A 55,640-nucleotide genomic window follows, 5' to 3' on the forward strand; every position below is an offset into this window, starting at 1 on the left:
CCCTGATCGATCCAGCGCACGACATAGCCGAGAATGCCCTGGCAGTTGTTGTCGATCTCCTGCTTGACGTCGTCCGGCGCCCAGTTCGACTGCGACACCGGAATCGTCAGGACGTCCGACAGCTTCGCCTTCGCCCGGCTCTTCAGTTCCTTCTGCCGTGCGCCGACATCGACCTGATGATAGTGCAGCGCGTGCAGCGTCGCGGCCGTGGGCGAGGGCACCCAGGCGGTGGATGCGCCGGCCTGCGGGTGCGCGATCTTCTGCGTCAGCATGTCGGCCATTTTGTCGGGGGCTGCCCACATGCCCTTGCCGACCTGGGCGTGACCCGGCAGGCCGTTGGCCAGACCGATGTCCACGTTCCAGTCCTCGTAGGCCTTGATCCAGGGCTGCGCCTTCATGTCGTTCTTGCGGATCATCGGACCCGCTTCCATCGACGTATGGATTTCGTCGCCGGTGCGATCCAGGAATCCCGTGTTGATAAAGCAGATCCGCTGCGCGGCATTCTGGATGCAGGCCTGGAGGTTCACCGTGGTGCGGCGTTCCTCATCCATGATGCCGACCTTCATGGTGTTGGCTGCCATCGACAGCATCTTCTCGACGCGGCCGAACAGGTCGACCGTGAGCGCGACCTCATCCGGGCCATGCATCTTCGGCTTGACGATGTAGACCGAGCCGGCGCGGCTGTTCTTGACCTTGGTCTTGCCCTTCAGGTCGTGAAGCGCAAGCAGACCGGTCACGGCGGCATCGAGGATGCCTTCCGGAATTTCCTCACCCGAGCTGTCGAGCACCGCGTCGGTGTACATGTGGTGGCCGACGTTGCGGATCAGCATCATGCTGCGGCCGTGCAGGGTCACCTTGCCCTTCTCGTCGGCTGCGGTGTAGGTGCGGTCGGCATTGAGCGCGCGGGTCAGCGTCTTGCCGCCCTTCTCGAAGTCCGCCGACAGCGTGCCGTTCATCAGGCCGAGCACGTTGCGATAGACCAGAACCTTGTCGTCGGCATCGACGGCGGCGACCGAGTCTTCCATATCGAGAATGGTCGAGACCGCGGATTCCAGGATCATGTCGGCGACGCCGGCCGGATCGTCCTTGCCGATGGTGTTGTTGCGGTTGATCTGCACGTCGATGTGCATGCCGTTGTTGATCAGCAGGATCGACGTCGGAGAGGCGGCATCGCCCTGATAGCCCACGAGCTGGGCCTTGTTCTTGAGCGCGGTGGCATTGCCGCTCTTGAGCTTGGCGGCAAGCTGGCCGTGTTCGATGTGATAGGCGGTGACGTCGCTGTGGTTGCCGGTTGCGAGCGGCACGGCCTGATCCAGAAACGCCTTGGCCTTGGCGATGACCTTGTCGCCGCGCGCCTTGTTGTAACCCTTGCCGCCCTCTGACGGGTCGTGCGGGATGGCGTCGGTGCCGTAGAGCGCGTCATACAGGCTGCCCCAGCGCGCGTTCGCAGCGTTCAGGGAATAACGGGCATTGGTCAGCGGCACGACGAGCTGCGGTCCGAACATGCTGGCGAGTTCTTCATCGACATTCGCGGTCTGAACGTCCTTCGCCGCCGGCTCCGGCAGGAGGTAGCCGATCTCTTTCAGGAAGGCGGTGTAGGCGTCCATGTTGAACGCCTTGCCCTTGTTGGCCTTGTGCCAGTCGTCGATCTTGGCCTGCAGCGCGTCGCGGGTTTTGAGCAGGTCGCGCGTCCGCGGGGCGAGATCCTTGACGATTCCCGCGAGGCCCGCCCAAAAGGCGTCGGGCGCAATGCCGGTGCCGGCGGTCGCTTCCTTGGCAATAAAGTCGAACAGAACAGGAGCGATCTTCAAACCGCTGGCGTCGATGCGTTTCATGATAAATCTCACGGAAAACGGCGAAAAACGACGCCGTCTCAGGGCTTCAGGATGAATGGTGATTGCCGCTGGAAAGCGGCGTGGCGGGGAGGTTTTAACGCCAAAAACGGGCAAAAGAGAAGACCCTTCCCGGTCCGAAAGGCGTATGCCACGACCCCCGCCGGTATCGGGCGGGGCACAAGTTTCGCAGAGCAAAAGCGGCCGGTGGGGACCGCCGGGACCCTGCTCAGATATTGGCGGCGAGATCGTCGAGATCGCCGAAAAGCACGCCCGTATTCGCCAGCAATCGCTCGATCTCGTCGGCGCCCTCAGTGACTGAACGTGTCGAGGTGTCGATGGTCAGTTCGGCGTTGGCCGGCGGCTGATAGTCGTTGGCGATGCCGGTGAAGCTCGGCAGATTTCCCGCGCGCGCCTTGGCGTAGTGGCCTTTAGGATCGCGGCTTTCGCAAATCTCGGCCGGGGTTGCCACATAGACTTCGCGGAACAGATCGTCGGCGATGCGCCGTGCCTGTGCGCGGTCGTCGCTGGAGGGCGAGACCGCTGCGACGATGGCGATATGGCCGTTGCGCGCGAGATGCGTTGCCATCTCGGCGAGGCGGCGGATGTTCTCGGCGCGATCCTTCGGCGAGAATCCGAGATCGCCGTTGAGTCCTGCGCGCAAGGTGTCGCCGTCAAGCAGCAGCGGAGAGCCGCCGTGGCTGAACAGCTTGCGTTCGAGTGCGCGCGCCAGCGTTGACTTGCCCGAGCCGGGCAAGCCGGTCAGCCAGACCACCGCGCCGCCGTGGCCGTAACGCGCCGAGCGCTCTTCCGGGCGCAGCGCGGATTCGACCGGCACGATGTCGATGGGAATGGCGCGCTGTCCGGAATCGACGCTCAGCACGAGACCGCCGCCGGCGATGCGGCCGTTGATCTCGATCACGAGACGTCCGGTGCGCGGATTGTCCGTGTACGGATCGACAGCAACCGGCTTTGCCAGCGAAATATCGATCTCGCCGACATGGTTGCGCCCGATGGAGGACGTTTCGACGCTCGCGAGTTCGCCGGGATCGACCGCCTTGTCGATGGCGACGATCGTGGCGCGGGTTTCCATGGTGCCGAGCCGCACCAGAACCGATGCGCCGGGCTTTAAGGGGGCGTCGTGCAGCCAGAAGATGCGGGCGCGCAGGCGGCGGGTGTCGCGCGGCGCAGCCTTGACGTGGGCGATCACGTCGCCGCGTTCCAGAAACAGTTCACGATCGAGCGTGATGCCGACCGAACGGCCGGCACCTTGCCGCGTGGTCGCCGGTGTCTGCGGCCAGCTTTCAACGGACTTGACCTTGGCGACCTTGCCGGTGGGCATGATGACGATTTCGTCGCCGGTGCCGATGTGACCGGATTCGACGCGGCCTGCGACGATGCGGCGGTCGTCGAACTTGTAGATTGCCTGCACCGGCAGTCGTAATGCCAGCTCATCCAGCGCGCGCGCCGGGGTCAGTCCGTCGATGGCCTCGACCACGGTCGGGCCGCTATACCAGTTGATGTTGGCGGTGCGCTCCGTGACACCGTCGCCGTCGCGTGCGGAAATCGGCACGATGGCGGTGGGCGTAACGCCGAGGCCGATCAGATGCGCCGAAATCTCGTCGCTGATCTCCTTGAAACGCGCGGCGCTGTAATCGACGCGGTCCATCTTGTTGACCACAACGGCGACCTGTTTGACGCCCAGCAGATGTAGCAGATAGCCGTGGCGGCGGGTCTGGTCGCGCACGCCTTCCAGCGCATCGATGATGAGGATTGCGCCGTCAGCCTGCGATGCGCCGGTGATCATGTTGCGCAGGAATTCCGCATGGCCGGGCGCGTCGATCAGAACGACGTCGCGCGAGGGCGTGCGGAAGCGGATCTGCGTGGTGTCGATGGTGATGCCCTGGTCGCGTTCGGTCTGCAGTGCGTCCAAAAGAAACGACCATTCGAACGGCATGCCGCGCCGCGCGCTGACGGCCTGCAGCATCTCCAGCTTGCCGTCCGGGAGACTGCCGGTTTCATGCAGCAGGCGGCCGACCAGCGTGGATTTGCCGTGATCGACATGGCCGACGATGACGATACGGACCTGCGGGCGCGCGGTTACGCCGTTGGGTATCGTGGCGAGGGAAGCCGTTGGCACGATTTTGGAGACTGCGATGTTCATCGGGGCGCTCATCCAACGTCAGAGGTAACCGGCGACACGAAGCCGCTCGAAGGCATCTTCGGTTTCGTGGTCGAGTGCGCGACCGGCGCGCTCCGGCACTTTCGTGCCCTTCAACTCGGTCAGGATTTCATCGATATTCGAGGCGTTCGATACGACAGGATTGGTAATGTCCTGATCGCCCAGCGAGCGGTAGCGCTTTCCGTTGTTCGACAGGTAGAGCGGGATGATCGGAATATTCTCGCGCTGGGTGTAGGCCCAGATGTCTTCTTCGGTCCAATGCAGGATCGGATGGATGCGCAGATGCGCGCCCTGCGGCGGCGACGCATTGAAGTGATCCCAGAATTCCGGCGGCTGATCGCGGACATCCCAGCCGCCTTCAAGCCCGCGCGGCGAGAACACGCGCTCTTTCGCGCGGGTGGCCTCCTCGTCGCGGCGGATGCCGGCGATCAATCCGTCGAAGCCGTACTTGGCGAGTGCGAGCTTCAGGCCTTCCGTCTTGCGCGCGGCCGAGCGTGCGGCGGGCGGCAGCGTCGGATCGATTTCCTCGATCGGCGGGCAGAAATCGACTTTCAGATCGAGACCCCACTCCTTCGCGTACTGATCGCGGAAGGCGTACATCTCGGGGAATTTCTTTTGTGTGTCGACGTGCAGCGCGGGGAACGGCACCTTGCCGAAGAAAGCCTTGCGCGCCAGCCAGATCATCACGTTGGAATCTTTGCCGAGTGACCAGAGCAGCGCGAGCTTTTTCAGCCGGGCGAAGGCCTCGCGGAAAATATAGATGCTCTGCGCTTCGAGCTCGTCGAGATGATCCATCGAGGGCACGGACGATATCAACGGTGCGGCAGGCTGGGATGCCTGAGAATTCACCAATGAACTCGCCAAAGGATTTGCCAGAGAATTTGCCATGGGAATTACTCCGTCCCGGGCTGCGCCCGCAGGCTTTTGCTTGCGACAGATGCAGCGGCACTCAGACGGGGCTTTCGGCCATCCGGATGGGTCACGAGAAGAAGCATCTCTTTTGCGCTGCGTTTGTGGTACCAAATTCCAATTTTGCATCGCAGCGTAGAAGAAATAATTTTCTCTTTATGCCGCTTGCAAGATACATAAATAGAAAATAATTTCAGTCAACCCTGTAAATGGGGAAGCGGAGTTTCGCATGCGGTTCCTGCCGGTATTCCTTGATCTGCAAGCTGGACCAGTCGTTCTGGTCGGCGAGGGCGAGCTTGCGCAGGCCAAACTGCGCCTGCTGCTGGCGGCGGATGCGCGCGTGCGATGGTTCTCAACCGACGGACATCATGATCTTTCGCGGATCGATGCGGCACTGGCCGCGCGCGTCGAACGCGCTGATGGCGATCCGCTCACCGCCGATCTTTCCAACGTTATTGCCATTCTTTGCGCGGGCGCCGGTGAGACCGGCCACGCAGTGGCGGCGCGTGCGCGTTCGCTCGGCATTCCCGTCAATGTGATGGACGAGGTCGCGCATTCGACTTTCATCTTCCCGGCCATCGTCGATCGCGGCGATGTGGTCGTGGCGGTCGGCACCGGCGGTGCTTCACCTGTGGTTGCGCGCCGTGTGCGCGAACGGATCGAAACGCTGCTGCCGGCGCGCATCGGCGATCTCGCATCGTTCGCCGGGCGCTGGCGCGACGCCATCAAGGCGAAGCTTCCCGAAGTGGCGATGCGCCGGCTGTTCTGGGAGCGCGTCATCGACGGCCCGATCGGCGCGGACGTCCTCGCCGGGCGCGTTGACGACGCCGAGCGCAAGCTGAAATCGATTCACGACCCGGTGGCTTTCGCGGCGAGCGGTGGGGACGGCATCGTTACACTGGTCGGCGCAGGGCCGGGCGATCCGGATCTGCTCACCGTGAAGGCGCTTCGCGCGCTGCAGGACGCTGACGTGGTTTTCTACGACGATCTGGTATCGCCTGAAATTCTCGACCGTGCGCGCCGGGACGCAGCGCGGGTGCCGGTCGGCCGCCGTGTCGGCAAGCCCGGTATCGGCCAGGACAAGATTCATCGCCTTCTGATCGAGGCCGCGCAGTCCGGCAAGCGCGCGGTGCGGCTCAAGGGCGGCGATCCCTTCATCTTCGGGCGCGGCGGCGAGGAAATCGCCGCACTTCGCGCGGCGGGTGTCGCCTATGCAGTGATCCCCGGCATCACCGCTGGCCTTGGCGCTGCCGCAGAATCCGAAGTGCCGCTGACCTATCGGCAGGAGGCGCTGCGCATCACATTCCTCACCGCGCACAAGGCGGAAGATGCCGGCAATGTCGACTGGTCCGCGCTGACCGATACGAAAATGACCGTCGTGGTCTACATGGGCATGACGGCGGCGCCGACCATTCGTGAAGGCCTCCTCAAAGCGGGACGATCGCCCGACACGCCGGTCGGCGTGTTCGCGCGGGCGACGCGGCCGGATTCCAAGGCCGTGGTTGGCCAACTCCGCGACCTGCCATTACTCGCCGATCAGGTGAAGACCGGTCCCGCGATCCTGATCATTGGCGACGTCGTTTCCCGTTCCGCCCCATGGCGGAATGGAAATCTCCAAGCAACCCCCGATGACCTCATCTCTGACCTATTGATGGCTGCCGAATGACCTCACCCCTGCAACAGAAAATCAAGATCACCGGTCCCTCCATTGTCACGGCCAACCGCACCGGCGACGGCGCGGTGATTTACCGGACGCCCGCGCACCGATGGTCGGACAGATTGTCCGACGCCGCCATCGTGCGGACCGCAGACGATGCGCGCGCGCTGCTCGCGGAGTCGGTCGCTGATGATATCGGCGCGGTAGGCGCCTACATCGCGCCGGTGGAGATCGGTGAGGATGGCATCCGGCCCGGTAACCTGCGCGAGAAAATCCGCCAGCAGGGCGTCACCATCGATCTTCTCGTCTCGGCCTGAGCCGCGACACCTTAAGGCAATTGTTATGTACGCTTACGACGAACTCGACCGGACCATCGTCAACGAACGTGTTTCGGAGTTTCGCGATCAGGTCGCGCGCCGGTTGTCCGGCGAACTGACCGAGGACGAATTCAAGTCACTGCGGCTGATGAACGGCGTCTATCTGCAACTGCATGCCTACATGCTGCGGATCGCGATCCCCTACGGCACGCTGTCGTCGAAGCAGCTGCGGGCGCTGGCGCATGTCGCGCGCAAGTATGACCGCGGTTACGGCCATTTCACCACCCGGCAGAACATCCAGTACAACTGGATCAAGCTGGCCGAATTGCCCGATGCGCTGGCTGATCTCGCCAAGGTCGGCATTCACGGCATGCAGACCTCAGGCAATTGCATCCGCAACGTCACTTCCGATCAGTGGGCCGGTGTCGCGCCGGGTGAAGTCGAGGACCCGCGCATCTGGGCGGAAATTCTGCGCCAGTATTCGACGCTGCATCCGGAATTCTCGTTCCTGCCGCGCAAGTTCAAGTTCGCGATCACCGCGTCCGATCACGACCGCGCGGCCATCAAGGTTCATGACATCGGCCTGCGCATTCACCGGAACGCGGCGGGCGAGAGCGGCTTCGAGGTTCTGGTCGGCGGCGGTCTTGGCCGCACCCCGTTCATCGCCAAGACCATCAACGAATTCGTCAGTCACCGCGACATCCTGAGCTATGTCGAAGCAATTCTGCGCGTCTACAACCAGTACGGCCGCCGCGACAATATCTACAAGGCGCGCATCAAGATCCTGGTGCACGAGCTTGGCATCGAGAAATTCAAGCAGGAGGTCGAGGAGGAGTGGGTGCAGATGCGCGACGGCGCGCTGGCGCTCGACGCCGCCGAGGTTGAAGACATCCGCTCGCGCTTCTTCTATCCGAAGTACGAAAAGCTTGCTGACACGCCGGATGAGCTGAAGAAGGCGCTGCAGAATCCGAATTTCGAGGCCTGGTACAAGAACTCCGTCGCCGCGCATAAAGCGCCGGGCTACGGCATCGTGACGCTGTCGCTCAAGCCGGTCGGCGGGCCTCCAGGTGACGCCACCGCCGAGCAGATGGACGAGATTGCCGATCTGGCCGAGAAATATTCGTTCGGCGAAATCCGCGTCGGCCACGAACAGAATCTGGCGCTGCCGCATGTCGCCAGGCGCGATCTGCCTGCGCTGTGGCGCGCGCTCGACAAAATCGGCGTCGCGACCCCGAACGTGAATCTCGTCACCGACATTATTGCCTGCCCCGGCCTCGATTATTGCTCGCTGGCCAATGCCCGTTCGATCCCGATCGCGCAGGAAATCACCCGCCGGTTCGCCAATCCGGACACCGCGAACCTGATCGGTCGGCTGCACATCAATATCTCCGGCTGCATCAATGCCTGCGGCCATCACCACGTCGGCCACGTCGGCATTCTCGGCGTCGAGAAGAACGGCGAGGAATTTTACCAGATCACCATCGGCGGCCGCGCCGACGAGAACGCCGTTCTCGGTCATCTCGTCGGGCCTGCGGTGCCGTTCGATCAGGTGGCCGATGTGATCGAGGATATCGTCGAGGCCTATCTGGCGCTGCGCCAGCGCCCCGATGAACTGTTCGTCGATGCGGTGAAGCGTCTCGGCGTCGAGCCTTTCAAGGAGCGGGTCTATGCCACTCGTTAAGGGCAACACCGTCGTCGCCGACGACTACGTGCATCTGGCCGACGATGCGGAGCTTCCCGCTGACGGCGCAGTGCTGGTTTCGGCCGTGCGGTTTCTCGCCGATCCCGAGGCTGCGCTGTCGCGCAAGGACAAAACCGGCGTGATCTGGCCGAACAATCGCGATGTCGACGATCTGCTGCCGCATCTCGACCGACTGGCGGCGGTGGCGCTGGTGTTTCCGGTGTTCCGGGATGGTCGTGCCTACACCCAAGCGCGCCTGCTGCGCGAGCGCTTCAAGTTTCGCGGCGAATTGCGCGCCACCGGTCAGGTGCTGCGCGACCAGTTCGTGTTCATGTTGCGCGCCGGGTTCGATGCTTTCGAAGTGAAGAAGCAGAGCGACGCCGAGGCCTTCGTCAGCGTCGCGAAGCGTTATTCGGTTTTTTATCAGCCGACCGGCGACGGCCGCATCACCGCGTTTCACCGCCGGCTGATGCATCTGCCGGAAGGAGTGCGTTCATGACCACCGCTGCACCCTCATTCCTGTCGCAGACTCCCGCGAGTCCATCATCATCGCTGATCGTTGCGGAAGCTGCCGAGCTTGACCGCGCGCTTGCCAAGGCATCGCCGGGGGAAATCATCGCGGCTGCCGTGCGGCAAGTCGGTCGTGACAGGTTGGCTGTCGTGTCATCGTTCGGCACGGAATCCGCGGCGCTCCTGAAGATTGCAGCCGATGTCGATCCGGCGATTCCGGTGGTGTTTCTCGATACCGGCTGGCTGTTCGAGGAAACGCTGGCCTATCGCGATACGCTGACCAAGCTTCTCGGATTGACCGATGTGCGCACGATTCATCCGCTGAGCGATACGCTGGCGCGCGAGGACAAGGATCGAGATCTGTGGTTTTCGAATCCGGATCAGTGCTGCTTCATCCGCAAGGTGGAACCGCTGGCGCGCGCGCTGTCATCGTTCGACGGCTGGATCAACGGCCGCAAGCGGTTTCAGGGCGGCGACCGCGCCGCAATTCCCGTCGTCGAAGCTGACGGTGCGCGGCTGAAATTCAATCCGCTCGCCAATGTGTTGCAGGACGAATTGAAAGCGCTGTATGCGGCGATGGATCTTCCGCCGCATCCATTGGTCGCATCCGGGTTCAGCTCGATCGGGTGTATGCCTTGCACCAGCCGCACGCTCCCCGGCGAGGATCCGCGCGCGGGCCGTTGGCGCGACAGAGGCAAGACGGAGTGCGGTATTCACGTCACCAAAACCTCTTAAAATTTTGCCTTCTTGAAAATCGCGATTTCTTGGAACGTTTGTCCAGCAAGCTTGCTAAGAATGAAATCCGGTTTCGTTGACATAACCACGCGATTTCCAGAGTTTCACGCCTTCCCTGATGGCGATGATGCCGTCAGTTCGAATGGAGCTTGAAATGGTTCGCCCCAATCCTGTTATCGCCCGTCTCCTGGTGGCTGGAAGTTTGATCTGGGCTGGTTCTGCGCTTGCCGCGGATGTATCGCTGCTGAACGTGTCGTACGATCCGACGCGCGAGCTGTACTCCGATTTCAACAAGGCGTTCTCCGCCGCGTACCAGAAGGACACCGGCAAGAGCATCGAGATCAAGCAGTCGCATGGCGGATCGGGTTCGCAGGCGCGCTCGGTGATCGATGGTTTGAAGGCCGACGTGGTGACGCTGGCGCTCGCCTATGACATCGACGCCATCGCGGGCAAGAACCTGATCGCGAAAGACTGGCAGACAAAGCTGCCGCAGAATTCGTCGCCCTATACCTCGACCATCGTGTTCCTCGTGCGCAAGGGCAACCCCAAGGGCATCAAGGACTGGGACGATCTGGTGAAGAGCGGTGTGCAGGTTATCACGCCAAACCCCAAGACGTCGGGCGGCGCGCGCTGGAATTATCTCGCGGCGTGGGGCTACGGCCTCAAGAAGTTCGGCTCGCAGGACAAGGCCAAGGCATTCGTCGGCGACATTTTCAAGAACGTGCCGGTGCTGGACACGGGCGCGCGCGGCTCGACCGTGACATTCGTCGAGCGCGGTGTCGGTGACGTGCTGCTGGCGTGGGAGAACGAAGCCTTCCTTGCAGTGAAGGAATTCGGCAAGGACAAGTTCGAGATCGTGGCGCCACCGCTGTCGATCCTGGCCGAGCCGCCGATTGCGCTGGTGGATACGGTGGCCGACAGGAAAGGCACCCGTGCCGCGGCTGAAGCTTACCTGAAATACTGGTACACCAAGGAAGGCCAGGAAATCGCGGCGCGGAATTTCTACCGCCCCCGCGATGCCGCGGTCGGCGAGAAGTATGCAGACTCCTTTGCAAAGGTTAACCTTTTCACCATCGACGACGTGTTCGGCGGCTGGACCAAGGCGCAAAAGGAACACTTCGGTGAAGGCGGCGTTTTCGATCAGATCTACAAGAACTGAGGATCGAAGTTGTAGGTTAGGGCGCTCTCTGCCGTCATGCCCGGGCTTGTCCCGGGCATCCACGTCTTGGACGAAGAGGAAGACGTGGATGGCCGGAATAAATCCGGCCATGACGAACGAGGGTACAGGTTTTGGAGTTGGGGGGCATCGTGAGCGGAGGAACGGGACGACGACGGGCATTGCCGGGCTTTGGCCTCACCATGGGGCTGACGCTGACATGGCTGTCGATTATCGTTCTCATTCCGCTCGCGGGCCTTTTCCTCAAAACCTCTGAACTCAGCCTCGTCCAGTTCTGGGACATCCTCACCGCGCGCCGCACGCTTAACGCGCTGAGGATTTCGTTTGGCCTCGCGTTCCTGGCCGCGCTCGTCAATCTCGTGATGGGCATGATCATCGTCTGGGTGCTGGTGCGCTACCGGTTTCCCGGCCGACGCATCTTCGACGCCATCGTCGATATTCCCTTCGCGCTGCCGACTGCCGTGGCCGGTGTCGCGCTGACTGCGCTGTTCGCGCAAAAGGGCTGGCTCGGCGCGCCGCTGGCTGAGATGGGCATTAAAGTTGCTTTCACGCCGATCGGCATTTTCGTGGCGATGATCTTCATCGGGTTTCCGTTCGTGGTGCGCACGGTGCAGCCGGTGCTGATCGATCTGGAAATCGAGGTCGAGGAGGCGGCGGCAAGCCTCGGCGCGTCGCGCTGGGACATCATCCGGCGCGTGATCCTGCCGAGCCTGACGCCCGCGATCCTGACCGGCTTTGCGCTGGCGTTCGCCCGTGCTGTCGGTGAATACGGTTCGGTGATCTTCATCGCCGGCAATCTGCCGAACGTGTCGGAAATCGCGCCGCTTTTGATCGTGATCCGGCTGTCGGAATTCCGTTATGCGGATGCGACGGCGATTGCCGTGATCATGCTGATCGTCTCGTTCCTCATCATTTTCACCATCAATCGCATTCAACGCTGGGCGCAGACGCGCGGCGTTTCGGTTGCGGTCTAGGCGGCAACGATCATGGTGATCAACAGACCCGCAACGCCGTCGGCGCACGAGATTCGCACCGAACCATTTCTGGTGCGATGGACCCTGATCACTATCGCAATCACGTTCCTGACCATCTTTGTGGTGCTGCCGCTGGTCGTGGTGTTCACCGAGGCGTTCTCGAAGGGCATCGGCGCCTACCTTGCCGCACTGTCGGATCCGGAAGCGCTCTCCGCGATCCGGCTGACGCTGACCGTCGCCGCGATATCGGTGGGACTCAATCTGGTCTTCGGGGTGATCGCCGCGTGGGCCATCGCGAAGTTCGAATTTCGCGGCAAGGTGTTCCTGATCACGCTGATCGATTTGCCGTTCTCGGTCAGTCCGGTGATCTCCGGTCTGGTGTTCGTGCTGCTGTTCGGCGCCCAGGGCTATTTCGGTGCCTGGCTGATGGAGCACAACGTGCAGATCCTGTTCGCGGTGCCTGGCATCGCGCTGGCGACCACCTTCGTGACGTTCCCGTTCGTGGCGCGCGAGCTGATCCCGCTGATGCAGGAGCAGGGCACCCAGGAAGAAGAGGCGGCGATCTCGCTCGGCGCGTCCGGGCTGCGCACCTTCCTGCGCGTGACCATCCCCAATATCAAATGGGGCATCCTGTACGGCGTGCTGCTGTGCAACGCCCGCGCCATGGGCGAATTCGGCGCGGTTTCCGTGGTCTCCGGCCATATCCGCGGCGAAACCAACACCATGCCGCTGCTCGTCGAAATCCTGTACAATGAGTACCAGTTTGTGGCTTCGTTCGCGATCGCGTCGTTGCTCGCATTCCTGGCGCTCGTCACGCTGATCGTGAAAACGGTCCTCGAAAGCCATCTCGAAGAAGGACAGACCGCAAGTGACGATTGAAGTCCGCAATATCGTGAAAAAGTTCGGCACCTTTGCCGCGCTCGACAATGTCGATCTCAAGGTCGCCACCGGCGAGCTGGTGGCGCTGCTCGGGCCGTCAGGATCGGGCAAGACCTCGCTGCTGCGCATCATCGCCGGCCTCGACTGGCCCGATGAAGGCTCGGTGATTTTCGACGGCGAGGATGCGCTGTCGCGCGGCGCGGGCGAGCGTCACGTCGGCTTCGTGTTCCAGCACTACGCGCTGTTCCGCCACATGAGTGTGTTCGAGAACGTCGCCTTCGGGCTGCGGGTACAGCCGCGCGCCGTCCGCAAGGACGAGGTGCATATCCGGAAGCGGGTGAAGGAACTGCTCGATCTGGTGCAACTCGACTGGCTGGCGGATCGCTATCCGAGCCAGTTGTCCGGCGGCCAGCGCCAGCGCATCGCACTCGCCCGTGCGCTCGCCATCGAACCGCGCATCCTGCTGCTCGACGAGCCGTTCGGCGCGCTCGACGCCAAGGTGCGCAAGGAATTGCGCCGCTGGCTGCGCCAGCTTCACGACGAGATTCATGTCACCTCGATTTTCGTGACCCACGATCAGGAAGAAGCGCTGGAAGTCGCCAACCGCGTGGTGGTGATGGACAAGGGCAGGATCGAGCAGATCGGTACGCCGGGTGATGTGTACGACAATCCGGCGACGGCGTTCGTTCACGGCTTTATCGGCGAATCCATCGTGCTGCCGGTGCAGGTGTCGGACGGCAAGGTCCGGCTTGGCGACAAGGTGCTGAACCTTGAGCCGCGCGATGCGGCGTCCGGCCCATCGAACCTGTTTATTCGCCGTCATGACGTTTCGATCGTGCCGAACGGCAGCGGCATCTTCGAGGGTGACGTCAAGCATGTGCGTGCGTTCGGGCCGACCCAGCGCGCCGATGTGGTGCTGCACAACGGCGCCAACGAAACCCTGATCGAGATCGATGCACCGCGCGACCGCGATCTCAAGCCCGGCGACGTGGTCAGCCTGCAGCCCCGGCGCTACCGGCTGTTTCCGGCGGCTTCCTGACGCGACGACCTCTACTTGATTGTCATCACCGGGCTTGTCCCGGTGATCTCGATCAGCGAGGCATGTGGTTCCCCTCCCAATTAGCCGCGCGTTCACCTTTCAGCCACTGTTGGTGTGCAACAAACGCCGACCGACGGTTGGGGAATCACATGATACGTGCGGCGGGGGCCATTCTGGCGCTGGCGATTTTGAGCGGCTGTGGGACGGGCGGCGACACGTCCACCGAGCAGCCGGCATTCTATCTCAGCATGGCCAGTGCCGGTGCGAAGCTCGATCCCAACGTCGCGGCCTCGATGATCTCCGGCTACCGGCAGAACAACGGCCTTGGCGCGGTTCAGGTCGATCCGCTGCTGATGAAGGCGGCCGAGACCCAGTCGCAGGCGATGGGCGCCCGCAACAAGCTCGACCACAATGTCGCCGGGACCCTCGACAAGCGCATCAAGGCCTCGGGTTTCGACGCCACCAAGGCGGTCGAAAACGTGTCGGCGGGCTATCACACCCTGGCCGAAGCCTTCTCCGGCTGGCGGGATTCGCCGCCCCATAAGGCCAATATGCTGACCAGCGGTGTCACAAAAATGGGCATCGCGGCGACCTATGTTCCGAACACCAAATACAAGGTGTTCTGGACGCTGATCCTTGCGGCGCCGGATTCCAGATAAATCTTCTGTGACGTTCCCCTAGTGGTCCGATTCCAACATTCGCATCCCGTTTCAGCAGGCGTTTCTGCGAATGTTGGAATCAAAGGACCACTAGCAAATACAAGTTTCTAGTGGAGTTTTGGATTTGACATTCGCGTTGCGAACTCGCGGCTGGTGACGTGCGAATGTCAAATCCACTCCACTAGATGATTTTGGCCAATTGACGCGGCTGCGAACAGAGGCCACCGTACTGCAGCATTGGTTCCCCAATGCTGTTCAGTGATGGCTCATGGATCAACGTTCCCCCGATAAACCCGCTGCCACGATCCCCGCGCAGGCCCAGCGTGTGCTGGTGCTGCAAGGCGGCGGCGCGCTCGGCTCCTATCAGGCCGGGGCCTATCAGGCGCTTTGCCATCACGATTTCGAACCTGAATGGATCGCTGGCATTTCAATCGGCGCGATCAACGCCGCGATCATCGCCGGTAATCCTCGGGAGAAGCGCGTCGGCAAGCTCAAGGAATTCTGGGAAATGGTGTCGTCGGCCTCGCCGCGGCCATGGAGCCCGTTCGTGCAAGGCGATCATGCACGCTCGGTTTTCAACGAGACCAGCGCTGCGCTGATCGCGACCTTCGGCGTTCCCGGTTTCTTCACACCCCGCGTTCCGCCCGCGCTGCTGTGGCCTCCGGGCAGTCCGCAATCGCAGAGCTACTACGATACCACGCCGCTGCGCGCGACGCTGGAGCGGTTGGTCGACTTCGATCTTATCAACGAGGCAAAGATCCGCCTGAGCGTCGGTGCCGTCAGCGTCACCAGCGGCAATTTCAGATATTTCGACAATGTCGCGTTCAGGAAGATGGGCAAGAAGATTGGGCCGGAGCACATCATGGCCTCCGGTGCATTGCCGCCTGGCTTTCCGTCCATCGAGATCGAGGGCGAGCATTATTGGGACGGCGGCGTCGCGTCCAACACGCCGCTGGACTATGTGCTGGATGCCGAGACGGCCCGCGATCTGCTGATCTTTCAGGTTGATCTGTTCAGCGCGCGCGGCCCGCTGCCGCAGACTTTGGCCGAGGCGGCCGAGCGCGAGAAAGACATCCGCTACTCCAGCCGCACCCGCATGAACACCGACAAGGCGAAGAAGGTTCACGACGCCAAGAAGGCGGTGCGCGAACTGATCGCCAAGCTGCCGGAGAGTTTCAAGGACGATCCGCTGGTCGCCACGCTCAACGAAGCCGCGAAGGAAAACACCGTCACGGTGGTTCATCTGATCTACCGCAGCAAGACCCACGAAGCCTCGTCGAAGGATTACGATTTCTCCCGGCTCGGAATGGTCGAGCACTGGGCTGCGGGCGAGCGCGATGTGTACACCTCGATGACTCATCGGGAATGGCTGAACCGGCCGCAATCCGGCGAGTCCATGGCGACCTACGATCTTTGCGACAATGAGTTGCTGACTATCAAGCGGTAAACAGGAGCGAATAAATATGGGTACTCTTTCCGGCAAGACGGCGGTGGTCACGGGCTCGACGAGCGGCATTGGTCTCGCCTATGCGCGAGCCTTCGCAGGCGCAGGCGCCGATGTCGTGCTCAACGGCTTCGGCACGCCGGCCGACATTGAGAAGGAGCGCGCGGCCATCGAGAAGGATTTTGGCGTCAAGGCGGTGCATTCGCCCGCCGATATGACCAAGCCCGCTGAAATCGCAGAAATGATCGCGCTCGGCGAGAAGACTTTCGGTTCGGTGGACGTTCTTGTGAACAACGCAGGCGTGCAGTTCGTTTCGCCGATCGAGGACTTTCCCATTGAGAAGTGGGACATGATCATCGCGATCAATCTGTCCTCGGCATTCCACGCCATTCGCGCCGCGGTGCCCGGCATGAAAAAGCGCGGCTGGGGCCGCATCATCAACACGGCGTCGGCGCATTCACTGGTCGCGTCGCCTTTCAAGTCGGCTTACGTGTCCGCCAAGCACGGCATCGCGGGCCTGACCAAGACGGTGGCACTTGAACTGGCAACCCACAAGATCACGGTGAACTGTATCTCGCCGGGTTATGTCTGGACGCCGCTGGTGGAAAAGCAGATTCCCGACACCATGAAAGCGCGTGGATTGACCAAGGAGCAGGTCATCAACGATGTCCTACTGCAGGCGCAGCCGACCAAGGAGTTCGTCACGTCCGAACAGGTCGCGGCCTTCGCGCTGTTTCTGTGCGGCGACGATGCGGCGCAGATCACCGGCGCGAACCTGTCGATCGATGGCGGCTGGACCGCGGCGTAGAATTTTCGTCATTGCGAGCGAAGCGAAGCAATCCAGAAGCAACAAGCTGGATTGCTTCGTCGCTACGCTCCTCGCAATGACGAGATGGGGGGTTAAGCTTTGCGCTTCCCGAACGCCAGCACGTGAAAGCCGAGACGCTTTCGGGTGATCCAGAACAGCAGGATCGTTTCGAACACCAGCGCGATTGAGGTTGCGGCGGCGGCGCCGTAGCCGCCGAACTTCGGCACCAGCAGCACGCACAGCACGAGATTGACCAGGAACGCCAGCGCATAAGCCAGCGCGCACATGTTCTGGTGACCCAGCATGTTGAGCAGCCGTTCCACCGGGCCGATGGCGGAGCGCACGATCAGGCCGATTGCCGCGACGAACATGATGCCGTAGCCTGCGGTGAACTGCGGGCCGAACAGCCACAGCAGCGGCTTGCCCAGCGCCAGCAGCACCGCGGTCGCCGCGACCGACGGCCAGAACGTCCACTTGATTGCGTGGGCGATGTAGGCCGAGAGGCGTTCCTTGTCGCCGGAGGCGTGATACTCGCTGAAACGATGCGCGGTGGTCGCCGACATCGCGTAGTGAATGAAAGACACCAGCGCCAGTGTCTTGACCACGGCGAAGTAGACGCCGACCTCTTCGGAAGAACGGAACTGCTGCAGCACCAGCACGTCGGTGTAGGACAGCAGCAGGTAGAAGCCTTCGACCATCATGATCGGCAGCGACACCTTCAACCAGTTCCGGAAATCGTAGGTCTTTGGACCCGGATCGACGCTCGCGTTGAGGCGGCGGTTGAGAACGATCAACTGGCCGAGCATCGCGATCCAGACCGCGGCGGCGCTGGCGATCATCGCAGCGGTTGCGCCGAGGTTCATGCCGAGCACGACGGCGCCAGCGGTGAATCCGATGATCAGTGACTGCCGCACGATGAATTGCGGCATCAGGCCGAGGCGCATCCAGTCATGGGAGCGCGCGAGGCCGTCCTGTGTGTTCGCGACCACGAAGGCGGGCAGGGTGAGGCAGCCGATATAAAGCGGGATCACCGTGTTCGCGTCGATCCACGGCGACAGGATTTTCACCAGTCCCGCGAGCAGCAGTGCGATCGTGGTCGACGCCGCCAGCGTGATCCAGCGGCTGCCTGAGAGAAAGCCGCGCAGCAATGAGAGCTCTCCGCTGGCGCGGTATTCGGGAATGATCTTCTGCGCGGACACGGCGATGCCGAAGTCGAGCACGCTGCCGAGCAACAGCACCCAGGTCCAGACATAGACGTAGACGCCGTAGTCCGAGCCGCCCATCCATCGCGCCAGCAGCACCTGCGAGAAATAGGCGAGGCCTGCGCTCAGCACGCGAATGAGGAAGACGGTGCCGGCGAGCCGCTTGGTCAGCGAGGCTTCACTGGTGCCGGTGAGCACGCCGCGCAGCCGCGCGACCAGACCCGCGGGCTTCGCTCCAGATGCGCTCTCAGCTTCCACCACCGCCACGGCACTCGATTCCTTTCCGCCATGTGGCGGCAGGATGCGCCTTAGCAAGGATTCGTTAAGATTTGGTTGGGTGTGACCTCGCCCCCCCTGCGGGAAGAGGTCGGATCACGCAGTAGCATTTCGAATGTGCAATTTATCTAGGAGTCGTCCCGGCGCAGGCCGGGACCCATAACCATCGACGTTAGAAATTGAGGCGAATAAGGGTGCGGCAGCGATCATCAACAATTTGCCGTTCAGGGAGTATGGGTCCCGGCCTTCGCCGGGACGACGTCAGAGGGTGACGCGACGGCTACCCCGCAAATCCGCCCTCCTCGAGAAACGCAGCTTCTTCCGGCGTCGTCGCGCGGCCGAGCACGGCATTGCGATGAGGAAAGCGGCCGAACTTGCGGATGATATCGGTGTGCAGCACCGCCCACTTCAGGCTGTCCGCGCCGAGCGGCGTGAACAGCGCGATGCTCCGCTCCTGATCCGCCATGTCCTCGGAATGCTCAAACGGCAGATACATGAAGGCACGCAACACTTGCTCGGTTCGCAGGTCGCGACCTTCCGCGATGGCCCGCGTAGCCACCGCACGGGCGAGTGCGTCGGTCGAGAAGGCGCGCGCATCGTTGCGGAACATGTTGCGAGGAAACTGGTCGAGCACGATCAGCAGCGCCAGCGCGCCGTCGTCGGTGTCCTGCCACGCGCTCAGCTTGCCGTCGCGTGCGGCTTCCCACACCGCCATGAAACGGTCGCGCAGTTCCTGATCGAACGCGTCGTCCTTGGTGTACCAGCGCTCGTATCCGGCGTCGCGCCAGAAGGAGAGAATGTCGCCGGGAGAGGGCAGCCATTGAATCGTCATGCGTAGACGCTTCTCCCGTAGAACGCTCCCGCAGAAAATCCAGACAACATTCCTGCGATGGAAAAAAGTTGCTGTGTGATCTGGTCATATTGACGGGGCAAAAGTCCCAGCTCAACCCATGCATACATGACAAATCCACCTCCGATCAATCCGACTATCGGCATGACCAGCAGTGTTAGTATGGGGCGACCCTTTAACAAAAGATAAGTCAGAGGCAGGACCACAAACGTCAAGGGCGCAGCTAGCACCGCGGCTGCGACTAGCGATGCTAAATAGATCGGGAAAACGATTATCGCTAGTAACGAGAATGGCGCAGTAGCAATCAATACAATGGCCGTACCAATGAAGGCCGCGATCAGCGTTGCGATGATGCTGATTGTCAGTATTCTTGGCAGTTCGAAAAGGTCCGGTCTTTGCAAGTTGACCTCGGGAGGCACTTTCACCGGATCGATTTATGATGCGGCCTCTCCCGCAAATGCGGGGAGAGGCCGGGAAGCGGCGTATAGCGTATAACCAGTCAGCTCAGCTCGCCGCAGCAGCGGCTTTCGGCTTCTCGTCGCGCAGTTCGCGGCGCAGGATCTTGCCGACGTTGGTCTTCGGCAATTCGGTCCGGAACTCGACGTGCTTCGGCACCTTGTAGCCGGTGAGTTCGGTGGCTGCGAACTTGATCACGTCCTGCGCGGTGAGGTTCGGATCCTTCTTCACCACGAAGGCCTTCACGGCTTCGGTCGATTTCGCATCGGGAACGCCGATCACCGCACATTCGAGCACGCCCGGATGGCTTGCAATCACTTCCTCGACTTCGTTCGGATAGACGTTGAAGCCGGAAACCAGGATCATGTCCTTCTTGCGGTCCACGATCTTGGTGTAGCCGTCGGGCGACATGATGCCGATGTCGCCGGTGCGGAAGAAGCCGTCGGCGGTCATCACCTTCGCGGTTTCTTCCGGACGGTTCCAGTAGCCCGCCATCACCTGCGGACCCTTGGCGCAGATTTCGCCGGGCTCGCCGAGTGGCACTTCGTTGCCGTCGTCGTCGCGGATCGAGATATAGGTCGACGGCACCGGAATGCCGATCGAGCCGGAGAACTTGTCGGTGTCCGCGGGATTACACGTGAGCGTCGGCGAGGTTTCCGAGAGCCCGTAGCCTTCCGACAGCGCCACGCCCGTCACCTGCGTCCACTTGTCGGCCACCGGCTTCTGCACGGCCATGCCGCCGCCGAAGCAGCTCTTGAGCTTGGAGAAGTCGAGCTTGTCGAAGCCCGGCGTGTTGAGCAGGCCGTTGTAAAGCGTGTTCACCGCCGGGAAGCTGTTGACCTGATACTTCGCCAGCTCCTTGACGAAGCCCGCCATGTCGCGCGGGTTCGGGATCAGGAGGTTGACGCCGCCGGCGCGCACCGCGAGCAGGAAGCACGCTGTCAGCGCGAAGATATGATAGAGCGGCAGCGCGCAGACGATAAAGATCTGGTCGACATGCGGCGGCTTCTTCAATGCGGGCTGCAGCCACGCATCGTTCTGCAGCACGTTGGCGAGAATGTTGCGATGGAGCAGCGTTGCACCCTTCGACACGCCGGTGGTGCCGCCGGTGTACTGCAGGAACGCGACATCGTCTCCGGTCAGCTTCGGCTTGTTCAGCTTCAGCTTGCGTCCGGCCGCCAGCGCATCGTTGAACGGCACGGCGTTCGGGATCGAATACGCCGGCACCATCTTCTTGACCTTACGCACGACGAAATTGACGATCACGCCCTTGAAGCCGAGCAGATCGCCCATCGTGCCCATGATGACGTGCTTGACGTTGGTCTTGGCGATGACCTTCTCCAGCGTGCTGGCGAAGTTCTCCAGAATGATGATGGCCTCTGCGCCGGAATCCTTGAGCTGATGCTCAAGCTCGCGCGGGGTGTAGAGCGGATTAACGTTCACCACCGTGTAGCCGGCGCGCAGGATCGCGCTTGAGGCGACCGGGTTCTGCAGCACGTTCGGCATCATGATGGCGACGCGCGCTCCCTTCTGCAGACCCTTGCTTTGCAGGTAGGCGCCCACCGCCGCCGACATTTCGTCGAGCTCACGATAGGTGATCGACTTGTCCATGCAGATGAAGGACTTGCGGTCGGCGAATTTCTTGAAGCTCTCTTCGAGCAGTTCCACCAGCGACGGGTATTGATTGACGTCGATGTCGGCAGGCACGCCGGCCGGATATTGCTTGAGCCAGATACGTTCCATGGTTATTCCCCTCGCTGGTTTCCTGACGGCCCCCGTCTTGTGGCGGGGTGCACGGGCTATGTTCTCAAGTATTGAAGTAAGTATTGAGCAAAGCGGGAGGCCATAGCAAGCCTGTGCGTGGTAACGACGCACTTTAGAGGCGTTGTACGCAGGCCTGCGGCCGCTCACGCATGCGGATTTCGCAAGGCACAATCACAGCCCGGTGAATTAGCCGCGGGGGGCGGCGTCAGGCTTCTGCTGGGCGGCGGGCTTGGCCGCTGGTTTGGCGGCTGGAGCGGCAGCGGGTTTGACTGCGGAGCTGGCCGCGGCCGGAGGCTTTGCGGCGGCAGCAGGCTTGGCAGCGGGAGGCTTGTCGCCAGCAGGCTTGGCGGCCGCTGGTTTCGCCGCCGCGGGCTTGGCGGCGGCATCCGGCTTTTTGTCGGTTTTCGGCGCGCCGGCGGGCTTGGCCGCCGGGGTAATTGCGGCGGTCTTCGGCTTCGGAGGCGATACCGCAGGCTTGGCCTCGGGCTTCGCCGCGGTCTTTTCGTCTTTCTTCTCGGGCTTCGCGGCCGTACCGGCATCCGGCTTGGCAGCGACTTTCGGTTTCGCGCCCTTTTTCCGCTTGGCGACCGAGGCTGCCTGGTTGGCGGCTTCGGCGGCGTCGGCCTCGAGAATGGCCGCGCCGGTGCGGGCCGGGCCGGTATAGACGATCACCGGCGTGGTGGCGGCGGCCGGCATCGCGAGCAGGTCGGAGACCTTCATGGTCGGGCCCTGAAGGCCGGCCGTGAACATCGAAACGCCGGAGTCGTTGTTGTTATCCGCCTGGATGTCGGGATCGTCTTCCTCGTTCTCGGCGGCGGGCCGCTTGCGCTTCGGTCCGCAGATCTCGTCGCGCATGTTCGGCGGCGAGGCGTCGATCGGCGCCAGCGCATCGACGCTGCCAAGCGACGGCTTGAGCCAGGTGAGCTTGTTGCTGCCGAAGCCGCGTTCAAGCAACTGCGCTGCCTTGAGCGTGCGCTGCGACGACGACTGCGCGCCGAGCACGACGGCGATCAACCGCTTGTTGTTGCGTGTCGCGGTGGCGACAAGATTGAAACCCGATGCGCAGATGAACCCGGTCTTCATGCCGTCCGCGCCGGGATAGCGGCCGATCAGCTTGTTGAAGTTCGCGGTGACGCGCCGGCCGAACTTGATGGCCTGAATGTGCATGTAATATTCGTACTCGGGCAGATCGCGGATGATCGCGCGCGCAAGGATGCCGAGATCGCGCGCGGACGTGACCTGTCCGTCCGCGGGCAGGCCGTTCGGATTGACGTAGCTCGTCTGCGTCATGCCGAGCCGCTGCGCGGTCTTGTTCATTTCCGCGGAGAAATTATCGACGGAGCCCGAGACGCCTTCGGCCAGCACGACGGCGATGTCGTTGGCCGACTTCACCATCATCATCTTGAGCGCGTTGTCGACGGTGACCTGAGTGCCCGGCCGGAAGCCCATCTTCGAGGGCTGCTGCGCGGCCGCCGTCGGCGATACCGTGAACAGCGTGTCGAGCGTGATGCGGCCTTCCTTCACGGCCTTCAGCGTGACGTAGGCCGTCATGATCTTGGTGACGGACGCGGGATACCAGGGATAGGTCGCGTTTTCAGCCTGAAGCACCTTGCCGGTGTCGGCTTCGATCACCAGCAGCGCCTCGGCCTGCGCCATGCGCGGCGCGATTGTTGCCACGATCGCTGCAATGAGCATCGCCGCCACAAGCGCAAACGGACGCAGCGCCGCAAGCCGGAACGGGGCAGGGACGAGCACCACTACCGGATTCCGATGATTGTTGAGAGCACGCCTGCGGCGAATGAAACCATAGTCTCCTCGGCGTGTTGCATGCGGGTTCGAAAGGCAATCCGGATGGTCAAATCAGATGCGTCACCAGGCTCAATACTTATACCGGAGCGAGCGGTTCCGAACAGGGGCTTTGAGGCTCAATCAAGCATGAAATGGGCCAAAATTCGACGATGCCCACACTTCTTGGAGAGTCCGGTTCCTTATCAGTTACGCCTTTGAGGCCGTGGCCGCCGTCAGCGCGGGCGAATGGGCGCGGGTCTCGTCCTGAACCATGAACTGCGCCTTCGCGAGCTTGGCGAAATAGCCGCCGCTCGCGACGAGTTCATCGAACGTTCCGCTTTCGATCACCTTGCCGTTGGCGAACACCAGGATGCGTGTCGCATTTCGGATCGTCGACAGCCGGTGGGCGATCACGAAGGTGGTGCGGCCCTGCATCACGGTGTCGAGCGCGGCGTTGACCTTCGCTTCGGTGACCGCGTCGAGCGCGCTGGTCGCTTCATCGAGGATCAGGATTGGCGGATTCTTCAGCAGCGCGCGTGCGATCGACAGGCGCTGGCGTTCGCCGCCGGACAGCATGCGTCCGCGCTCGCCGGCATTGGTGTCGAATTTCAGATCGCTGCGCTCAATGAAGTCGATCGCCTGCGCGCCCTCGGCCGCGGCGCGCAGTTCCTCGTCGGTGGCGTCGGGCTTGCCGACCCGCAGGTTGTCGGCGATCGAGCGGTTGAACAGCAGGGCTTCCTGAAACACCACGCCGATATTCCGGCGCAGCGCCGTCAGAGTCATGCCGCGCACATCCATGCCGTCGATTTTGATGAAGCCGGATTGCGGATCGAACGCGCGATGCAGCAGCGCGATGGCCGTGGACTTGCCCGCGCCTGTCTCGCCGACCAGCGCAAAGGTCTGCCCCGGCAATGCCGTGAAGGAGACATCCTCGACGGCGGGCCGCTTACCGTCATAGGAGAACGAGACATCATTGAATTCCACAAGGCCGGTGAGACGGCCGGGATCGATGGCATCGGGCCGATCGCGCACCGCAGGCACCGCATCGAGCACGTCGAAGAACTCCCGCAGCCGCGGCGCTTCCATGAAGACGCTGTTGATGAAGCTCACGACCTGCTCGAGCTTCTGGATCAGCATGGTGGCGAAGGAGACGAACATCACGATCTCGCCGACGCTCGCCTGTCCCTGGCTGTTGAGGATGATGCCGACCACGAAGATCGCCAGAATCGTGATGGTGGTGGAGGCGCGGGTCATGACGGCCACGAGCGCCCACCACGACAGCACCGGCAGTTGCGCCGACAGCAACTTGTCGGCAACGCCGCGCAGCCCCTGCACCTCGGCATCGACGCGGACGAAGCTCTGCACCAGCGCGACGTTGCCGAGCGCGTCCGATGCGCGGGCCGCGAGGTCGCCGTAGTGCTCCTCGACCTCCATCTGCAGGCCGTAGGTCTTGCGCACCACCAGCGTGGTCAGAATCGTGAAAACGATACACAGGATGAAAAGCAGGCCCGCGAGCCGCCAGTTGATGTACAGCGACAGCGGCAGCAGCACCACGAGGGAGACGATCGACGCGAAATGCTCGCGGAAGAAACTCAGCCAGACCCGCCACAGCGCATCCGTGCCTTGCAGCATCACCTTCATCAGGCGCCCGGAATGCGTGCCGGTGTGGAAGGTGAGCGGCAATTGCATGATGTGCTCGAAGTAGTCGGTGAGCACGGCCTGACGCTGGCGATGCGCGAGACGGTCCGCATGCAGGGCGACGAAGGCGCCGCAGACGATCGTGAACAGTCCGAACGCCACCCATGCGCCGAGCAGAACCCACGGCGACGTGATAGTGCCGAAAATCGTGTCAGTGCTCGGCTTTCCCGACAGCACGTCGATGATGCGGCCGAACAGGACCGGTTCGGCAAACTGCGCCACCGCAAGCATCAGGTTGGCAGCAGCGAGGAACCAGCCGAGCCGGGCTTCCTTGCCGAGCAGTTCAAGAACACGAACATAAAGACGGATCAAAGGGACAGCCTACAAGTCTGATTTCAACAAAAGAGCATCCATCTTAGCCGGGGATCGCCGGCGAATACAGAGCGGGAGGGGAGCGAGCGGCGTCGTTATGCACTCAATTGATTTTGCGGGCATTTAGCGGCGGCGGGGAACGGATCGCTGGTCTGCGGCCGCGCGAAATGTGACCTACATGAGAGCTGCAGGCATGCAACGGCGTTTGCAACGCGGATAGTGAGTTTTTGAACTGAACAAAGTAAGACGTTGTGATGCCGAAGACGCGTATCGGCAGAATAGTCCTGGATATGTGAAGCGATGGCTCGGCAATCAGAACGATCGGCAGCGACAATCGATGGAATTGTGAGCGCGGCTCGAAAGCTTTTCATGAGCCGCGGCTTCGACGCCGTGAGCATCGATGATATCGCCATCGCCGCGGGGATCGCGAAGGGCGGCGTTTATCACCACTTCTCGTCCAAGCAGTCCATTTTCGAGGTGGTGCTCGATCGCGTACAGGCGGAGCTGGCGAGCCAGCTCAATTCGCGCCTTGCAGCCAACAAGGGTCCGCGCACGCCCGAAACCATCGCGATGAACACCTACGCTTACCTGAAGGCTGCGAGCGAGCCCGGACTGCGCCGGTTGATTCTGATCGATGGGCCTGTTGTCATGGGCCTGCAGCGGTGGCGCGAAATGGACGATCGTCACTTCTTTGAGGCGATCCACAGCGGTCTCGTGGCGATCATGGGGCCGAAAGCATCCCGCAAGCAGATCGATTCTGCCGCGCGGCTTGTCACAGGCGCCATCATGGAGGCCGCGCTGGCAACCGGTGCTTCCGAAAATCCGGTCGCGGTTGCGCGCGTTTACTGCGCGACCTTGCGAAGCATGCTGTACGGCCTTCAAAAGGACTCGTGAGGAATCTCCGCGCCGCCGCGAACACGCAGTTTTCAAATCTCTTGACTTACCGACTTGCAGTCGGTAAACGATCCTCCATAACAAAGCACAATGGGAGGATGAAATGTCGAGAGCGCAACTGGCGGAAAAGAGCCTTGATACGCAGGCGTTGTTTGCCCGTTACCATGTCGGCTGGAAGACGCGGAATCCGGATCTGATCGCGTCGCTTCATTCCGAGGATACGATTTTCTGGGTGCATGACGGAGCAGAGCCGATCAAGGGACGCGAAGCTCTCCGGCAGTACTGTGCTAATTTGTTCGCCACGGTTGAATTCAGGTTTGAAGAAGGGCGTATGCTTTTCGGCGCCGATTTCTGGGTTTTCGAATGGCTGATGATCATCGACCTCGTCGATACAGCCGGTAAGCCGTTCACGGCCAGAATCGAGATGCTTGATGTGTTCACTGTGAACCATGCTGGCGAAGTGACCAGCAAGAACGTCTATGTAAACGGCGCTCAAAGGGTCGATGCCTTCACCCGCGCCGGCCTGAATGCCAGCAGAAGTCAGAACTGACTGCTGAACCGGCTCTCATGAGCTTTGCCAACGGTGATCCGTTGGCTCCCAAAAATCAATTTGATCCCGCCACGCGCCCGTTCGGGCGCGGACGAACGGATGCGCCTCAAAGACGGCTGGCTCTCTGAGGCGCAGGGTCCGCGTTCGTCCCTGAGACAGAAAAATCAGAGGAGTTTCGCATGCTTGGTTTGATGCAGGACTGGCCGCTGCTGTGCAATCGGATCATCGATCACGCCGCCGCTATCCATGGCGACAGTGAGGTCGTCACGCGTTCGGTGGAAGGGCCGATTCACCGGACCAACTACCGCGAGATACGCGCCCGCGCGCTGAAGGTCGCACAGCGGCTGGACAAAGACGGCGTCAAGATCGGCGACCGCGTTGCGACGCTGGGCTGGAATACCTGGCGGCATCTGGAATCCTGGTACGGCATCATGGGCATCGGCGCCGTCTGCCACACGGTGAATCCGCGTCTGTTTCCGGAACAGATCGCATGGATCATCAATCACGCCGGAGACCGGATGGTGATGATTGATCTCACCTTCGTGCCGCTGCTCGAAGCCATCGCTCCGATGCTTCCGGGCATTGAGCGCTACATTATCTACACCGACCGGGCGCACATGCCGGAGACCAAGCTGAAGAACGCGGTCTCCTACGAAGAATGGATCGGCACGGTCGACGGCGATTTCGCCTGGAAGACGTTCGACGAGAACACCGCAGCGGCGATGTGCTACACCTCCGGCACCACAGGCGACCCGAAGGGCGTGCTCTATTCGCATCGCTCCAACGTGCTGCATGCACTGATCGCCAATGCCGGCGACTCGCTCGGCACCGGCGCCGCCGATACCGTGATGCCGGTGGTGCCGATGTTCCACGCCAACAGCTGGGGCGCCGCCTTTTCCGCACCATCGATGGGCGCAAAGCTGGTGATGCCTGGCGCAAAGCTCGATGGCGCTTCGGTCTACGAATTGCTCACCGCCGAGAAGGTCACATTCACAGTCGGCGTGCCGACGGTGTGGCAGATGCTTCTCAACTACATGGCCGCCGAAGGACTGAAGCTGCCTGATTTGAAAACGGTCGCCTGCGGCGGCTCGGCGATGCCGCGCTCCATGATCAAGGCGTTCGTCGATATGGGCATCCGGGTGCGCCACGGCTGGGGCATGACGGAAATGAGCCCGCTCGGCACGGTCGCCGCGCTGAAACCGCCGTTCACAGAACTCACGGGTGAAGAGCGGCTCGATATCCTGCAGACTCAGGGCTTTCCGCCGTTCGGCGTCCAGATGAAGATCACCGACGACACTGGAAAGAAGTTGCCTTGGGACGGCAAGACATTCGGGCGGCTCAAGGTGAGCGGCCCTGCGGTGTCGAAGGCCTATTACCGGGTTGATACCGATATCCTCGACGATGAAGGATACTTCGACACCGGCGACGTCGCGACCATCGACCGGCACGGTTACATGCGGATCACCGACCGTTCCAAGGATGTGATCAAGTCGGGTGGCGAATGGATTTCATCGATCGATCTGGAGAATCTCGCGGCTGGACATCCTGCCGTGGCGGAAGCCGCGGTCATCGGCGTTCATCATCCGAAATGGAACGAGCGTCCGCTGCTGATTGTGCGGCTCAAGCAGGAGAACGGTGCCACCGGCGAAGATATCCTGAGTTTCATGAACGGCAGGATTGCCAAATGGTGGATGCCGGACGACGTGGCCTTTGTTGACGATATTCCGCATACGGCAACCGGCAAGATCCACAAGATGACGCTGCGCGACCGGTTCAAGGATTACCGCTTCCCGAACGCCGGATCGTGAAATCGGGCGTCCGCGTCCGCGCGGGCGCTGTCACTTTGAGGCTTAATTGGCGCTGCGGGCGCTCATGGCGGCGGGAACGCGTCGTGGAAAAGTGAGCGCAAATCCGCCAGTGACCCACAGCAGACTATTTGCGTCGCCGTCCTCAGGAGGAACCAATCCGGACCACTGCGGTTTGTTGGGCATACCCCAAAACCGGAGACTGCCATGAAAACCGCAAACATCGTTTTGGTTACGGTGCTCACGATCATCAGTTCGGCGGCTTTGGCCCAACAAGCCCTGACAGGAATGATTACGAAAATTGACCGGATCAACGGCACGATCGCGATTCAACAGGAGCAAAGTGGCACCGTCGGAGCGAATACCGGCGGCGCTACGGAAGAGTTCAAGGCACAGGACCGTTCGTCGTTAAACACCGTGCATGTTGGCGATAAGGTCACCTATTCCACCGCGGAAACGGGTGGAATGAAGACAATCACGAAACTCCAGAAACAGTAAATCCGAGATACGGACAATGCGGTGTCCGAGATTTAGTTGACCTTGCGTGCACTCACGGGCGGCAAAAAGCTGTCGTCGAAAACGCCCGCGAGCGCAGGTTCACCAATGCCCCAAGCGGACTTGCGCGCCTCACGCCGGGAGCAGGGAGCAACGGAGATCGTGACGCAGGTATCGCTGTCCCAGCTCAGGCTACGCCCGGGCATGAAGCGTCGCACCTACCACGCCGCCCTTGCCGGTGAAGGTGGTAACGTTGTCGTTCATGCGGGTGACTTCGCGAGCGGCGAACAGCGCCATGCGCCCGGGCCGCCAGTCGAAACCCGCTCTGCCATGCAGGCCGAACACGTTCTGCTTGTCCGGCATTGCGGCGATGAAGTTCTGCCCGACCAACGCGATGTTCACGGTGGCTTCGCCCGTGCAGCGGCGGTGGTGTGGCCTGCTTGAGGCGCGAAAGCTTGGGCGAAAGCCTCTGATCTGCTAGACTGCTCTGCGAGGCAACCCGAGGGATGGACGTGCCTGGAACAGAGCGCAGGCTCGCAGCGGTCCTCGCCGCCGACATGGTCGGCTACAGTCGGCTGATGGAGGTCGATGAGACGGGAACACTTGCGCGTCTCAAGACCCATCGGATCGAGCTCATCGATCCGGCCATCGCAAAGAACCGCGGCCGCATCATCAAGACTACCGGCGACGGCATGCTGGTCGAGTTTCACAGTGTCGCCGACGCAGTGCTGTGCGCTGCAGAGGTCCAGCGACGGATGGCTAGACGCAACACGGACGTCTCGCCGGCGCGGTGGATACAGTTTCGGATCGGCATCAATCTGGGCGACGTGATCGTTGAGGAAAACGACATCTTTGGCGACGGTGTCAACGTCGCGGCGCGCCTCGAAATGCTGGCCGAGCCCGGCGGTATCTGCGTTTCGGGCGCGGTGCGCGATCAGGTCGGCAACCGACTGGACGACGTCGCATTCGAGGATATCGGCGACCAGAGCGTCAAGAACATCTCCCGTCCGATCCGCGTCTTTCGAGTCCGGCTTGAGCCAGACCTGAAAACCGCGCCAGAGGGCGCGAAGGACGCTGCGGCGGCAACAATGACCGCCAAGAAGCCGTCCATCGCTGTATTGCCGCTCGTCAACATGAGCGGCGATCCGGAGCAGGAGTTCTTCGCGGACGGCCTCACCGAGGACATCATCACGGAGCTGTCACGCTTCCACGATCTGCTCGTCATCTCGCGCAACTCGACCTTCGTATACAAGGGCAAGGCAGTGAAGGTGCAGGAGATTGCGCGCGAATTCGGCGTCGATTACGTCCTCGAGGGGAGTGCGCGGAAGGGGGGCGATCGCATCCGCGTCACTGTGCAGCTGATCGACGCAGAAACCGACCGGCACATTTGGGCCGAACGCTACGACCGCAAGCTTGAGGATATCTTCGCCATCCAAGACGAGATGACTCGCGCGATCGTCGCGACGCTTCCCGGCCGCGTCGAGGCCGCCACACACGACCGTGCAAAGCGCAAGACGACTGAAAACATGGCGGCTTATGAGTGCGTGCTGGCCGCCAGGGTACTGCACCACCGCTCGATCCGGGAGGACAACGCCGAAGCTCAGCACCTGCTCGACCGCGCCCTCGCACTCGACCCGAACTATGCTCACGCTCACGCCTGGAAGGCATGCGTACTGGGCCAGACGTGGGTTTATGATTGGTGCGCTGATCGTGACGCTACCCTCCAGCAAGTGGGTGTGGAGCTGGAGACCGCGCTGGCGCTCGATGACAATGACAGTGATGTGCACCGGATTCTCGCCGCTCTGAATCTGACGCGCGACGATCATAGCAAGGCCGCGTACCATCAGGAGCGGGCGCTCGCGCTCAATCCTAACTACGACCTGGTTGTAGTGCAGCAGGGCGAGCTTCTAACTTGGCTTGGGCGGCCGGAGGAGGGCATCGACTGGATCAAGAAGGCGATGCGTCTCAACCCGTACCACCCGGAGCGCTTCTGGAACCACCTTGGGCGCGCTTACTATTGCGCCGAGAAATACGCTGAAGCCGCCGAGGCTTTTTCCCGAATCACACAGCCTGACCACACACATCATGCATTCCTCGCCGCTACGTTTGCGCAGATGGGGAACGCGGTCGCGGCTGCCGCGCACGCGGCAGAAGTCTTGAAGCGCGAGCCGAAGTTTTCGGTGGCCGCCTACCTCGCCACCCAGCACTACAAGCGCGAAGTCGACCGCCAGCGCCACGAGGCCGGCCTCCTCTCGGCAGGCCTCCCGCTCTGACCCGGCGAAGCGCCTGCGCGAGCAATTATGAGCGACATGTCCTCATGTCATAGTCTCTTGTCGGCAATCGATCGCAGTTGATGAAGTGCCACGGCTATCCGCCCAAGGTAAGGGAGCCTTACCTGCTTCGCTCCGCGATGAATCTCCCTCCGGCGGATACAAACAGCCGTTGGGACTTAGTCCCGCTTCGCGGATTGCTTGTGGAATGCTCGTCATGTCGGCTGTTGGGCATTTCTCGGGATTTGGTGCGATTTCTGACGTTGAGGCCGCGATCCAATCGAGGCGAACATTCTGAAGTTGCGCGGCTTAGTTGATCTTGCGCGCGTTCAGCGGCGGCAAAAAGCTGTCGTCGAAAATGTCGCCCGCGGAGGGCCGTTTGCGGAATTCGTAATCGTCCGCGATCTGGCTGATGCCGGCGTCGAAACGGCCGGGTTCTATCCCGCCGAGGCCGTTCCGCTTGACCTCGTCGGTGACGATGTTGTCGTTGAGTACGGCGCGCAGCCGCTCGAGTTCGACGTCACGCGAACCGCCGCTCATCTGCAGGAGCACGTCGTCAATCGCGCGGGCCGGATCCTTGAGGCTCAGGCGGATGCCCGCGATCGTCGCGCGCACGAAACCTTTCACGGCGTCCGGATTGGCGTCCGCGAATTTCGGATTGACGATCAGCGCATGCCCGTAGACCTCGCTGCCGAAATCGGAGAAGCGGAGCACCGCCAGGTCGTTTGCCGGGACGCCGCGGTCGCGCAGGTTGATCGCGGACAGAAATGAGAATCCGGTCACCGCATCGAGCTGACCGGCCGAGAGCATCGGCTCGCGCACCGCTGCGCTGATTTTCTCGGTCCTGATCTTGTCGCGCTTGATGTTGTTCAGGCGCGCCATCGCCGGCCATAGCCGCGCTGCGAGGTCGCCATCGACGATGCCGATGGTCTTGCCTTCGAGATCCGACATGGTCGCGATGCCGCGGCTCTTGCGTGCGATGATCGCATAGGGCGCCTTGTTGTAGAGCACGAACACCGCCTTGACCGCCGCGCCGTTGTCCTTGTCGCGATAGCGAACGAGCGCGTTGATGTCGGCCAGCGCCATGTCGCTGCTGCCTGATGCGACGCGCCCGATGGCGTCGACCGAACTGGTCGCCTGGCCGGTGGTGACGGTGAGACCTTCGGTGCGAAACAAACCTCGGACGGACGCCAGCACGAACGGCGCCGCCGCACCGTCGATTGCGCGGTCAAACGAGAAGTGCAGCGCCGATGCGGCTGACCCGGGGGTGGCGCCGACGCAGACGGACGTCAGCAGCGCCAGCGACAGCAGCGTTTTGCGGAGGAGGCGATACGGGGTGTTTGGCATGCGCGGCACTTGGTCTTGTTGACGCGGTTTTTGAGCATCCGCTGTGTTGGTATGATGACAGGCACACAAGCGCCTGTCCGTCACCTTTTGGCCCTTTGGGGCGGAGTTTGCCGCAATTTCGCCTTTTGTCGTTCAGCTTGCATTCGGATTCAGGAACCTAATGTAATGATTAAGGTTATCCTCCGACTGGCCTGTTCAGACCAGGGATGACCCATGAGGACGTTGAAATGCTTATTCGTAAGACTTCGCCTTCGCCTTTCACCCGAGCTGTTGTTCTGGCGACGGCTGCTGCGCTGGTCTTGACCGTGGCTGTACCGCCGCTGTCCGCGCAGGCAGAACCGCTGGCCGCTGCACCGGCGGCCAAAACCACATCTGCCGAGCCCGCGAACGCCAGCGAAGCCACTGATTTCAGCTCCCGCGCGCGCCGCCGTGCCGTGCGCCGCGGCTATAATAACAACGCCGCTGGCCTCGCTTTCATGGGCATGGCGCTCGGCACCATGGGCGCCATCGTCGCCGAGCAGCGCCGCCGCGACTACTACCGCGATAACTACTATTACGGCGGCGGTCCCTATTACGGACGGCATTACTACGGTGGTCCGGCCTATTACGGGGGCTATGGCGGCGGCTACTACTGATCGGCGCGCCAATCGCGTTGGATGATCGCCGGGGAAATCCCGGCGATTTGCTTTTTTGGGAGTATTTTCAGCCGGTTGGAGCGGCCGTTAACACGCTGGCGAGGGATTTGATCTAGGTTCGACGCATGAGTGATTCGCTAGAACGGCTTTATCACGCGGTTATTGCGGCCAAGGATCTCGATCCGGCGACGTCGCGGACGGCACGGCTGTTTCAGCGCGGCCCCGCGAAAATGGCCAAGAAGCTCGCCGAAGAAGCCATCGAAGTCGTGATCGATGCGGTCAACGGCAACTCGGATGCGGTAATCCGGGAAAGCGCGGATCTGCTCTACAATCTGTCGGTTCTCTGGGTGGCGGCAGGTGTTCGTCCGGAAGACGTATGGGCCGAAATGGATCGCCGCGAACGGGTCCAGGGCATCGCCGAAAAACTGCCGAAAGCGTCCGCTGACAAGCCGCATGCAGCCAAGCCGGTTTCTGATAAATCCGGAGCCACCTCAAAGGCGGCTGCCAAAATTGCGCCACCATCGGCCTCCGAAAGTGTTGCGCGGCGACCAATTGTCGCGCTCCAGAGCAGCCGGCTGAAAAAACGCCGCTAATCAGCGGCTAAATTACACGTTCCCACACATGGACAAATTACCCGGACGGTGGTTCATCGCGCCATGCTGAGACGAATGTATGACTGGTGCATCGCCGCCGCCGACAAGCCCTATGCCCTCTGGCTGATGGGAGCCGTGTCGTTCGCCGAAAGCTCGTTCTTTCCGATTCCGCCCGACGTCATGCTGATCCCGATGTCGCTGGCGCGGCCGCAGAAGGCGTGGCTGTACGCGCTGGTCTGCACCGTGACGTCGGTTGCCGGCGGTGTTGTGGGTTACGCCATCGGCGCGCTGCTTTATGACAGCGTCGGGCAGTGGCTGATCAATCTCTATGGCTACGGCGACAAGGTGGAGGCGTTCCGTGCGTCCTACGCGGAGTACGGCGCATGGATCATCCTGCTGAAGGGCCTCACGCCGATCCCGTACAAGCTTGTGACGATCACGTCCGGTTTTGCCGACTACAATCTGCTGCTGTTTGTGGTCTTCTCGATCATCGCGCGTGGTGGACGGTTTTTTATCGTCGCGATCCTGCTCAACCGCTACGGCACGTGGATTCGTGAAGCCATCGAGAAACGTCTCGGCCTCTGGGTGATCATTGCCACCGCCACGCTGGTGCTCGGTTTCATCATCGCATTTCGACTGTTCTGATCGACGCGGCCGTTCGCGTGGCGAAACCGCGCCGGACATAGACCTTTCTCCGGCGGAGGCGGCGGGATACTCTCGGGCATGTCCAATCACACCAGCGATCTGTTCGTGGACGTGCGAGGACGCATGATCCTGATGGTTGCCGTCCTCACGACCCTGTGGGGAACGACGGCGGCTTGGCCGCAGCAGGCCAAGCCACCGCTTCAGGCCGCACCATCGCAGCAAGCTGCTCCGCCGGCGCCTGAGCCCGTACCTCCGGCCAGTAATCCGGGACTGGTCGAGGAAATCGGCAAGCTGCTGAAGGACTCCGCATCGGGTTTGAGTTCGGCGTTGCCCAGTCCGGGAAAGGCGTTCGACGGGCTGAACTCCAGCGCCAAGGATGCAACGGACAGCCTGAAGCGGATCGCGCCCCTGTCGGGCCAGTCGATGGCCAGCGGGCGCACGCTTTGTCCCGCGGCTGCCAACGGCGCCCCCGACTGCAAACGCGCAGCAGACCAGCTCTGCAAGGAAAAAGGTTACGCCGAGGGCAAAAGCGTAGACATCGAATCCACCCAGAAATGCTCGGCAAAAGCGTATTTTTCGGGCCAGGGCGCGTGCCGGACAGAAAATTTCGTCACCAAGGCGGTCTGCCAGTAAACGCAAGCCCCTTTCAAGAAATCGCTGTAGCCCCTAAGACCGTGGCACATTTGCCGCAGCGCGGACGCGCGCCTGACGATTCAGTTGATGGTTCAGTCTTGAAGAGGATTTTCTGATGTCGATGCCTGCCTTGTTCAAAGGTCGCCTTTCGATTCCGGCGATCGGTTCACCGTTGTTCATCGTGTCGGGCCCGGATCTTGTGATCGCCCAATGCAAGGCCGGAATCGTCGGTTCGTTTCCGGCATTGAATGCGCGCCCTGCTGCGTTGCTGGATGAATGGCTGCACCGGATCAAGGAAGAACTCGCGGCGCACGACAAGGCGCATCCCGATCGCCTCTCGGCGCCGTTCGCGGTCAACCAGATCGTGCACAAATCCAACAACCGCCTCGATCAGGATCTCGCCGTCTGCGAGAAGCACAAGGTGCCGATGGTGATCACCTCGCTCGGCGCGCGTGAGGAATTGAACCAGGCGGTGCATGCCTGGGGCGGCATCACGTTTCATGACGTCATCAACCAGAAGTTCGCGCACAAGGCTGTCGAGAAGGGCGCGGATGGTCTCGTGCTGGTGGCCGCCGGCGCGGGCGGCCATGCCGGCGCGATCTCGCCGTTCGCATTCGTGGCGGAGACCCGCCAATGGTTCGATGGCCCCATCGCATTGTCCGGCGCAATCGGACATGGCCGCGCCATCCGCGCGGCGCGCGTGCTGGGCGCCGACTTCGCCTATATCGGTTCGGCGTTCATCGCCACCCAGGAAGCCAACGCGCCTGAAAACTACAAGGGCATGATCGCTGCATCCTCGGCCGACGACATTGTCTATTCGAACCTGTTCACCGGGGTGCACGGCAACTATCTCAAGCCGTCGATCGTGGCTGCCGGGATGGATCCGGACAATCTGCCGGTGTCCGATCCTTCGAAGATGAATTTCGGTACCGATGCCAGCGGCGAGCGCAACAAGCCGAAGGCCTGGAAGGAAATCTGGGGCAGCGGACAGGGCATCGGAAGCGTCGACAAGGTGCTGCCGGTCGCAGAACTGGTGGCGCGCTTCAAGAAAGAATACGAGGCTGCAGCCGACGCGCCGCTCTAGAGCCAGACGAAGCACATCATGGAAGCCGTCTTTCGCGTCGAAGGCAATCGTGTGTTCACGAGTGAACATGCTGCGGGTCCATGGGACCCCAGCATGCAGCATGGCGGCGCGCCGTCGTCCCTGATCGTTTGGGCGGCCGAGCGTATTCCATCGCCTCAGCCGATGCATATCGCGCGGCTGACGGTCGATCTGATGCGCCCGGTGCCGGTTGCTCCGCTCACGATCGAGACCGAGGTGGTGCGTGAGGGCCGCAAGATCCAGCTCTGCGCGGTGCGTCTTCTGGCGAACGGCGTTGAGGTGGTCCGCGCCACCGTGCTCAAGGTCAGGACGCAGGCGGTGGCGCTGCCCGGCGATGTTGTGCCGGAGATGCCGATTGACGTTCCGGGCCCCGAGGCCGGCCGCGAAGAACCGCAAACGTCCAGCAACTTCCTTGGTGGGGTAACGCTGCGCGCGGTTAAAGGCGGGTTTCTGAAACTGGGGTCGGGCGCCATCTGGTTCCGGCCCGAGCGTCCGATCGTCGAGGGAGCAGCGACCTCGCAAACGATGAAGGCCGCGCTTGCGGCGGATTGCTCCAACGGCGTCGCGGCGGTGCTGGATTTCAATCGTTGGAGCTTCATCAACGCCGACCTCACGGTGACGTTTGCACGGCCGCCGTTGGGCGACTGGATCTTGCTGAATTCCGAAATGACCCTGGGTATCGATGGCGCAGGCATTGCCGTCTCGCGTCTCGGCGATGTTCAGGGATATTTCGGCGGGGCCATTCAGTGTCTCGTGGTCGAGCCCCGTTGAGCCGAACGCGATCGGAGGGTCAACGGATGGGATCGCGCATCGTTTCAGGTTTGAAGATCGCTCTGGTGTGCCTGCCGCTTGCGGCGCAAAGCGCGTCCGCGACCGGCAATCTCGACTGCTCGATCGATGACAAGCAGTTGAATTTCGAATTCTCCGCGCTGACGGGCGGGGCGGGCGGCATCGTCCAGATCAATCAGGCCTCGGTCGAAATCAAGGTCGGCGATGACAAGGCGCTGCGGTCGAAGCGCGCGATCGAACTCAAGAATATCGAACAGCAATGGATCTACGGCAATGAACTGCGGGTCCGGCTGGGAATTTCGGACGACAAGGGCGAAAATCTCGCCAGTCTCATTCTGATCGGGACATACAGAGCCGACGACGACACCTATGCCGGGCGATATGTTCTGTCGGTCTATCAGTCAGGCGGCGAGAAACAGTTCAAGGGCAGGATGAAATGCGGCTGAATGGCCGCTTCCTCCGAGCCTGACGCGCCGTCAGTCGGCGACCCGCGTCAGCACGGCCTTGAATGCGAGGCTTGGAAATTCCGTCGCGGTGCCTTCGCAGATCGCAAAACCGCCTTTGACGGTTCCGTTGAAATTGATCATGACCTCGTCGAATCCGAACACCGACGGATGACTGGAATCAGGCGTATGCCGAACGCTGGAAACGCTTCCGGCAAACGATTGGCCGTTCTGAGTGTAGGTTCCGATATATGCGAATGCAGAACTACCGCCCCGGAGCTTTCCGTTTTCAGCGTTGATCACCCCTAAGGCTTTGCCCCGCGGGGTCTCAAATTCGACCTTGTACAAACCTTGGAGTAACGGGGCTTCGGGGGCGAGAGGAGAGTTAGCTTGGTGTCCCATGCGCTGTCATTCCAATATTGCCGCTGAAGTTGGCCTTCAAGCGTGACGTCTTTTGACGTCGACGGTTATTCGTGTTCGCGCAGTCAGTAGAAGCATAATATCACCGGAGATACTCGCCGATGGGTCGGACTTTAGATAAAGTCTTGGTGCCCCTGGCCGGAATCGAACCAGCACTCCTTGCGGAACTCGATTTTGAGTCGAGCGCGTCTACCAATTCCGCCACAGGGGCCAACAGGACCGGTGCCCGAGGGCAGGGGTCGTGAAGCGGGCGGAATATAGCTTGCGCGCGGTCGCGGTCAACCGCCTGTGATGGGAATGAGCGTCGACAGCGGCCGGTGGGCGAGTTAGGACGCTCCGAACAGGAGATTCCACGTGGCGAGCGACGCGATCTTCAAGCCGGGATACACGGGGCGTGTGAGGGATCCGGTTTTTGTTGCTGGAGCGGCCATCGCCTTCATAGCGGCCGACGTCCTTGCGGGCGCATGGTTCTTTCAATTGGTGCTCGATATCCGGCCTTGTCCGCTGTGCCTTGAGCAGCGTTATGCCTATTATTTGGCTATCCCGCTGGCCGTGCTGATCGCATTTGGAGCCGCCCGTAATGTCTCGCGCCCGCTTCTGATTGCGGGCCTCGGAGCCCTGGCCGTCATATGGCTCGCCAATGCCGGCCTCGGCGCCTATCACGCCGGCGTCGAGTGGGGCTTTTGGCAAGGCCCGACCGATTGCAGCGGGCCGATTACTGATCTCGGCGGTGGCGGCAGTCTGCTGGACGGTCTCAACAAGGTGAAAGTGATCCGCTGCGACGAAGTGCAGTGGCGCTTTCTCGGACTGTCGCTGGCGGGCTACAACGCGCTGATCTCCCTCGCTCTGGCCGCGCTTGCCTTGCGGGGCATCGGCAAATCGATGAAGTCAGCCTGATCGCTAGTCGTCGGCATCGACCTGTGGGCGTCCGAACAGATGGACGATGCCCGGCGTCGCGACCGAGACGAAAACAAACCGCGACAGATGATGTGCACCGACGAAAATCGGATCGATGTGCAGCGTCAATGCCAGCGCCAGCATGGCGTCCATGGCGCCCGGCGCGAAGGCGACCACAATGTCGCCGAAACGGGCGTTGGTCGTCAGGGTGACAATCGCGACGAAGATTGCCGAAATGACAATGGCCACGGTGAACGATCCAATCGCCGCGGCCATGTAGCTGAGCAGCGTGCGCGCCGAGATTCGTGCGAACCGCGTGCCGATCAGCGCACCGATGCCGATCAGTGCTGCGGCGTAGGCCCAGCCAGGCAAGCCGCCCTCGATCGAACCGGTGCCGTGTAGCACGCTGGAGCCGAGCATCGCGCCGAACATCCAGCTCGCCGGAAACTTCAGCAGACGCAGCAGCAGCGACGTCGCCACGCACACCGCCGCAAGCACGGCGAGCGCAAGCGGCGTCGCGGGTGCCGCATGCACCGCTTGACCGCCGTGCTGCGCCAGTCCGGACGCGGCGAGGACCAGCGGCAGCGCCGCAGTCAGAACAATCACGCGCATGGTCTGCACCACTGCGATGCCGGCGACGTCGGCGCGCCGCTCGTTGGCGAGCATGATGATTTGCGACAGCGCGCCGGGACTGCCGGCGAGCAGGGCGGATGTCCGGTCCCATTTGTGAAAATGCTGGAGATAGTAGCTGCTGCCGAATGTCGCGCAGAAGGTGGACGCCGCGAGGATCGCGATGCTGACCGGATAGGCCGCCATGTTGGTCAGCATCTGCGGCGAGACCATCGAGCCGAGCGACAGACCGAGGGTCATCAGGATGACGTGAGCCATGAGCGGCGGCAGGTCCATCGGCCGCCCCGCAATCGCCGCCGCGCCGACGGCGATCATCGCTCCCGAGATCAATCCGCCGGGCAGCTCCAGCCATTGAAAGAACGTGCCCCCGGCCAGGCCGATCAGGAGCGTTTCAAACGTGTGCTGGATGTCGCGTGAGGTGACGTGGCGAAAGGCTCGCAGCAGCGTCTGAACGGCAGGCTTCATGAGGGCGAAATGTGATGAACGAGACGGTCGTTATCACAAATCCCGTGGCGCGCCGCAAATGAAGCAGCGGCATGGCTTACGCACTGTCCATGCGTGGCGGGATAAACATTGGAAGCAACCGCCGGCGACGGGTCTCCAGTTGGCGATCCAGCGCGCCTTGCGGGCTTTCGTTCGGTGAACGCGCCGCAGCGCGAAAGGACCCGGTCCTTCATTATTTTTGCGTGCCATCGGTGGCGGCGCGATTGAATGCAGATCGGCGTCGGCTAGGATGTGCTGCTTTCGATATCCCTTTTCAGGAGAGTTCGATGACAATCCGAGCCAATCTATTTTGCGTGGCACTGCTGACCGGAGCGGCAGGTTTCGCCGCAACGCCGGCGCAGGCCCTGACTGCCCAGGAATGCAGCGCCAAGTATCAGGCCGCGAAGACCGCGGGCACGCTGGGCGATCAGAAGTGGAATGATTTCCGCAAGGCGCAGTGCGGCGCCGATGCGAAGCCGGCAGCCGCGACAACGGCTGCTCCCAAGGAATCTCAAAAGGAAGCTCAGAAGGAAGCTCCCAAGGCAGCGCCAAAGGCAGCCGCCGCTCCGAAGGAAACGCCAAAGGCTGCTGAAGCGCCGAAGCCGGCCGCTGCCCCGGCAGCCGCGGGCGCTGCGGTGTTCCCGAGCGCGGTTGCACCGAAATACTCCAGCGAGAAGGCGAGCAAGGCACGCATGCACACCTGCGTCGATCAGTACAACGCCAACAAGGCTGCCAATGCCAATGGTGGTCTGAAATGGATCCAGAAGGGCGGCGGCTACTACAGCGAATGCAACAAGCGGCTGAAAGGCTGACATTGGCAGGCCATCAGCGGATCAGCCGGGCGCCCCGGCTGATTCAGCGCGACGGCAGTCTGTGTGCGCCATGAAGCGGGTGCTCGTCGCGCTTGCCGTCATTCTCGCCGTCTACGGCGCGATCGCCTATCTGCTGCTGCCGTCATTCTGGCGGCATTATGAGCACCAGAAAAGACTCGATGGCCTGCCGATGGTGACGGCCACTGCGCAGGGGATTCCTGCCGATCCGATCAATGTCGGGTTGGTCGGATCGTCGAACGACGTTCTTTGCGCTATGCGCGAGGCGGGATGGGTTCCCGCCGATCCGATCACATGGCGTTCCTCTCTGGAAATATCGGGCAGCGTGCTGCTCGACCGGCCCTATCCCAACGCGCCGGTCAGTCCGCTGTTCTACGATGGCCGCCGCGAAGATCTTGCCTTCGAGAAGCCGGTCGGCAAGAGCGCCGACCAGCGGCATCACATCCGGTTGTGGATGGTGCTGAAGGATGGCGAAGAAAAGCGCCCGGTCTGGCTCGGCGCGGTGACGTTCGACCACAGCGTGGGATTCAGCCGCTATACCGGCGCGGTCACGCATCACATCGCACCGGATGTCGATGCCGAGCGGCAGTTGGTCGAAACCGATCTGCAGGCCGCCGGGATGATTGAGGCACGCTACACCGTGGCCGGGGTCGGCCCGACGCTGCGCGGACGTAATGGCGAGGGCGATCTCTACTACACCGATGGCGAAGTCTGGATGATGCGGCTCGTCGAAGGCTGCATCAAGCGCACCAAGCCGCCAGTTATCCTCGAGGGGCCGGCCGCGAACCAGCTCAAGGATACAATCTGGAGGAATATCGCCGAGCTTTATCGGCGCTCCCAGCAATGATGCTGCGCCTGTACCGCGATTGACAGCGTCGCGCTGACTTGCGTGATATGCGGCGTGAACCCGCTTCGGAGCCGTCATGATCGCCAGTCTGAGTGTTATCCTGATCTGTCAATTGATCGGCGAGGTGATCGTCCGGGGTTTGCGTCTGCCGCTGCCGGGGCCGGTGATCGGCCTTGCGCTGCTGTTCGCACTCATGATCCTGCGCGATCGTTTCACCGCATTGGCGCGTGGACCGCTGCGCGAAAATGCCGTGGAAGGAACGGCAAAGGGCATGCTGGCGCATCTGTCGCTGCTGTTTGTGCCGGCGGGTGTCGGCGTGGTCCAGAATCTTGATCTGCTTGCGCAACGCGGCGTCGCCATCGCCCTTGTCCTTGCGGCGTCGGTGGTGGTGACGCTGCTCGTCACCGCCGGGACGTTCCTGATCATCAGCCGCCTCATGGTGCGGAGGCGTCAGTCGCCATGACGGACAATCCATTCTCGCTGTGGGTCTATCTGTCACAGACGCCGCTGCTCTGGCTGACGGTCACGCTTGCCGTCTATGCGTTGGCCGACGCTGTATCCCTTGCGACGCATCGCAATCCCCTGATGAATCCGGTGCTGCATTCGATCTGGGTCATCGGTGTTTTCCTGTATCTCACCGGCACCAGTTACACGACCTATTTTGGCGGCGCGCAGTTCGTCCATTTTCTGCTTGGCCCCGCGACGGTCGCATTGGCGGTCCCGCTCTACGAGAATCGCAAACTCGTCGCGGCGGCGATCCTGCCGATGCTGGCGGCGCTGCTGGTTGGTTCGGCGACCGCAATTGTATCGGTCATGGTGTTCGCCGAAGCCGCCGGGCTGCCGCGGGACATCGTGCTGGCATTGGCGCCGAAGTCCGTCACGGCCGGTGTCGCCATGGGCATCAGCGAAATGCTGGGCGCCAACCCGGCCATCACCGTTATTGCGACGGTCCTCACCGGCGTGATGGGCGCCATCGTGGTCACTCCGACAATGAACCGGCTGGGTATCACCGATTTCCGGGCGCGCGGTTTTGCAGCCGGCCTAGCGTCGCACGGCATCGGCACCGCGCGGGCGTTTCAGGTCGATGAAGTGGCCGGCGTGTTCGCAGGCATCGCGATGGGATTGAATGCGCTGGTGACGTCGCTGTTGGTGCCGCTCGCGGCGACGCTGTTGCTGCGGTGAGCGATCACCGTTTTAAACAGCCGCTTTGTTGCGCAGCGCAACTCATCGGCGTGATGATTTCGAGATATTCGCAATGTAGCATCCCGAGGTGACAACAATCCGGCGGTTCAATCAGCCGGTCACATGGGAGTGCAACAATGGTGAGACATCTGACGCTGGGTATATCAATCGCGCTGTTGGCGGCGGCAACAACTGCGCAAGCGCAAGACTGGACGAAATCCAAATGGGGTCCTGCAGATGAGATCGGCGCCGCCAATTACTTGACGCCGGAGTTGACGCTAAAGGCGGCGCAACTGGTGAAGACCGGCAAGACTTATGCGCTCGGCATTCCGGTGGATTCCAAAACGCCGGCCTATCCGCCGCGTGGCTTCAAGGTGACCATTGTTCAGCCCGGGCAGGCTGGCATTCCGGGTCTCGGACCAAGCAAGACGACGTATAACGACGACATTCTCGAAGGCTGGGTCGGCGTCGGAAGTCAGATTGATGGACTGGGACACATCGGCGTCGAGCACGTCTACTATAACGGTAACAAGCTTGCCGATTTTGCCGACCCCACAGGGCTGAAGAAACTCGGAATCGAGAAGGTTCCGCCGATCGTGGCGCGCGGCGTACTGCTTGATATGGCCGCGCACTATGGCGTCGATGTTGTGAAGGAGGGCACGGCATTCAACGTCAAGGAGATCGAGGAGGTTGCCAAGAAACAGGGCGTGGAAATCAGGCAGGGCGATGTCGTGCTGTTCCATACCGGTTGGATCAGTCTGATCGGCAATGATGACAAACGCTACAATTCCGCCGAGCCGGGCCTAGGCGTAGAGGGCGCAAAATATCTGACGGGCAAAGGCGTCGTCGCCATCGGCGCGGACACCTGGGGGCTTGAGGTGATCCCGTTCGAATCGAAGAATATCTTCGAGGTGCACCAGATTCTGCTGCCGATGAACGGCACATACATTCTGGAAAACATGAACACGGCGGAACTGGCCAAGGACAAGGCTTATGAGTTCATGTTCGTGCTCGGACAGCCGCGTTTCAAGGGCGCCGTGCAAAGCATGATCAATCCGGTGGCGATCAGGTAACGGTCCTTGCGTTGAGTTGTGCCCTCGGGAAAAATCCGAGGGCACGTTTTATGGTGCGATCGATCTCGCGCGCTCTGGCCGGGAGCTAGGCTGCAGTCTTGCTCTTGTAGCGGCTTGCGGCATGGGTCCGCGACAGCTTCGGACCAAGCGCTTTCCTCGCCGCGTCGTAGTTCTCCCATTCCTGCACGTCGGGCAGTGACGGGATAGTGATAAGTTCGCCGAGATCGAGACCCGCGAACGCGGCGTCGACCAGTTCATCCGCCTGCATCACGATGGCTTCAGGAAGATGCGCGACAGGCACACCCGCGACATCCCAGAAATTGGTCGCGATCGCGCCCGGCAGCACAGCTTGCACCCGCACGCCGCTGCCTTTGAATTCCTTGTGCAGCGCCTGGGTGAAATTGACGACATAGGCCTTGGTGCCGCTGTAAGTGCCGTTCAGTACGTCGGGATCGAGAGCGACAATCGAAGCGATATTGACGATGGTGCCGTTCTTGCGCGCGACGAACGCGGGAGCGGCGGCGAGCGCCAGCCGGGTCAGTGCCACGACGTTGAGCTGGATCATCGCGTCCATCTGCTCGACATCCGACGTGAGCAACGGTCCGGCTGCGCCAACGCCGGCATTGTTGACGAGAACGGTGATGTTTGCGTCCGACTTCAGCCGGTCCTCGACGCGGCGCAAATCTGCCTTCGCATTCAGGTCGGCGGCCAGCGCCTCGACCTTGCGGCCGGTGTCCCTGGTGAGTTTGGCTGCGAGCGTGTCGAGCTTTGCCTTATCGCGGGCGACCAGAATGAGGTCGTAACCGCGGCGGGCCAGCCGGTCCGCGTAAAGGGCTCCGATTCCTGAGGACGAGCCGGTCACCAGGGCCGTACCTTTGGTCTGTTGCTGAGACATTGCGTTCCTCCTGTGTTGATCCGTTGCGACCGGCGATGGCCGGTGTTGACGGGATCAATCTAGGGCGCTACCTCTATGTCTCAAATGTCACATATACCTCGTTTAAGGACATTCGCAAGGACGATCAAAACTGAGGACAACGTCATGAAGCGCATCGGTCTTGTCGTTTATCCGGGCTTTCAAATCCTTGATTTGGTTGCAGTTTCTGTGTTCGAGGTCGCGAACATGGCCGCAGCTGCGCCCGCCTACGAAGTTCAACTTTTGTCCGAGCACGGCGGTCCGGTGGTGAGTTCGTCCGGCGTTCCGGTCGAAACCAGGCCTTTCAGCAAGGCGAAGTTCGATACCGTGATGGTCACCGGCTGGCTGACTCCAGTTCCATCGTCGCCGGGTCTTCTTGCTTTCATGAATTCGGCGAGCAAGGCATCGCGGCGGATCGCCAGCATTTGCACCGGCGCTTGCGTACTTGCCGAAGCCGGTATCCTCGATGGCCGTCGTGCGACCACGCATTGGGCATTCGCGCGATCAATGCAGGCCCGGTTTCCAAAGGTCAAAGTTCAGGAAGACAAGATCTACATTGTCGATGGATCAGTCTGGACCTCCGCGGGCATGACATCGTGTATCGATCTCTGTCTTGCGATGGTCGAGAGTGATCTCGGCGTTGAGGTTGCGCGCGGCGTGGCCCGCAAGATGGTGGTCTATCACCGGCGGACCGGAGGGCAGTCGCAGTTCTCGGTGCTACTCGAACTTCAGCCGAAGTCCGACCGCATTCAGGATGCCCTTGCTTTCGCAAAGAAGAATCTGAAAAGCGATTTGTCGGTGGAGATTCTGGCGGAGGCGGCGCGGCTCAGTCCCCGGCAGTTCAGCCGCGCGTTCCGCTCCGAAACTGGGCAGTCGCCGGCGAAGGCCGTCGAGAACCTGCGCGTCGAAGCGGCGAGACTTCTGATGGAAGAAGCCCAGCATCCTGTCGACGTGATCGCGCGCGAAACTGGGTTCTCCGATCCTGAACGGATGCGGCGTGCGTTTCTGCGGGCGTTCGGACAACCACCTCAGGCGATCAAGCGGGCCGCACGCACAGCGGCTGCTGCGTAGGCGGAGCGTGGACCTGCCATGCGCGCGATTGGCTCGCAAATGCGGAAGAAAACAGATGAGCTGTGGTAGGCAGCGTGACCCTTGATGCCGAATCCGGAGGCCTTACGTGACTTCTCCCTCGCTCTTCTCTCCGCTGAAAGTCGGGCCGTATCAGCTCAGCCACCGCGTCGTCATGGCGCCGTTGACGCGAATGCGTGCCGCGCATGAGGACAACGCGCCGCATTCGTTGAATCTCGAGTACTATGCGCAGCGCGCCACCAAGGGCGGATTGATCATCGCCGAAGCGTCGCCGGTCACCCAGACAGGACGAGGCAATCCGAGAACCCCCGGCATCTATTCGCGCGAGCAGATCGCGGGATGGCGCGAGATCACCCATGCGGTTCATGCCAAGGGCGGCATCATCTTCCTGCAGCTCTGGCACGTCGGGCGCGTCTCGCACTCGTCGTTCCAGCCCGGCGGGGCCTTGCCGGTCGCGCCGTCCGCCGTTCCGATCTCCGGCAATTTCAGCGCCATGACGGCCGATGGAAAGCAGGTGCCTTATGAGACGCCACGGGCGCTCGAAACCAGCGAGATCGCGGGAATCGTTGACGCCTTCCGGGATGGCGCCCGCAACGCGCGGGAAGCCGGATTCGACGGCGTCGAGATTCATGGCGCGAACGGCTACCTGCTCGAGCAGTTTCTGCAGTCGCGGATCAACCAGCGAACGGATGCGTATGGTGGTTCCATCGAGAATCGCGCGCGCCTGCTCCTGGAGGTAACCGACGCGGTCGTAGGCGTTTGGGGCGCTGACCGGGTTGCCGTGCGCCTCTCGCCCTACGGCGTCGCCAACGACACCGGCGAGGCCGATCCGATGCCGCTCTACAGCCATGTGGTGCGGATGCTGAGCCAGCGCGGTCTGGCCTATCTGCATTTCATCGAACCGCGCAGCAGCGGCGCGGGCCGCGCCGACGTCAATCATCAGAACGTGCCGTCGGCGATGGAGTTGTTCAGGCCGCTCTGGCCCGGCGTGTTGATCACGGCGGGCGGCTTTACGGGAGAGGCCGCAGAAGATGCGGTCGCGTCAGGCAAGGCGGATGCGATTGCGTTCGGGCGCCACTTTATTTCGAATCCGGATCTGCCGCTTCGTCTTCAGCGGAAGTCGCCGCTCACGCCCTACAATCGGGCCACGTTCTATGGCGGGGCGGAGGTGGGATACACCGACTATCCGTTCGAGCAGAGCGCCTGACGGCGAAGCGTTTACGGATCGAGTTCCGTGTCCCAGTAGAGATAGTCGAGCCAGCTCTGGTGCAGGTAGTTCGGCGGGAACAGCCGGCCGTTGCGGTGGAGCTGGTGGACCGTCGGCGCAAACGGCATCTGGCGCGGATGCATTTTCGCCTGCGCCATCGTCATGTTGCCTTTGCGCAGGTTGCACGGCGAACATGCGGCGACGACGTTCTCCCACGTGGTCTGGCCGCCGCGCGAGCGCGGGATGATGTGATCGAAGGTCAGATCGTCCTGCGAGGTGCAGTACTGGCAGGAGAAGCGGTCGCGCAGGAAGACGTTGAACCGGGTGAAGGCGGGATGCGTGGTCGGCTTCACAAACGACTTGAGCGAGACCACGCTCGGCAGCTGCATTTCGAAGGATGGGCTGTGAACCGCGTGGTCGTAGTTCGCAACGATATTGACGCGGTCAAGGAACACGGCCTTGACAGCATCCTGCCAGGACCAGAGCGACAGCGGATAATAGCTCAGCGGCCGGAAGTCCGCATTCAGCACGAGTACCGGCCAACCGCCTTGTGACACATGTGCGTTCAAGTAACGCTCCTGGCCCCAACCCCAATTGGCTGCGAAGCAGCTTGGGATGACATACTACAGGCAGCGTGACGGGATTGTGAAGAGCGTTTCCGCTCACCTGCCGGTGAGCGCTTCGCCTCAATCGGCCATCGACAGCATGTGCGCTTGTGCCGGTTTTACGCGGCCTTTCAGTGTGTCGAGATAGATCCGCTGGACCGCATCGGAACCCCGGCTTTCGACGACATCGAGCTTCGGTCCCATCGCCGTGGTGAAACCCGACCAGACCGCGCCGAATCGCTGGTCGATTCCGCCCGGGCCCCATTCCTTGGCGCGTTTGCGGATCTGGTCCGGCGCGAAGAACCATGTCGGCTTGGCGCCGGGCAGCGAATCGTCGTCCGGTGCCGCGTCCTGGTGGGTGAGGCCGACGCGCCCGCTGTAGACCATCCGGTCGCCGAAGTGCCTGTGCAGCCGGGTGCGCAATTCCGGATTGCCGGCCATGTCGACGAAGGCGACGGGCTGGTTCGGCATCGATTCGATTTTGTCGTAGGTCACGACCTCGTCGTAGCAGCCAAGCGATGTGACGAAATCCACGTTGCCTGCTGCGGTGAGGCCGATCACGCGCACGGGCTTGCGGTGAGTATGCAGCAGCCACGCCAGCCCGAACGCCGTCTTGCTCGATGCGCTGGAGAGGATGACGCTCGCCGCGCCGAAGAAATCCTTGTCGGCGAGGAAGTCGTCCACCAGAAACGACAGCATGAACAGCGGGCGCAGCAGCGCCTGATAGTCGCCATTGCGGCCTTCGAATGCCGGGTTGCCGGTGACGCGGGAATACGCATTGTAGACCGGCGAAACGCTTTGCCGGTGCGCGGCGGCGTCGCGGAAGCCGGTCTTCTTAACGTCGGCCGGTTCGATCACCAGATGCGTGGCCATCGGCAGATAGCCGAACAGCACTTCGCCGACGGCGATATCGGGATGGCGCGATTCGATGACACGCCCGAAACCCCATACCGGAATGTTGCCGAACCCTTCCGGCGCGGGAAACAGATGCCAGTACTTCAACTGGTCGCCCAGCATCGCATAGGTGATGTTGTTCGCGGTGAACGCGAAACGATCGACCTTCACCAGCAGTCCGTTCTCGGGCAGTTGCGTCACGCTCGGCAGCGGCACCTCAACCAGTCTGCACTTCGTCAGATCGTTACGTCCTACAATGAACTGAGTGGCCGACGTCATCTCCGCGCTCCCGTTGTCTTCGCTGCTTTCTTACGTAGCGCATTCTTCGCCGGCTTCGCTGACGTTTTTGCGACGCGGGATTTGTTTAAAACTGGTTTGGTGTTTGAAACGGACTTTGCTTTTGGCGCAGTTTTTTTCTTCACAGGGGCAGTTGCAGGAGTCTTCGCTGTTCCTGCGATCACGCCTTCGCGTTTTTTAATCGCGTGATAATACGACCACCACAGATGCGCCGCCGCGCCGCGCAGCGGCCGCCATGGCTCCGCCAGCGGCTGCATCTCTCTCACCGTGGGGCGAGCTTTCAATCCAAGCCCGATCCGCATCGCTTCCTGGATAGCGAGATCGCCGGCGGGCCACGCATCGCCGTGACCGAGGCAAAACAGCAGGTAGATGTCGGCGGTCCAGGGGCCGATGCCGTGCAGCTTGGTCAGCGTCGCATGCGCCGCATCGGCGTCTTCTTCGGCGAGCACTTCAAGATTAAGCCGCTCTGCACTCAGTTCGCGTGCGATGAACTTGAGCGACTTGATCTTCGCCGCTGAGAGACCCAGGCGTCCGAGTCGGTCCGCACGCGCGCTTTTCAGCGCGTCGTGATGAAACGGATCGAACGTGGTGCTGACGCGCCCCCAGATCGCCGCAGCGGCCTTGGTCGACAACTGCTGACCGCAGACGATGGCCGCGAGACCCGCGAAGCCGGGTTCGCGCCGCCGCAGGGACGGCATCCCGGCGACGTCAGCGACGGGGCCTAGCCGGGGATCGAGACGGACCAGAGCGTGGACAGCGTCCTCGAGGTCCGCTTGCGTGTTGAGATGGACTGTCATTGAATTTGTGAGCATGAAGGGAATCGGACGCGAGTGCAATTGTTGTACTAGCAGCATGCGTCGAACAGGATCGAACCATGCCGCCACCCGTTTTCCGTTTCGCGCCAAGCCCGAATGGATTTCTCCATCTCGGACACGCGCGCTCGGCGCTGCTGAATTTCGATCTCGCCCGGCAGAGCGGCGGACGGTTGTTGCTGCGCATCGAGGACATCGACGCCACACGCTGCCGGCCTGAATACGAGCAGGCGATTTACGAGGATCTCGCGTGGCTTGGGATCTCGTGGGAAGAACTGGTGCGGCGGCAGTCGGAACATCTTGCACTTTACCAGGCGGCGGTTGACCGGCTCGCACGTGACGGTCTGATTTATCCCGCGTTCGAGAGCCGAGCGGAGATCGCCCGGATGGTCGGCGAGAAGGAGCGGACGGGTGCGTGGCCGCGCGATCCCGATGGCGCTCCGGTCTATCCCGGCATCGGCAGGCAACTCACGGAAGTGGAACGCGCGCAGAGAATTCGCGCGGAAGCGCCCTATGCCCTGCGGCTCGATATGACAGCGGCGGTCGCACGCACCACCGGCGTCCTGTCGTGGAGGGAGCAGGGGGCGGGTCCGGATGGTGAAACCGGCGACGTTCCGGCGCGGCCCGAACAGTGGGGCGACGTCATCCTGGCCCGGAAGGACACGCCGACGAGCTATCATCTGGCGGTGGTCATCGACGACGCCCTGCAGGGCGTGACCCACGTCGTACGGGGCGAGGACCTGTTTTGGGCGACCGGCGTGCACTGCCTGCTGCAGGAATTGCTCGGATTGCCGCAGCCGGTTTACCACCATCATGCCCTCGTGCTGGACGACGCCGGGCAGAAGCTGTCGAAATCGACGCGGTCCACGGCGCTGCGGGACTTGCGGGCCGGTAGGGCGACTCCGGCTGAGATACGGCGTCTTGTTGGTATTAACCCGTCTTAAACCTGCCGTGGCGTGACTCCCGCGCCTTCGGCATGGCATGTTAGGCGCCGGATGGGTGGGGAATCATGGCGGCGAAATCGCGCGTCAAGCGCAGCCTGAAGACGCGCGGCAAAGACGGTGCAGAAACGCCAGCGCGAAAGCCGCGCGTGGCGAAAAAGGCGCGTGCGAAAAAGGCCGCCTCAAAAAAGATCAGCTTGAAAAAGGCTGTCGCGAAGTCTCCCGTAAAGCGGCGGGGCAAGCGGCCGGATTCGGAATCACGCATCGTCGAGGCCGCCCTGGCCGCGTTCGCCCACGAAGTCCGCACGCCGCTGACCGGTATTCTGGCGATCAGTTCGCTGCTGGCGACGTCCGAACTCGACGAGCGGGAGCGGCGCTGGGTGGATACGATCAAGGTCGGCGCGGAACATCTGGCTGCGCTGGCCACGCTGTTTGTCGATGCCGCGCGCCATGACACCGCCGGGCTCGCGGTGCGTCAGGATTTTTTCGATCTTCAGGCGCTGTCACGGGCGATCGGGGATTCGCTGGCCGGCCGGGCCGCCGCGAAGGGCCTGCGATCGCAGGTTGAGATCGCCGCGAAACTGCCGGTTTTCGTGATCGGCGACCCGGTGCGCCTGCGTGCGGCGCTCGAGAACCTGATCGATAACGCGGTCAAGTTCACTCAGCAGGGCACGGTGGCCCTCCACGTTTCGGTCAATGCCGGTTCGGGCGACAGGCTGAGCATCGCCTTTGCGGTGTCCGACAGCGGCATCGGTCTTTCGATTGCGGAGATCAGGCGGCTGTTCAAGCCGTTCTCGCAAGCCAATGTCAGCATCGCCTCCCGCTTCGGCGGCGCGGGCCTCGGGTTGTCGTCGGTCAAGCAATTGGCCCGCGCGATGGGAGGCGACATCACCGCGACCCAGCGCAGCGGCGGCGGGATGACGTTCGTGCTGACCGTTGCGGTGAAGCGGGCCAGGGGGCTGCAATCTGGGCCGGGATCGGACATGCCGCCGCGTCCGTCGCAGGGTCTCCGCATTCTGAGCATCGAGGACAATCCGTTCGGCCGCGTTGTGCTCAACGCCATTCTAACCGAACTCGGCCATCAGGCCGAATTCATCGGGCGCGGCGAGGCGGCGCCGGAGCGGATCGCGCAAGGCGACTTCGATGCAGTGCTGATGGACATGGTGCTTCCGGGCATCGACGGCGTTGAGGCGATCCGCCGCGTCCGCGCGCTCGAGGGGCCGCACGGGCGCATCGCCATCATCGGAGTGTCGGGCCGCGCTGAAGATGAAGACGCCTCGCGCGCCGCAGGCGCAGATGCGTTCCTGACCAAGCCGGTCAGCCCGCGCGCGCTGGCGACCGCTCTTCTTCACGCGAAGCGGCCTTAGATTTCTGCCACTTGACGATCGACGCGTTGAGTTCGCCGCCGTAGATGAAAATCGCCGCGATGAAATACAGAAACACCAGCGCGATCATCACCGACGCAAGCCCGGCATAGGTCGTGACGTAATTGCTGGCGAAGCGTTCAAGATACTTGCCGAACATCACGCCGGACACGAGCGACGCGAGCATCGTGACCACGATACCCGGCATGATCTCGCGCAGTTTGCGTGTGCCCGCGGGCAGCCATTTGTGCAGAATGATCAGCGCTGCAACGAGGGCGAAGATCGTGAGGCCATAGCGCACGATATTGAGAAGGTTTTCATTGGGTTCGACACGTAGCGGGACGTAACGCCGGGCTGTCGCCAGAATGAGCGGGCCGAGCACGATCAGGAAGGCCATGGCCAGCGACATCACGGCGGCAACCATGGTGTAGCCGATCGATTCGAGGCGAAGCCAGTACCAGCTGCGCTGTTCGACCACGCTATAGGAGCGGTTGAGGCCGACGCGCAGGCTCTCGACGCCATTCGATGCGAAGTAGATCGCGAGCACGAGGCCGATGGTCAGCGTCCCCCCATGCGACTGGGTCAGTACATTGTGGATTTCGCCGGACAGCGCGTCGGCGACCTGCGATGGCCAAGTGTCCAACATCATCTCGGCGGCCCGGTCGGCAAGGTCCTTGGAGCCGAAGACGCCGGCAAGAGCGGTAATCACGATCAGGAAGGGAAACAGTGCCATCAGCGCCGACAAGGCAATGTGACTGGCGATCGCCCAGCCGTCATCGGCCAGGAATGTGTAGAACGCATCGAGTGCGATATTGAAAGCGTCTCGGATCAGCCTCACGTTTCACCCTGATTTATCGCCTTCAAGATGTACCGCGCCGGGCACCTAAAGTCATGTACGGTTGAGAAGCCAAAAGGTTCTCTCCCGCATTTTTAGACAGGCGATGGCGCGATGCCGTCGGCGGTGTTATCTACCCCCCATGACATCGTTCCTCTCAAGCATTGCCCTTCCCATCGCATTGGCCGCGGTCACCATCGTGCTGATGCTCGGCCTGTTCAACATGATGCGCGGCGGCTCGCCCAACACCTCGCAGCGATTGATGCGGCTGCGCGTACTGCTTCAGTTCATCGCCATCGTGATTGCTATGCTTGCCGTCTGGGCGCTTGGTAAGAGCTGATTGACGAGGCAGACTGGATTTCACCGCCACTCCGACGGGCAAAATGGATCGACGCGATGGTCATTCTCAACCGGATTTACACCCGCACCGGCGACGACGGCACCACGGCGCTCGGCAGCGGCGAACGCCGTCCGAAATACGATCTTCGCGTCAGCGCCTATGGAACCGTCGATGAAACTAACGCCGTGATCGGCGTGGCCCGCCTTCATCTGGCGCAGGCCCCGGCCATCGATGCGATGCTCGGCCGGGTGCAGAACGATCTGTTCGATCTCGGCGCCGATCTGGCCGTGCCGCAGCGGGAGGGCAAGGCCGAACGGCTGCGCGTGTTGACCACGCAGGTCGAACGCCTTGAGCAGGATATCGACGTGCTCAATGCCGATCTGGCGCCGCTGAACTCGTTTATTTTGCCTGGCGGAACACCAGCCGCGGCCTATCTGCACTTGGCAAGAACGGTCTGTCGCCGAGCGGAACGGATGGTGGTGGAACTGGCATCCCAGCCGGACGAGCCGGTGAGCGATGCAGCCGTGCAGTATCTGAACCGGCTGTCGGATTTTCTTTTCGTGGCCGGCCGGTCGGTCAATGACAATGGTGCCCGCGACGTGCTTTGGGTGCCGGGTCAAAACCGGTGATCGCGCGTATTAGGTATACCTTCCTGTATTTCTAGTTTTCGCGCGTTGACCCGGATTGGCGGGACCATTAGGTTCCGCGCCCAACCGCTTTAGAGTGGATGTGATCAACCCATTTCAGGACGAAAGGGAACCGATGAAGGTTCTGGTGCCGGTTAAGCGCGTCGTTGACTTCAACGTCAAGGTTCGCGTCAAGAGCGACGGGACGGGCGTCGAGCTCGCCAACGTCAAGATGTCGATGAACCCGTTCGACGAAATCGCTGTCGAGGAAGCCCTGCGCCTGAAAGAGGCCGGCAAGGCGACCGAGGTTGTGGTGGTGTCGATCGGACCCGCGCAGGCGTCGGAGACCATCCGCACCGGCCTCGCCATGGGCGCCGATCGCGGCATCCTCGTAAAGGCTGAAGGCACTGTCGAGCCGCTTGGCGTCGCGAAGATTCTCAAGGCCATTGTGGACGAGGAAAAGCCGGGTCTCGTGATCCTCGGCAAGCAGGCGATCGATGACGACAGCAACCAGACCGGCCAGATGCTGGCCGCGCTGCTCGGCTGGGCGCAGGCGACGTTCGCCTCCAAGCTCGAAGTCGACGGATCGGACTTCAAGGTCACGCGCGAAGTCGACGGTGGTTTGCAGACGGTGAAGGTCAAGGGGCCGGCGATCGTCACCACCGACCTGCGTCTCAACGAGCCGCGCTATGCAAGCCTTCCCAACATCATGAAGGCGAAGAAGAAGCCGATCGACGAAAAGACCGCCGACAGCTTCGGCGTCGATCTTTCGCCGCGTCTCGAAGTTCTCAAGACCACCGAACCTCCCGGCCGCAAGGCGGGCGTCAAGGTCAAGGACGTCGCCGAACTGGTGTCGAAACTTAAGGAAGTAGGGGCGCTCTGATGGCCACGCTGCTGATTGCTGAACACGACCACGCCACCCTGAAGGATTCCACCAACAAGGCGTTGACCGCGGCTGTCGCGCTCGGCGCCGAGGTCCACGTTCTTGTCGCCGGTGGCGGTGAGGGCACCAAGGCCGCCGCTGAAGCTGCGGCGAAGCTGAAGGGTGTCACCAAGGTTCTGCTCGCGGAAAACGCCAGCCTGGAACACGATCTGGCCGAGCCGCTGGCTGCGCTGATCGTCTCGCTGGCTGGATCGTATGACGCGTTCGTTGCGCCTGCGACCTCGCGTTTCAAGAACGTGATGCCGCGGGTCGCAGCACTGCTCGACGTGATGCAGATCTCCGAAATCATCAAGGTGGTTTCGCCTGACACGTTCGAGCGGCCGATCTATGCCGGCAACGCGATCCAGACCGTGAAGTCCAAGGACGCCAAGAAGGTCATCACCGTGCGGACCTCGACATTCGCCGCGGCCGGCGATGGCGGCAGCGCGTCGGTTGAAAACACGGCGGCTGCGGCCGATCCGGCGCTGTCGAGCTTCGTTGGCGAGGAAGTCGCCAAGAGCGATCGTCCGGAACTGACCTCGGCGAAGATCATCGTCTCTGGTGGCCGCGCCATGCAGAGCCGCGAGAACTTCACCAAGTACATCGAGCCGCTGGCGGACAAGCTTGGCGCCGGCGTCGGCGCTTCGCGCGCCGCGGTGGACGCGGGCTATGCGCCGAACGACTGGCAGGTCGGCCAGACCGGCAAGGTGGTCGCGCCTGAACTGTACATCGCCATCGGCATCTCCGGCGCGATCCAGCATCTGGCCGGCATGAAGGACTCCAAGGTGATCGTCGCGATCAACAAGGACGAGGACGCGCCGATCTTCCAGGTGGCGGACTACGGCCTCGTCGCCGACCTCTACCAGGTGGTCCCCGAACTGACGGCGGCGCTTTAAGTTCGATATCCGGGCGCGCGATGCGCCCGGACCATGTTATGTTGCACCGGCCCGGCGGGAATTCTGAACCCGGGGCCGGTGTTTTGACGTAATGTTAAAGAGGGTGCGGCAAGGTGATTGCCGTATCTTAAGGCCGAGAGCCACAGAGACCGGAAGCGAATGGCAGCGATCAAGACCGTTGGTGTGA

The 55,640-nt window shown here is 62.0% G+C and carries 58 protein-coding genes and 1 tRNA gene (2 of these 59 cut by a window edge); 39 read left to right on the forward strand and 20 right to left on the reverse strand.

The window, feature by feature from the left end; translation table 11 throughout:
• The 3 genes from HNQ36_RS12540 to cysD all read right to left on the reverse strand — a co-directional run.
• A protein-coding gene (locus tag HNQ36_RS12540) for a malate synthase G (RefSeq protein WP_184085487.1) crosses the window boundary here: on the reverse strand, positions 1-1,835 show its 5' portion. The gene continues 328 nt to the left of window position 1, outside the view; 1,835 of the gene's 2,163 nt are visible here — the first part of the coding sequence; the start codon lies at positions 1,833-1,835; its stop codon lies off the left edge, out of view.
• 226 nt (positions 1,836-2,061) lie between these two features.
• Positions 2,062-3,996, reverse strand: coding sequence for an adenylyl-sulfate kinase (gene cysC / locus HNQ36_RS12545; protein ID WP_184085489.1), 1,935 nt, complete (start codon positions 3,994-3,996; stop codon positions 2,062-2,064).
• 18 nt (positions 3,997-4,014) lie between these two features.
• Complete coding sequence (gene cysD / locus HNQ36_RS12550; protein ID WP_046828694.1) at positions 4,015-4,809, reverse strand: sulfate adenylyltransferase subunit CysD; 795 nt, start codon at positions 4,807-4,809, stop codon at positions 4,015-4,017.
• 343 nt (positions 4,810-5,152) lie between these two features.
• Between cysD and cysG the strand changes: the two genes are divergently transcribed.
• The 12 genes from cysG (at position 5,153) to HNQ36_RS12610 (ending at position 16,803) form a co-directional block, all read left to right on the forward strand.
• Entirely contained in the window at positions 5,153-6,589 is a 1,437-nt protein-coding gene (gene cysG, locus HNQ36_RS12555) for a siroheme synthase CysG (RefSeq protein ID WP_184085491.1), read from the forward strand.
• Positions 6,586-6,897, forward strand: coding sequence for a DUF2849 domain-containing protein (locus HNQ36_RS12560; protein WP_046828697.1), 312 nt, complete (start codon positions 6,586-6,588; stop codon positions 6,895-6,897). Before cysG ends, HNQ36_RS12560 begins: the two co-directional genes overlap by 4 nt.
• A 25-nt stretch (positions 6,898-6,922) precedes the next feature.
• The gene (locus HNQ36_RS12565; protein WP_184085493.1) at positions 6,923-8,578 is read left to right on the forward strand and encodes a nitrite/sulfite reductase; all 1,656 of its coding nucleotides are present in this window, start codon (positions 6,923-6,925) and stop codon (positions 8,576-8,578) included.
• A complete protein-coding gene (locus HNQ36_RS12570) occupies positions 8,565-9,077 on the forward strand; it encodes a DUF934 domain-containing protein (RefSeq protein ID WP_184085495.1) in 513 nt (170 codons plus the stop codon). Before HNQ36_RS12565 ends, HNQ36_RS12570 begins: the two co-directional genes overlap by 14 nt.
• Positions 9,074-9,823 carry a phosphoadenylyl-sulfate reductase gene (locus tag HNQ36_RS12575; protein WP_184085497.1) on the forward strand — a complete coding sequence of 250 codons (750 nt, stop codon included), beginning with the start codon at positions 9,074-9,076 and terminating at the stop codon, positions 9,821-9,823. The genes HNQ36_RS12570 and HNQ36_RS12575 overlap by 4 nt, the downstream gene beginning before the upstream one ends.
• Positions 9,824-9,965: 142 nt before the next feature.
• A complete protein-coding gene (locus tag HNQ36_RS12580; protein ID WP_430641370.1) occupies positions 9,966-10,982 on the forward strand; it encodes a sulfate ABC transporter substrate-binding protein in 1,017 nt (338 codons plus the stop codon).
• 149 nt (positions 10,983-11,131) lie between these two features.
• Complete coding sequence (gene cysT / locus HNQ36_RS12585) at positions 11,132-11,974, forward strand: sulfate ABC transporter permease subunit CysT (RefSeq protein ID WP_184085500.1); 843 nt, start codon at positions 11,132-11,134, stop codon at positions 11,972-11,974.
• 12 nt (positions 11,975-11,986) lie between these two features.
• Positions 11,987-12,853 carry a sulfate ABC transporter permease subunit CysW gene (gene cysW, locus HNQ36_RS12590; RefSeq protein ID WP_046828702.1) on the forward strand — a complete coding sequence of 289 codons (867 nt, stop codon included), beginning with the start codon at positions 11,987-11,989 and terminating at the stop codon, positions 12,851-12,853.
• A complete protein-coding gene (locus tag HNQ36_RS12595; RefSeq protein WP_184085502.1) occupies positions 12,843-13,892 on the forward strand; it encodes a TOBE-like domain-containing protein in 1,050 nt (349 codons plus the stop codon). The genes cysW and HNQ36_RS12595 overlap by 11 nt, the downstream gene beginning before the upstream one ends.
• 149 nt (positions 13,893-14,041) lie before the next feature.
• Positions 14,042-14,551 carry a CAP domain-containing protein gene (locus tag HNQ36_RS12600; protein ID WP_184085504.1) on the forward strand — a complete coding sequence of 170 codons (510 nt, stop codon included), beginning with the start codon at positions 14,042-14,044 and terminating at the stop codon, positions 14,549-14,551.
• Between the two features lie 268 nt (positions 14,552-14,819).
• Positions 14,820-15,998 (forward strand): DUF3734 domain-containing protein, encoded by a 1,179-nt coding sequence (locus tag HNQ36_RS12605; protein ID WP_184085506.1) that lies wholly within the window; start codon positions 14,820-14,822, stop codon positions 15,996-15,998.
• 16 nt (positions 15,999-16,014) lie between these two features.
• The gene (locus HNQ36_RS12610) at positions 16,015-16,803 is read left to right on the forward strand and encodes a 3-hydroxybutyrate dehydrogenase (RefSeq protein WP_184085508.1); all 789 of its coding nucleotides are present in this window, start codon (positions 16,015-16,017) and stop codon (positions 16,801-16,803) included.
• A 92-nt stretch (positions 16,804-16,895) separates the two neighbouring features.
• On the opposite strand, the gene HNQ36_RS12615 is transcribed toward HNQ36_RS12610, so the two are convergent.
• The 6 genes from HNQ36_RS12615 to HNQ36_RS12640 all read right to left on the reverse strand — a co-directional run bounded on the left by HNQ36_RS12615 (position 16,896) and on the right by HNQ36_RS12640 (position 25,149).
• A complete protein-coding gene (locus HNQ36_RS12615; protein WP_184085511.1) occupies positions 16,896-18,272 on the reverse strand; it encodes an oligosaccharide flippase family protein in 1,377 nt (458 codons plus the stop codon).
• A gap of 289 nt (positions 18,273-18,561) precedes the next feature.
• Positions 18,562-19,113 carry a DUF924 family protein gene (locus HNQ36_RS12620; RefSeq protein ID WP_184085513.1) on the reverse strand — a complete coding sequence of 184 codons (552 nt, stop codon included), beginning with the start codon at positions 19,111-19,113 and terminating at the stop codon, positions 18,562-18,564.
• Positions 19,110-19,556, reverse strand: a complete 447-nt coding sequence (locus tag HNQ36_RS12625; RefSeq protein WP_184085515.1) for a hypothetical protein — start codon at positions 19,554-19,556, stop codon at positions 19,110-19,112. The genes HNQ36_RS12620 and HNQ36_RS12625 overlap by 4 nt, the downstream gene beginning before the upstream one ends.
• 79 nt (positions 19,557-19,635) lie before the next feature.
• Complete coding sequence (locus HNQ36_RS12630) at positions 19,636-21,330, reverse strand: long-chain fatty acid--CoA ligase (protein WP_184085517.1); 1,695 nt, start codon at positions 21,328-21,330, stop codon at positions 19,636-19,638.
• Positions 21,331-21,537: 207 nt separating this feature from the next.
• Positions 21,538-23,046, reverse strand: a complete 1,509-nt coding sequence (locus tag HNQ36_RS12635) for a D-alanyl-D-alanine carboxypeptidase family protein (RefSeq protein ID WP_184085967.1) — start codon at positions 23,044-23,046, stop codon at positions 21,538-21,540.
• A 300-nt stretch (positions 23,047-23,346) separates the two neighbouring features.
• Positions 23,347-25,149, reverse strand: coding sequence for a glucan ABC transporter ATP-binding protein/ permease (locus HNQ36_RS12640; protein WP_184085519.1), 1,803 nt, complete (start codon positions 25,147-25,149; stop codon positions 23,347-23,349).
• Between the two features lie 300 nt (positions 25,150-25,449).
• On the opposite strand from HNQ36_RS12640, the gene HNQ36_RS12645 reads away from it, so the two are divergent.
• The 4 genes from HNQ36_RS12645 to HNQ36_RS12660 all read left to right on the forward strand — a co-directional run bounded on the left by HNQ36_RS12645 (position 25,450) and on the right by HNQ36_RS12660 (position 28,896).
• Entirely contained in the window at positions 25,450-26,043 is a 594-nt protein-coding gene (locus HNQ36_RS12645; RefSeq protein WP_283814030.1) for a TetR/AcrR family transcriptional regulator, read from the forward strand.
• 103 nt (positions 26,044-26,146) lie between these two features.
• Positions 26,147-26,593 carry a YybH family protein gene (locus tag HNQ36_RS12650; protein ID WP_184085523.1) on the forward strand — a complete coding sequence of 149 codons (447 nt, stop codon included), beginning with the start codon at positions 26,147-26,149 and terminating at the stop codon, positions 26,591-26,593.
• Between the two features lie 179 nt (positions 26,594-26,772).
• Positions 26,773-28,401 carry a fatty-acid--CoA ligase gene (locus HNQ36_RS12655; RefSeq protein ID WP_184085524.1) on the forward strand — a complete coding sequence of 543 codons (1,629 nt, stop codon included), beginning with the start codon at positions 26,773-26,775 and terminating at the stop codon, positions 28,399-28,401.
• Between the two features lie 204 nt (positions 28,402-28,605).
• Entirely contained in the window at positions 28,606-28,896 is a 291-nt protein-coding gene (locus tag HNQ36_RS12660; protein WP_184085532.1) for a copper-binding protein, read from the forward strand.
• Between the two features lie 32 nt (positions 28,897-28,928).
• On the opposite strand, the gene HNQ36_RS12665 is transcribed toward HNQ36_RS12660, so the two are convergent.
• Positions 28,929-29,099 (reverse strand): hypothetical protein, encoded by a 171-nt coding sequence (locus HNQ36_RS12665; RefSeq protein WP_184085534.1) that lies wholly within the window; start codon positions 29,097-29,099, stop codon positions 28,929-28,931.
• Complete coding sequence (locus HNQ36_RS12670; RefSeq protein WP_184085536.1) at positions 29,086-29,295, reverse strand: hypothetical protein; 210 nt, start codon at positions 29,293-29,295, stop codon at positions 29,086-29,088. Before HNQ36_RS12670 ends, HNQ36_RS12665 begins: the two co-directional genes overlap by 14 nt.
• 104 nt (positions 29,296-29,399) lie before the next feature.
• Between HNQ36_RS12670 and HNQ36_RS12675 the strand changes: the two genes are divergently transcribed.
• The gene (locus HNQ36_RS12675) at positions 29,400-31,166 is read left to right on the forward strand and encodes an adenylate/guanylate cyclase domain-containing protein (protein ID WP_184085538.1); all 1,767 of its coding nucleotides are present in this window, start codon (positions 29,400-29,402) and stop codon (positions 31,164-31,166) included.
• Positions 31,167-31,472: 306 nt separating this feature from the next.
• Here HNQ36_RS12675 and HNQ36_RS12680 read toward each other — a convergent pair whose 3' ends face one another.
• A complete protein-coding gene (locus HNQ36_RS12680; protein ID WP_184085540.1) occupies positions 31,473-32,510 on the reverse strand; it encodes an ABC transporter substrate-binding protein in 1,038 nt (345 codons plus the stop codon).
• Between the two features lie 227 nt (positions 32,511-32,737).
• Here HNQ36_RS12680 and HNQ36_RS12685 point away from each other — a divergent pair, with 227 nt between their 5' ends.
• From HNQ36_RS12685 to HNQ36_RS12715, 7 genes are all read left to right on the forward strand, one after another.
• Positions 32,738-33,145: a hypothetical protein gene (locus tag HNQ36_RS12685; RefSeq protein WP_046828715.1), complete on the forward strand. Its 408-nt coding sequence runs from the start codon at positions 32,738-32,740 to the stop codon at positions 33,143-33,145.
• A 125-nt stretch (positions 33,146-33,270) separates the two neighbouring features.
• The gene (hisE, locus tag HNQ36_RS12690) at positions 33,271-33,738 is read left to right on the forward strand and encodes a phosphoribosyl-ATP diphosphatase (RefSeq protein ID WP_184085542.1); all 468 of its coding nucleotides are present in this window, start codon (positions 33,271-33,273) and stop codon (positions 33,736-33,738) included.
• Positions 33,739-33,801: 63 nt separating this feature from the next.
• Positions 33,802-34,383, forward strand: coding sequence for a YqaA family protein (locus HNQ36_RS12695; protein WP_046828717.1), 582 nt, complete (start codon positions 33,802-33,804; stop codon positions 34,381-34,383).
• Positions 34,384-34,461: 78 nt separating this feature from the next.
• The gene (locus tag HNQ36_RS12700; protein WP_184085544.1) at positions 34,462-35,016 is read left to right on the forward strand and encodes a hypothetical protein; all 555 of its coding nucleotides are present in this window, start codon (positions 34,462-34,464) and stop codon (positions 35,014-35,016) included.
• Positions 35,017-35,131: 115 nt separating this feature from the next.
• Positions 35,132-36,100: an NAD(P)H-dependent flavin oxidoreductase gene (locus HNQ36_RS12705; RefSeq protein ID WP_184085546.1), complete on the forward strand. Its 969-nt coding sequence runs from the start codon at positions 35,132-35,134 to the stop codon at positions 36,098-36,100.
• A gap of 18 nt (positions 36,101-36,118) precedes the next feature.
• Positions 36,119-36,889 carry a thioesterase family protein gene (locus HNQ36_RS12710; protein ID WP_184085548.1) on the forward strand — a complete coding sequence of 257 codons (771 nt, stop codon included), beginning with the start codon at positions 36,119-36,121 and terminating at the stop codon, positions 36,887-36,889.
• Positions 36,890-36,915: 26 nt separating this feature from the next.
• Positions 36,916-37,353 carry a hypothetical protein gene (locus HNQ36_RS12715; protein WP_184085550.1) on the forward strand — a complete coding sequence of 146 codons (438 nt, stop codon included), beginning with the start codon at positions 36,916-36,918 and terminating at the stop codon, positions 37,351-37,353.
• A gap of 30 nt (positions 37,354-37,383) precedes the next feature.
• Here HNQ36_RS12715 and HNQ36_RS12720 read toward each other — a convergent pair whose 3' ends face one another.
• Together HNQ36_RS12720 and HNQ36_RS12725 are read right to left on the reverse strand one after the other, a co-directional pair.
• A complete protein-coding gene (locus HNQ36_RS12720; RefSeq protein WP_184085552.1) occupies positions 37,384-37,752 on the reverse strand; it encodes a hypothetical protein in 369 nt (122 codons plus the stop codon).
• A 144-nt stretch (positions 37,753-37,896) separates the two neighbouring features.
• Positions 37,897-37,981, reverse strand: a tRNA-Leu gene (locus tag HNQ36_RS12725).
• A 143-nt stretch (positions 37,982-38,124) separates the two neighbouring features.
• On the opposite strand from HNQ36_RS12725, the gene HNQ36_RS12730 reads away from it, so the two are divergent.
• Complete coding sequence (locus HNQ36_RS12730; protein WP_184085554.1) at positions 38,125-38,667, forward strand: disulfide bond formation protein B; 543 nt, start codon at positions 38,125-38,127, stop codon at positions 38,665-38,667.
• Between the two features lie 3 nt (positions 38,668-38,670).
• Here HNQ36_RS12730 and HNQ36_RS12735 read toward each other — a convergent pair whose 3' ends face one another.
• Positions 38,671-39,762: an AbrB family transcriptional regulator gene (locus HNQ36_RS12735; RefSeq protein ID WP_246395361.1), complete on the reverse strand. Its 1,092-nt coding sequence runs from the start codon at positions 39,760-39,762 to the stop codon at positions 38,671-38,673.
• A 305-nt stretch (positions 39,763-40,067) separates the two neighbouring features.
• Between HNQ36_RS12735 and HNQ36_RS12740 the strand changes: the two genes are divergently transcribed.
• From HNQ36_RS12740 to HNQ36_RS12760, 5 genes are all read left to right on the forward strand, one after another.
• The gene (locus HNQ36_RS12740) at positions 40,068-40,592 is read left to right on the forward strand and encodes a hypothetical protein (RefSeq protein ID WP_184085556.1); all 525 of its coding nucleotides are present in this window, start codon (positions 40,068-40,070) and stop codon (positions 40,590-40,592) included.
• 70 nt (positions 40,593-40,662) lie between these two features.
• Positions 40,663-41,457: an LssY C-terminal domain-containing protein gene (locus HNQ36_RS12745; protein ID WP_184085558.1), complete on the forward strand. Its 795-nt coding sequence runs from the start codon at positions 40,663-40,665 to the stop codon at positions 41,455-41,457.
• Between the two features lie 76 nt (positions 41,458-41,533).
• Positions 41,534-41,920 carry a CidA/LrgA family protein gene (locus HNQ36_RS12750; protein ID WP_184085560.1) on the forward strand — a complete coding sequence of 129 codons (387 nt, stop codon included), beginning with the start codon at positions 41,534-41,536 and terminating at the stop codon, positions 41,918-41,920.
• Positions 41,917-42,639, forward strand: coding sequence for an LrgB family protein (locus tag HNQ36_RS12755; protein ID WP_184085561.1), 723 nt, complete (start codon positions 41,917-41,919; stop codon positions 42,637-42,639). Before HNQ36_RS12750 ends, HNQ36_RS12755 begins: the two co-directional genes overlap by 4 nt.
• Positions 42,640-42,776: 137 nt before the next feature.
• On the forward strand, positions 42,777-43,712 hold the full coding sequence (locus tag HNQ36_RS12760; protein WP_184085563.1) for a cyclase family protein: 936 nt from the start codon (positions 42,777-42,779) through the stop codon (positions 43,710-43,712).
• Between the two features lie 85 nt (positions 43,713-43,797).
• Here HNQ36_RS12760 and HNQ36_RS12765 read toward each other — a convergent pair whose 3' ends face one another.
• On the reverse strand, positions 43,798-44,607 hold the full coding sequence (locus HNQ36_RS12765) for an SDR family NAD(P)-dependent oxidoreductase (RefSeq protein ID WP_184085565.1): 810 nt from the start codon (positions 44,605-44,607) through the stop codon (positions 43,798-43,800).
• Between the two features lie 144 nt (positions 44,608-44,751).
• Here HNQ36_RS12765 and HNQ36_RS12770 point away from each other — a divergent pair, with 144 nt between their 5' ends.
• Complete coding sequence (locus tag HNQ36_RS12770) at positions 44,752-45,696, forward strand: GlxA family transcriptional regulator (protein ID WP_184085567.1); 945 nt, start codon at positions 44,752-44,754, stop codon at positions 45,694-45,696.
• Between the two features lie 106 nt (positions 45,697-45,802).
• Positions 45,803-46,921, forward strand: a complete 1,119-nt coding sequence (locus tag HNQ36_RS12775; RefSeq protein WP_184085569.1) for an oxidoreductase — start codon at positions 45,803-45,805, stop codon at positions 46,919-46,921.
• 11 nt (positions 46,922-46,932) lie between these two features.
• Here HNQ36_RS12775 and HNQ36_RS12780 read toward each other — a convergent pair whose 3' ends face one another.
• The 3 genes from HNQ36_RS12780 to HNQ36_RS12790 form a co-directional block, all read right to left on the reverse strand.
• The gene (locus HNQ36_RS12780; protein ID WP_184085571.1) at positions 46,933-47,490 is read right to left on the reverse strand and encodes an HNH endonuclease; all 558 of its coding nucleotides are present in this window, start codon (positions 47,488-47,490) and stop codon (positions 46,933-46,935) included.
• A 117-nt stretch (positions 47,491-47,607) separates the two neighbouring features.
• A complete protein-coding gene (locus HNQ36_RS12785; RefSeq protein ID WP_184085573.1) occupies positions 47,608-48,699 on the reverse strand; it encodes a DUF2855 family protein in 1,092 nt (363 codons plus the stop codon).
• The gene (locus tag HNQ36_RS12790) at positions 48,696-49,514 is read right to left on the reverse strand and encodes a DNA-3-methyladenine glycosylase family protein (protein ID WP_184085575.1); all 819 of its coding nucleotides are present in this window, start codon (positions 49,512-49,514) and stop codon (positions 48,696-48,698) included. The genes HNQ36_RS12785 and HNQ36_RS12790 overlap by 4 nt, the downstream gene beginning before the upstream one ends.
• Positions 49,515-49,591: 77 nt before the next feature.
• Between HNQ36_RS12790 and gluQRS the strand changes: the two genes are divergently transcribed.
• Both gluQRS and HNQ36_RS12800 read left to right on the forward strand, forming a co-directional pair.
• On the forward strand, positions 49,592-50,473 hold the full coding sequence (gene gluQRS / locus HNQ36_RS12795) for a tRNA glutamyl-Q(34) synthetase GluQRS (RefSeq protein ID WP_184085577.1): 882 nt from the start codon (positions 49,592-49,594) through the stop codon (positions 50,471-50,473).
• 65 nt (positions 50,474-50,538) lie between these two features.
• Positions 50,539-51,837 (forward strand): ATP-binding protein, encoded by a 1,299-nt coding sequence (locus HNQ36_RS12800; RefSeq protein ID WP_184085579.1) that lies wholly within the window; start codon positions 50,539-50,541, stop codon positions 51,835-51,837.
• Here HNQ36_RS12800 and HNQ36_RS12805 read toward each other — a convergent pair.
• Positions 51,788-52,672 carry a YhjD/YihY/BrkB family envelope integrity protein gene (locus HNQ36_RS12805; protein WP_184085581.1) on the reverse strand — a complete coding sequence of 295 codons (885 nt, stop codon included), beginning with the start codon at positions 52,670-52,672 and terminating at the stop codon, positions 51,788-51,790. The two genes, HNQ36_RS12800 and HNQ36_RS12805, sit on opposite strands and share 50 nt — an antisense overlap.
• 139 nt (positions 52,673-52,811) lie before the next feature.
• Here HNQ36_RS12805 and HNQ36_RS12810 point away from each other — a divergent pair, with 139 nt between their 5' ends.
• The 5 genes from HNQ36_RS12810 to HNQ36_RS12830 all read left to right on the forward strand — a co-directional run.
• Positions 52,812-53,009 carry a twin transmembrane helix small protein gene (locus HNQ36_RS12810; RefSeq protein WP_046828736.1) on the forward strand — a complete coding sequence of 66 codons (198 nt, stop codon included), beginning with the start codon at positions 52,812-52,814 and terminating at the stop codon, positions 53,007-53,009.
• 56 nt (positions 53,010-53,065) lie between these two features.
• A complete protein-coding gene (locus HNQ36_RS12815) occupies positions 53,066-53,638 on the forward strand; it encodes a cob(I)yrinic acid a,c-diamide adenosyltransferase (RefSeq protein ID WP_184085583.1) in 573 nt (190 codons plus the stop codon).
• Positions 53,639-53,771: 133 nt separating this feature from the next.
• Positions 53,772-54,518 (forward strand): electron transfer flavoprotein subunit beta/FixA family protein, encoded by a 747-nt coding sequence (locus HNQ36_RS12820; RefSeq protein ID WP_184085585.1) that lies wholly within the window; start codon positions 53,772-53,774, stop codon positions 54,516-54,518.
• The gene (locus tag HNQ36_RS12825; protein WP_184085588.1) at positions 54,518-55,453 is read left to right on the forward strand and encodes an electron transfer flavoprotein subunit alpha/FixB family protein; all 936 of its coding nucleotides are present in this window, start codon (positions 54,518-54,520) and stop codon (positions 55,451-55,453) included. Before HNQ36_RS12820 ends, HNQ36_RS12825 begins: the two co-directional genes overlap by 1 nt.
• A 159-nt stretch (positions 55,454-55,612) precedes the next feature.
• Positions 55,613-55,640, forward strand: partial view of a 3-hydroxybutyryl-CoA dehydrogenase gene (locus HNQ36_RS12830; protein WP_184085590.1) — the 5' portion only. 851 nt of this gene lie beyond the right edge of the window; 28 of the gene's 879 nt are visible here — the first part of the coding sequence; its start codon is at positions 55,613-55,615; its stop codon lies off the right edge, out of view.

The organism is Afipia massiliensis, assembly GCF_014203115.1.
GTDB lineage: Bacteria > Pseudomonadota > Alphaproteobacteria > Rhizobiales > Xanthobacteraceae > Afipia > Afipia massiliensis.

Excerpts from the sequence above, each read along its gene's own strand:
- HNQ36_RS12620 (WP_184085513.1), bottom strand. The coding sequence starts at position 19,113 with ATGACGATTCAATGGCTGCCCTCTCCCGGCGACATTCTCTCCTTCTGG.
- HNQ36_RS12645 (WP_283814030.1), top strand. The coding sequence starts at position 25,450 with ATGGCTCGGCAATCAGAACGATCGGCAGCGACAATCGATGGAATTGTG.
- HNQ36_RS12565 (WP_184085493.1), top strand. The coding sequence starts at position 6,923 with ATGTACGCTTACGACGAACTCGACCGGACCATCGTCAACGAACGTGTT.
- HNQ36_RS12560 (WP_046828697.1), top strand. The coding sequence starts at position 6,586 with ATGACCTCACCCCTGCAACAGAAAATCAAGATCACCGGTCCCTCCATT.
- HNQ36_RS12630 (WP_184085517.1), bottom strand. The coding sequence starts at position 21,330 with ATGGAACGTATCTGGCTCAAGCAATATCCGGCCGGCGTGCCTGCCGAC.
- HNQ36_RS12650 (WP_184085523.1), top strand. The coding sequence starts at position 26,147 with ATGTCGAGAGCGCAACTGGCGGAAAAGAGCCTTGATACGCAGGCGTTG.
- HNQ36_RS12750 (WP_184085560.1), top strand. The coding sequence starts at position 41,534 with ATGATCGCCAGTCTGAGTGTTATCCTGATCTGTCAATTGATCGGCGAG.
- HNQ36_RS12745 (WP_184085558.1), top strand. The coding sequence starts at position 40,663 with ATGAAGCGGGTGCTCGTCGCGCTTGCCGTCATTCTCGCCGTCTACGGC.
- HNQ36_RS12810 (WP_046828736.1), top strand. The coding sequence starts at position 52,812 with ATGACATCGTTCCTCTCAAGCATTGCCCTTCCCATCGCATTGGCCGCG.
- cysG (WP_184085491.1), top strand. The coding sequence starts at position 5,153 with ATGCGGTTCCTGCCGGTATTCCTTGATCTGCAAGCTGGACCAGTCGTT.
- hisE (WP_184085542.1), top strand. The coding sequence starts at position 33,271 with ATGAGTGATTCGCTAGAACGGCTTTATCACGCGGTTATTGCGGCCAAG.
- HNQ36_RS12610 (WP_184085508.1), top strand. The coding sequence starts at position 16,015 with ATGGGTACTCTTTCCGGCAAGACGGCGGTGGTCACGGGCTCGACGAGC.
- gluQRS (WP_184085577.1), top strand. The coding sequence starts at position 49,592 with ATGCCGCCACCCGTTTTCCGTTTCGCGCCAAGCCCGAATGGATTTCTC.
- HNQ36_RS12770 (WP_184085567.1), top strand. The coding sequence starts at position 44,752 with ATGAAGCGCATCGGTCTTGTCGTTTATCCGGGCTTTCAAATCCTTGAT.
- HNQ36_RS12600 (WP_184085504.1), top strand. The coding sequence starts at position 14,042 with ATGATACGTGCGGCGGGGGCCATTCTGGCGCTGGCGATTTTGAGCGGC.
- HNQ36_RS12675 (WP_184085538.1), top strand. The coding sequence starts at position 29,400 with ATGGACGTGCCTGGAACAGAGCGCAGGCTCGCAGCGGTCCTCGCCGCC.
- HNQ36_RS12755 (WP_184085561.1), top strand. The coding sequence starts at position 41,917 with ATGACGGACAATCCATTCTCGCTGTGGGTCTATCTGTCACAGACGCCG.
- HNQ36_RS12685 (WP_046828715.1), top strand. The coding sequence starts at position 32,738 with ATGCTTATTCGTAAGACTTCGCCTTCGCCTTTCACCCGAGCTGTTGTT.
- HNQ36_RS12740 (WP_184085556.1), top strand. The coding sequence starts at position 40,068 with ATGACAATCCGAGCCAATCTATTTTGCGTGGCACTGCTGACCGGAGCG.
- HNQ36_RS12680 (WP_184085540.1), bottom strand. The coding sequence starts at position 32,510 with ATGCCAAACACCCCGTATCGCCTCCTCCGCAAAACGCTGCTGTCGCTG.
- HNQ36_RS12570 (WP_184085495.1), top strand. The coding sequence starts at position 8,565 with ATGCCACTCGTTAAGGGCAACACCGTCGTCGCCGACGACTACGTGCAT.
- cysW (WP_046828702.1), top strand. The coding sequence starts at position 11,987 with ATGGTGATCAACAGACCCGCAACGCCGTCGGCGCACGAGATTCGCACC.
- HNQ36_RS12605 (WP_184085506.1), top strand. The coding sequence starts at position 14,820 with ATGGATCAACGTTCCCCCGATAAACCCGCTGCCACGATCCCCGCGCAG.
- HNQ36_RS12760 (WP_184085563.1), top strand. The coding sequence starts at position 42,777 with ATGGTGAGACATCTGACGCTGGGTATATCAATCGCGCTGTTGGCGGCG.
- HNQ36_RS12580 (WP_430641370.1), top strand. The coding sequence starts at position 9,966 with ATGGAGCTTGAAATGGTTCGCCCCAATCCTGTTATCGCCCGTCTCCTG.
- HNQ36_RS12655 (WP_184085524.1), top strand. The coding sequence starts at position 26,773 with ATGCTTGGTTTGATGCAGGACTGGCCGCTGCTGTGCAATCGGATCATC.
- HNQ36_RS12785 (WP_184085573.1), bottom strand. The coding sequence starts at position 48,699 with ATGACGTCGGCCACTCAGTTCATTGTAGGACGTAACGATCTGACGAAG.
- HNQ36_RS12660 (WP_184085532.1), top strand. The coding sequence starts at position 28,606 with ATGAAAACCGCAAACATCGTTTTGGTTACGGTGCTCACGATCATCAGT.
- HNQ36_RS12735 (WP_246395361.1), bottom strand. The coding sequence starts at position 39,762 with ATGAAGCCTGCCGTTCAGACGCTGCTGCGAGCCTTTCGCCACGTCACC.
- HNQ36_RS12825 (WP_184085588.1), top strand. The coding sequence starts at position 54,518 with ATGGCCACGCTGCTGATTGCTGAACACGACCACGCCACCCTGAAGGAT.
- HNQ36_RS12635 (WP_184085967.1), bottom strand. The coding sequence starts at position 23,046 with ATGCTCATTGCAGCGATCGTGGCAACAATCGCGCCGCGCATGGCGCAG.
- HNQ36_RS12715 (WP_184085550.1), top strand. The coding sequence starts at position 36,916 with ATGGGATCGCGCATCGTTTCAGGTTTGAAGATCGCTCTGGTGTGCCTG.
- HNQ36_RS12710 (WP_184085548.1), top strand. The coding sequence starts at position 36,119 with ATGGAAGCCGTCTTTCGCGTCGAAGGCAATCGTGTGTTCACGAGTGAA.
- HNQ36_RS12665 (WP_184085534.1), bottom strand. The coding sequence starts at position 29,099 with ATGCCCGGGCGTAGCCTGAGCTGGGACAGCGATACCTGCGTCACGATC.
- cysD (WP_046828694.1), bottom strand. The coding sequence starts at position 4,809 with ATGGATCATCTCGACGAGCTCGAAGCGCAGAGCATCTATATTTTCCGC.
- cysC (WP_184085489.1), bottom strand. The coding sequence starts at position 3,996 with ATGAACATCGCAGTCTCCAAAATCGTGCCAACGGCTTCCCTCGCCACG.
- HNQ36_RS12705 (WP_184085546.1), top strand. The coding sequence starts at position 35,132 with ATGTCGATGCCTGCCTTGTTCAAAGGTCGCCTTTCGATTCCGGCGATC.
- HNQ36_RS12765 (WP_184085565.1), bottom strand. The coding sequence starts at position 44,607 with ATGTCTCAGCAACAGACCAAAGGTACGGCCCTGGTGACCGGCTCGTCC.
- HNQ36_RS12720 (WP_184085552.1), bottom strand. The coding sequence starts at position 37,752 with ATGGGACACCAAGCTAACTCTCCTCTCGCCCCCGAAGCCCCGTTACTC.
- HNQ36_RS12820 (WP_184085585.1), top strand. The coding sequence starts at position 53,772 with ATGAAGGTTCTGGTGCCGGTTAAGCGCGTCGTTGACTTCAACGTCAAG.
- HNQ36_RS12800 (WP_184085579.1), top strand. The coding sequence starts at position 50,539 with ATGGCGGCGAAATCGCGCGTCAAGCGCAGCCTGAAGACGCGCGGCAAA.
- HNQ36_RS12575 (WP_184085497.1), top strand. The coding sequence starts at position 9,074 with ATGACCACCGCTGCACCCTCATTCCTGTCGCAGACTCCCGCGAGTCCA.
- HNQ36_RS12815 (WP_184085583.1), top strand. The coding sequence starts at position 53,066 with ATGGTCATTCTCAACCGGATTTACACCCGCACCGGCGACGACGGCACC.
- HNQ36_RS12790 (WP_184085575.1), bottom strand. The coding sequence starts at position 49,514 with ATGACAGTCCATCTCAACACGCAAGCGGACCTCGAGGACGCTGTCCAC.
- HNQ36_RS12695 (WP_046828717.1), top strand. The coding sequence starts at position 33,802 with ATGCTGAGACGAATGTATGACTGGTGCATCGCCGCCGCCGACAAGCCC.
- HNQ36_RS12700 (WP_184085544.1), top strand. The coding sequence starts at position 34,462 with ATGTCCAATCACACCAGCGATCTGTTCGTGGACGTGCGAGGACGCATG.